The sequence below is a fragment of the Solibacillus palustris genome, from assembly GCF_022549215.1.
GTDB classification, from domain to species: domain Bacteria; phylum Bacillota; class Bacilli; order Bacillales_A; family Planococcaceae; genus Solibacillus; species Solibacillus daqui.
In genome coordinates this window covers 115,344-173,014 of sequence record NZ_JAKZFC010000005.1, presented here as the reverse complement: position 1 = coordinate 173,014, position 57,671 = coordinate 115,344, and the positions used below count along the sequence as shown (strand labels likewise).

Here is a 57,671-nt window from a genome sequence, read left to right as displayed (position 1 = left end):
ATCCTGCTTGTCACTCACGATGCAAAGGTTGCAGCGCGAACAGAGCGAATTCTATTTATGCAGGATGGAAAAATTGTGAATGAAATGAAGCTCCCGAAGTTTGATGGAACTAATATTAATGGAAGAGTTGAAAAGATAATCGTTAAAATGCGAGAAATTGGGGTATAAATTCTTTATAGAAATAAAACTAATGCAACCGATGCAAGAATTCCACCCTTGTGGGCATACTCTCTAGAAAAGGATTCGATTCTATTGAAAGAAATTTTACTCATACTACTACTTCAACTTATATATGTTCCGTTATTTACGCTTCGTACGATATTCCTTGTTAAAAATATTACGATGCTCGCAGCACTTATTGGGATTGTGGAAATGCTGATTTATGTATTTGGTCTTTCGCTCGTATTCAATGGAGATCAAGGACTTCTCGCAATGATCGTTTATGCGGTCGGGTTTGGTCTTGGTATTATTATTGGGACGCGCATCGAGCAAAAGCTTGCGATTGGCTATATTTACGTAACGATTAATACGCAAAGTCGTAATGAGCAATTGATCAAAGTTATTCGTGAAGAAGGTTTTGCAGTCACAACTTATATTGGCGAAGGACGCGACAGTCAACGTTTTAAATACGAAATCTTAACGAAACGTAATCGTGAGAAAGAATTATTTATGCTCGTCGAACACCATGAACCGAATGCCTTTATTATTTCCTATGAGCCAAAGTCGTTCAAGGGCGGATTTTTAGTCAAACGTATGAAGCAACATAAGAAACATCAATAGCAAGTACTCCCTAAACTTAGTGTCAGCCAATGCACTAAGTTTTTTCTTTTGAATCTTGATGCCATTGTTGGTTTTGCCATTGTTTCAGTAGGCGCAAATATTGGATTCATAAGTGCTTACAAAAGAAGAGCTCTACACAATCTTTGTCATGTAAAGCCCTTCCTCTATTTTGATATCGAAATTAATTCTTAAAATTGCTCGTACAACTGATGCATTACAGTATTATTTTGCTGCTGCACCAAAAAGTCCTGCTTCCCCTTTATTAAGGCTACTTTCAATAATTTGCTCCTTCTCTGCAAAAGGTGTTTCAGCAAAACTTTGTTGTAATAGTAATTTTAGTTGTTCTATCACTTTAGGGTGATGATTGAAAAAACCGCCCCCCAAAACGATGCAATGTGGGTCGAGCAATAGAATCATTTGGTGCAATTGTTTTACCATTGCTTGAATTAATGGCTCTAAAATTGTCCCAACTATAGCATTACCTTGATAGTAAAGTTCCATCATTTCTTTCAGTGTAATATTAGGATTCCCCAGTAAATCCCTTCCCACTTTCTCAATTGTTGGCCCAGCTACTGTTTGTTCTAAAGTACGCCCTTCACCATCTAAAATATGAAAACCTATCTCTCCAGCTAATCCAGTTCCTCTAAGAAACTCACCGTTTACGATCGTACAGCAAGAAATACCTGTACTCAATGTTACATAAACCATAGTTTCCTTAGAAAATGACCTTGCACAATACTCGCCCCAAGTAGCCATGTATACATCGTTATCCATTTTAACTTCGGCATTTTGAAACACCTCTGCTAAACAATCACAAATAGGAAAGTTTGCCCAAGGGATGTTATTTTGGTAAACGGCTATCCCTTTTTCGATATCTACAATACCCGGTAAACCGATACTTACTTTGGAAATTTCATCAAATGAAATAGCCTTTTCTGTACAAAGTTGTTCAAAACTTTTCACTAAACTTTGATATAACGCCTCTCGACTGGAAGTATCACTAGGAACCTCTAGTTTAGACAATAATCGTTCCTCTTTATTAAAAATAGCTGTTGCTAATTTTGTTCCACCAACATCTGCTACTAATGTATAGCTCATCAATTCACCGCCTATTTTAAGATAGGTTTACAACTTGTGTTAAGTTACGTGGTTTATCAGGATCAAAACCTTTAAAGATCGCACGTTGGTAAGCTAGTAGTTGGAAATATGGTACTACTTCCACTAGGCGATTTAAGTCATCCAAATTATCCGAAAGCTTAATAATTACATCTGCTTCTAATTGCTCAGATGCAACACCGATTACAACAACAAATCCACCAAGCTTTTGAATATCTTTAATTAATGCTTGATCGAAGTTTTGTGTTTCCTTTTGAGTAAATAAGATAATCACAGTTTCATTATCTACAATAGAAATTGGACCATGTCGGAATTCTAAATTAGAATAACTTTCACATTCCGTTTGCGTCATTTCCTTAAGCTTTAATGTTGCTTCTTTAGCCAGGCCATTATATGCACCTGACCCTAAAAAGATGAAACGTGTTTTGTTTTTGTCCTCTGTTACTTGCTTTAATGGCTCACCGTTTTCTAAAGCTACTTTTACAAGTGCTGGAATCTCTTCTAATTGGTTCATTAAATCTGACCGATTGCTTTTCTTTGCTGCATACAATTGTAGAGCATAAAGCATATTCGAAAAAGATTGCGTCATGACAACACTTTTTTCTGAAATATGATCTAGTGCGATCACTTCATCTGCTGCATTAGCCATTGGTGTATTTCCGTTACATGTTACAGCCATTGATTGTATATTTGTATCACCTTTCAAATGCTCTAACGCCATAATAATTTCTGAAGTTGTTCCTGATCGTGAAATACCGATTAGATTATATTTTTTATTAGCTAAAATATGTGTATCTTTGTGTAAAAACAATTCAGATGCAGGTACTGCCACAGCAATTTCTCCAGTTGCAGATTGATAATAACGTGCAGCCGCAATTGCTAAATAAAATGATGTTCCGCACCCTGTAAACAACGTAATGTCAACTTCTGCATCGTTAAATGTCTGTGCTTGAACAATCTCTTTTGTTTTTTCTAACTTTTCTGCTTGATTCATAATCTCATTATATGTGTACATAATCATGCTCCTATCTCACTTTAACATTTGTAATTTGTAGCTCTTTTAGTAAGCTTTCAACTGATTCCTTTTGTACTTTCGCAATTTCCTTCTCTCCTGCATTCACGGAACCACATGCAACCGCCCATCTGTACGCTTCTTCATCGCTTGCCCCTTGCGAAAGTTTATAGATCAATCCCGCTAAAAAAGCATCTCCGCTACCAACTGTATTCACTACATTTATTTTTGGGGCATTTACTTGATAAATACCCGTAGAATTAATAAATAAAGCACCTTTTTCTCCTAATGAAAAACAAACATGCTCAATCCCTAAATCACGTAGCTTTTCACCAGCTTGAATCAGATCCTCTTGCTTCTCTACTGGCTTCCCAATTAATTGACTTATTTCATCTTCATTCGGCTTTATGGCAAATGGAATTGCTTCAATACCTTGCTTTAATGCCTCTCCACTCGTATCAAGGGTGACACGAACACCTTTTTGTTTTAAAAGATGAATAATCGTTGCATACGCATTTGGTGGTAGCCCTTTCGGTAGGCTGCCCGAGAGTACTAAATATTCCGAACTTTCAGCTTGGACTTCAACCCATCGCAACATTTTTTTCCATTCATGCGGCTGTATTGTCGGACCCTCTTCTAAAAGTTCAGTCATTTCCTTTGTTTGGTAGTCTGTCACTGTTAGACAAATCCGACTTTCGCCTTCTATTTGTATAAAACTAGTTGGCAGTCTTTGTTCTTGAAGAGATGCTTTAATTTTTTCTCCATTTAATCCACCAATAAATCCACCGATTAATACATCTCCATCAAGCGCTTTAATAACACGTGCAACATTTATCCCTTTTCCGCCGCCTTGTTGAAACTTCTGCATTACACGATTTGTTTGACCCATTACGAAAGAATTCATTTCATAAACTTGGTCAATCGCAGCATTTAATGTGACAGTTGTGATCATTTTTGTAACATCACAATCTTTTGTTCTACTAACTTAATAATTGCTTCACGTGCTGGAAGGAAGTACTTTCTTGGATCGTTCTCATTCGGATTTTCTATGAAGAATGCTCTTAGTTGTTCAGCAAATAAATCTTTTAGCTCTGTTGAGAAATTGACCTTGGCAATTCCATAATTCAATGACTTACGTACACTCTCTTCTGATACACCAGAAGCGCCATGCATTACTAATGGGATGTTTGTTACACGATGGATTTGGTCTAATAATTCGAATTGAAGTTTCGGTTCTTGTTTATATTTCCCATGTGCTGTACCAAATGCTGGAGCAAATGATTGGATACCCGTTTCCTTTACAAAACGTTCAGCTAAATGCGGGTCTGTGAAAAAGGCATTCTTTTCATCAACAACTAGGTCATCTTCTACACCGCCAATTGTTCCTAGTTCTGCTTCTACAGGTACATTTATCACACTTGCAGCCTCTACTACTTTTTTAACAAGATTGATATTTTCTTCAAAAGGTAATTTCGAACCGTCAATCATCACAGACGTATAACCTGCTCGTAAACATTCCATAACGACTTTTAATGATTCACCATGATCCAAATGTAAGGCTACTGGTACTTTTGCTTGTTCAGCAGCAGCCTTGGCAAGTGCAATCATATAAGGCATTCCAACATATTGATACGTACTAGAGGTCGTTTGTAAAATAACTGGTGCCCCTTCTTTTTCTGCGCCTGCAATAATCGCTTTAATAATCTCTAAATTATGTGCTCCAAAAGCACCAATTGCATAATTATTTTGGTAAGCATCCGCTAACATTTCTTTCGTCGTTACTAATGGCATAATAAGCTTCCTCCAAGTTTGGGTTGTTGGTATAACTAAAGTTAAAAAAATTTACATGAAATCTCAATGAATTCAATTTAGTTCAGTATAGAATCTACAACGGTCGCCTCTCACGATCGAAATGCAAAATTCCACTGGTTTTCCGAATGTATCAAATGCGGTACGTTCTAATAATAAAGCTGGTTTGCCTGTTTCTGTTTTCAGGAAACGAGCCTCTTCTTCCTTAATAAGGACTGGCTCAAATGCTTCCTTTGCTCTCACAACACTAATGTTAAATCGTTGTGCTAATAAACTATACAAAGAAGAGGAGCTAACCTCTTGTAATAATTCAGTGTCATTAATAATACTTTTCGGTAAAAAAGAAGATTCCAATACAATTGGTTCATTATCTGCAAAGCGCAGTCGTTTTATTTCAATGACCTGCTCATCTTCCTGTAATTCAAGGGCATTTTTTACTTTAGTCGACGGGTATAGTTCCTGAATGACGAGTACTTCATCTCGTGGGTTTAACCCCTTCTCCTGTAACACTCGGCTAAAACTATAAAAGCCACTGAGAGATTGTTCGAATCTTGGTTTAGAAACGAACGTGCCTTTTCCTTGAATTCTGTATAATTTCCCTTCTTGTACTAAGTCCTCAATTGCCTTTTTAACTGTGTTACGGCTAACATGGAATATTTCCATTAGTTGATTTTCAGAGTCAATTTTATCCTCAGGCTTCCACTCACCCGATTGAATTTTAGTAGATAATCTTTGTTTCAACTGATGATACAACGGTATTACACTAGCTTGATCTAATGGTTTCATCTTTTACTCATCCTTTTTTAGGGTATTTTAATCATTATACCCTTTCCCTTTCTTCAGCACGAAATTCTCACTTCTAAAGCATTGATTCGTAATTGATTACTATTGCTTCCTATTGATAGGTCCATTCCTACACTTTTTCAAAAGCGATATTACCTAAGCAGAAGGTTTTTTCAATTTCTCCATCGGCATTCAACCAAACAATATCTGCATCTTTCCCTACAGCAAGCGAGCCTTTTTGGTCAGCTATCCCTAAATGAGTTGCTTGATTTAAAGAAACGAGATGTGTTTGTTCTATCATGGATAGATGTAACCATTTTTCTACGTTTTGCCTAGCTTCATTCATATTTAAAACGCTACCCGCTAAAGAGCCTGTTTTTCGTTGTATACAGTGGTTGTCGAATACTTCTACTTCTTCTCCACCTAATGTATAAATCCCATCCGGCATTCCTTTTGCACGTATACCATCTGTAATGACAAGCATACGCGACAAACCTTTTAATTTGTGGACCATTACTAATAAATCTTTGTGGAAATGAATATTATCCGGAATAATCTCCACATAAACTTCTTCATCTAACAGAACTGCACCTACCACGCCTGGATCACGGTGATGGATTCCCCTCATTCCATTGAACAAATGAGTAGCATGTGTAACACCAGCCTTTATGGCGCGGTTCGTCATGTCATAATCAGCATCAGAGTGACCAATCGAAGCAATGACATTTTTATTTGTTAAAGTCTGAAGAAATTCAAAGTTTATATCTTCCTCGGGTGCAAAAGTGACAAGTTTAATGTCTTGATTGGACTTTTCGTATAAATTATTAAATTGAGTAGCATCCGGCTTTAGTATCGCTTCCTCTGGCTGTGCACCTTTTTTAGAACGGTTAATAAATGGACCTTCGAGATGGATGCCGATCATTTCAGGCACAGATTCGGACTGTTCTTTTTTATATAAAGCTAATGCGTCTATAGCTGCCTCTATTTCTACCATTGGACAAGTCATCGTCGTCGCTAAAAATGCTGTTACACCTTCACTTGCCAAATATTTAGCGATTTTTTCATAACTTTCTATGTCGCCATCCATAAAATCATATCCAACTGCACCATGTACATGGATGTCAATCATTCCTGGGATTATATACCCTTGCTGCTGACAATCAATAATTTCTTCAGACCCTGCTAGCAATGGGAAATTCCCCATTGAATCAATGATTGTAATCTTTTTATCTGTTATTTGTAAAAAACCATTTGTTAAAACTCGATCTTCCATTACGATATTTGCATGAGTAATGTATGTTATCTTATCCATCAAGTCACCCCTTCATCGGTTTAATGTGCTTACACCGAGGCGTAATTGATTTGTTTTTCTGCCTCTTCCTTCTTTTTAAAAATATTAGACGACATCCAAGTTAAAAATAAAGCTGTTACACTTACACCGAAAAACGGCAATAAGCCAGGTATCCAATTGAAAATAAGATAGAGTATCGTAAGGCCCACTATTGAACCAATCATTTGGAGTGGATATGCGATACTAAATAATATCGACACGGCAAAGTAACGGAAGTAAGGTAACTCATAGTGAGCGTAAATTTGAAATATGTTTAGCACCATCACCCCATATATAATACTAATCGTTATAAATAATGTAAGAGAAATTAAACCCATCATACTCTGGAATGTTGAAATGATTTGAAAGTTAATCGTTAAAAAGTAACCAACAGCAATTATCATAATTCCAATTTTATTTGATGGAATAAACTCAACTTTATATGTATCCCAGTATGTTTTTACAAGTTGCTTTAAACGGTCTTCTCCTTGCAATCTTTTACGTAAAGTAGTAAACATCGCAACTGACGCTGGTGTTATTCCAAATAATACAAGTCCAAGTATTGTTAAACCAATCCACATTAGCTGCAATACAGCCAGTAAAGTAATCAATTCAACAATCGAGTATAACTTCCCTTTCCATCCTTCAAATGTCATGTACCTTGCCTCCTCACAATAGAAATTACATGCACGACTTAAAGCGTCGTGCATGTCTCATTCACATTCCGTATTAATATAACTTGCTTCATCGGGAGTGTTCCACTTATGGTGATAAACCGTCCATTGATTTACTGATGGAGAGCTATTACATTATTCTTGTGTACGGTCATAAGCACCTTGAGCGATTTCCATATATTCTTCTAAGCCCATTTTTTCGAGTGTTTTCTTGTAGTCATCCCACTTATCGAAACTTGTTTTTCCTGTAATGAAGCCCGCTATACTTTCGTCGATATACGTATTGATATCTGTTAAAATCGCCGACACTTTATCATTTTCCTCAACAGTATAGTTTAGACCTGGAATTATATCTTCTTGTTTTAGTGCGTATGGTTTTACTTGCGCTGCATTCTTAACAGAATTTTCTTTCGACTCTGCACCTTGGAAGAATTTCTGTGTAACGATACCTGGATAATAACCACCTGGCCATGTTAAATATTCACTGATCGCTTGGTCCATTGTTTTACCCTCTGGGTTGTTCGTAATCGTATCTAAATATTTGACCTTTCCTTCCGCATCTTCTTCATACGTTACGCCTTCAAAGCCCATAAAGAACATTTTATTTCCTTCGTCCCCATATAAGTGGTCAATCCAGCGTACCATTGCTTCAGGATTTTCCGCTTTATCTGTAAGAACGAACATCCCTAAGTTACCAAGACCATTTGACACCGCAGTATATTGACGATCACCATTCGGTCCTTCTAACACTTGTGCCCCTACATAATCGTCTAATTTAAAGACCTCTTTCGGATCTATATCGCTTAGCATACCGAAATTCCCTTTAGTAGCTTCAGCAGCAAAGGTGTGTATTTCTACGGTAAACACATCCTTGTTAATTAACCCTTCAGTATAAAGCTTATTTACATATTGAAGCATTTGCTTGTATTCATCTGTTGTTGGCACGAAACGGAACTCTTCTGTTCCTTCTTTAAAGTCTAAATTCGGATTCATTGTCCCTTGCTTATTTAATCCGAAAGAACCTTTTAGGGAATCCATTAGATATTTAATACCATAGCCTGTTCCCCAACCTTGCTCGTCCTGTATGCCGTTCCCATTCGGGTCTTGTTCTTTAAATGCTTTCAACACTTCATATAATTCGTCCGTCGTTTCAGGAGATTTTAAGCCCAATTTATCAAGCCATGTTTGGTTAATCCAAGGCATTCCTAAATGTAGAGAATCAAATCCTGGGTCAAAAATTGCTGGGAAGCCATATATTTTGCCGTCCGCCATTTTGATACCTTGTTTAACACTCGGATATTTCTCTAAGATTGCTTGGAAATTTGGTGCATATTTATCAATATAATCATCTAGTGCTAAAAACACACCTTGTTGACCGTATTTAATTAAATCTGTTTTGGAAAATGCAGATGCAAAGAAAACTTCTGGATAATCACCGGCAGCTAACAATAAGTTCCTTTTCTCTGCCAATGCATCTGTTTGTACAGTTGTCCAATTCATATGAATGTTAGACATTTTCTCAAATTCTTGCCATAACATTAAATTATCCCAATCTTGTGATGAGAAAAATTTTGCTGCAAAGCCATCCACTTCAATCTTTTCATCCACGATTGGCATGCCTGTTTCATTGACCTTATCAGCATTGGCACTAGGTTCATATTCACTACCACTTTCTTTATCCGAGCATGCTCCTAATAGGCTTGCCGCTAACATCATACTTGCTACTGCACCATATACACGTCTCTTTTTTACTGTCATTATAATCTCTCCTGTTCTTTAACCTTTTAGTGAACCAATCATGACACCTTTTACAAAATACTTTTGTAAGAACGGATAAAGCATAAGCATTGGGAGGTTGGCTACAATTAAAACAGCATATTTCAAACCTTCAATGCTAAGTTTTTGAGAAAGTAAGCTTTCTGAAGTCGCTTTGACCATATCGTCTACTTGCCCTTGAATTAAGATTTGTCTCAGTATAAGTTGGAGTGGAAATTTGCTTTGGTCTTGCAAGTAAATTAATGCTTGGAAATACGAGTTCCAATGTCCTACTGCATAAAATAGAACCATTACAGCCATAACTGGCATTGATAGAGGTAATACGACACTCCATAAAATTCGGAAATGACCAGCCCCATCGATCGTTGCAGATTCTTCTAGTTCATGTGGGATAGATTGGAAGAATGTACGCATAATAATAATGTTCCATACGGCAACCGCATTTGGAATAATCATTACCCAGAACGTATTAATCATTCCTAAATCACGAATAAGTAAATAGGTTGGGATTAACCCTCCACTGAAAAACATCGTGAATACCATAAATGCCATAATAACGCCTTTTCCTTTTAACTCTCTACGTGATAGAGGGTAGGCTGCACAAATGGTCATAACAATGTTCAATAGCGTACCGAAAAATGTGTATTTTAAGGTATTAATAAAACCGTTTATAATGTCTTTATTTTGAAATACTTTTTCATATGCCTCTACAGTAAATTCTTTTGGCCATAGCCACATATCACCTGAAAGAACATACTCTGGATTACTAAGTGATGCACTTAGTACAAATATCAACGGATAAAGCACTACAAGTGCAACAATTGCTAAGAAAATGTAATTAAATACCGTAAACGCTCGATCGCCTCTTGTTTCTTTCACATTTACCACCCCTTTACCATAAACTTGTGTCACTAACTTTTTTAGCTATCTTATTTACCATAATGAGAAGGACAAAGTTTATGATTGAGTTGAATAAACCTACTGCCGCTGAAAAGCTGTACTGTGCTTCTAAAATCCCACTGCGATAAACAAATGTTGAAATAACATCTGATGTCGAAATGTTCAAGTCATTTTGCATTAAAAATACCTTTTCAAAGCCTACTGCCATAACTGAACCCATATTCAAAATAAATAATATGACAATCGTTGGCATAATCGCAGGAATATTGATATGAATAATACGCTTGAATTTAGAAGCACCATCAATCATAGCCGCTTCATGCTGTGCTGGATCAACTGCTGCTAATGCGGCTATGTAAATAATCGAACTCCAGCCCATTGTTTGCCATACGTCTGATAATACATAAATCGATTTAAACCATGCAGGTTCTGTAATAAAGTCAATCGGGTTACCACCAAACAACATGATTACTTGGTTAATCATTCCATCTGGTTTTAAGAACAATAGCAACATACCTACAACTACTACTGTTGATAAAAAGTGCGGTGCATAGATAACCGTCTGTACAAACTTTTTATAACGTAAACTTTTTACCTCGTTTAATAATAAAGCAATAATAATTGGCACAGGGAATGCTACTAGTAATGTAAATACTCCGATGCCAACCGTATTTTTTATTAGTCTCCAAAAATAATAACTATCAAAGAAACGTTCAAAGTGCTTAAAACCTACCCATGGACTATCAGCAATTCCCTTTGTTGCGATGAAATCTTTAAAAGCGATTTGCAAACCGTAAAGTGGATAGTAATGAAACACTACAAAATAAAGAATGACAGGAACTAACAATAAGTAGAGCTCCCAATTTTTCCTAAGCGATTTTTTCCACTCTGCCCAGTGATTTTTCTTTTCTCTTTGCTTTTTATTGGAGATTTTTGTTTCTTTTGCAGAGCTTTCTTCCAAAGTTGGTTTATTCGCAAGCGTCATACTTACACCTCCTATTTATTTATGTGAAAGAATAGTAGACTCTTGAGAAATTTCAACAACTTTCCCTCCACTACGGAGTGAATCTGCTGCAGCACAACCAACCGCAACACTCATGCGACCAGCAAATGGAGTAGTTAATGGCTCTTTATTGTAAAGAATGAGCTCCACAAAATCTTGCGCAATTTTCGGATCTGCCCCACCATGACTACCTTCTTCTGGTTTCATTTCATAGACAACATCGCTTAGCTCTTCCCAAGAGTTTGATTTACGTGTTTTTAAGTAGATTTTATTGTTAACATCATCATTTTCGATACGACCTTTTGTACCGATAAATGTATAGTTTCTCGAATAATCTGGCGTGAAGTGACATTGTAGATACGAAGCTTTAATACCGCCCTCTAGTTCCATAATAAGCATGTTGTTGTCTTCTACATCAATTTCTTCGCGGAACGCACATTCTGTAAACGTATGAGGAACATATTCTGGACATGTATTCTTTTGGTCGCATGTTGGACATGTTAACGTATTTGGTTTATCGCCACCGTAATAATCTAAGCTACCAAACGCAGAAACCTTTGTCGCATACTTACCAGAAATCCAGTGAATAACATCTAAATCATGTGACCCCTTTTGTAGTAAAAGAGATGTCGTATTTTTTGAGTTACCATGCCAGTCATGATAGTAGAAATATCCGCCAAACCCAACGAAGTGACGTACCCAAATAGCTTTTAAATCCCCAATAGCACCTGAATCGATTAAACCTTTCATTGTTTGATACATGCTCATATAGCGCATGTTGAAACCGACCATTAAGTGCTTACCTGAACTCTTCCAAGCATCTAGAATTCTATCGCAGCCCTCTACTGTAATAGCTAAAGGCTTTTCAGCATATACATGCTTCCCTGCTTTTAAACAAGCAATTATATGTTCTTCGTGTAGGTAGTCTGGCGATAGAACAGCAATCGCATCAATATCGTCTCTGTTTAATAATTCCTGATAATCTTTCGTCAAAAATAAAGGAGTATCGAATTTTTCCTGAAATTTATCCAAACGCTCTTGAGATATATCTGCCAAAGCAACAATCTCTGATTCCCCATCGGGCTTATGCCAATATAGGGCTAACCCACCTCTTAGTCCAGCTCCTATTACTCCAATACGTACTTTCTTCATTAGTTTTCCCCCTTTTAGTGCACATCAATATCTTTTTAAGAAAACGGTTACAAATTTGTAACCGCTCATCACACCAGTAACATCACAACCACACATTAACACGTTGTAGGTACAAGTTAGGATAAACAATTTAACGAAAATTGCGATAATTACGTTTTTATTAATATATAATTCTGCCTCTAACCATGTCAATATAAATAATAAGTGCAGTTTTGCAGAAAATATCATACTTTTCGATCATATATTTAGTTATCCCATTGGCAAATCCAATATTTATAGTATTCCGTTTGCAACTTGACCCACTCACTATAAAATCCATAATTAACTAAAAAAATATTTTTTTTAGTTGGTTTTTTCTGCTCAAGTTTTCAAATCACCAATTCCGTAGTAATCGACTTTGCTTGTTCGATTGCTTTATTTAGATTTTGCTTTAATTTTTCGAATAGGCTTTCTTCCATTAACTAATAAAACATGGAATCTCACTAGGGATTTTTACAAAATAGTTTAAATTAGAAGAGTTTTCCGAAAATATAGGGAAAATCCCTATTGATAATCGCCATATAATAGCGAGATAATGTGAACGTGAAATGAAAATAACATGACGGGTGTGAGTGTACATAGTGATGAACCGTATTGGTGACATTCAACCACTAATTCAAGATTATCGATCCAAAATCAGCGCTAATGAATCTGAATTAACAATTAAGCTTTTAGATGACTATGAAGATCTCCTACAGTTGTTCTATCAAAAAAATGAGATGATTAATCGAATTTGGGATTTCCATGAAAATGAAAAGTATCAATTGGCTCAAGAAACATTGGATCCACTTGAACAAATTTTATATAGCTCTTTATTAGGAATCCGTACGTTAGACCATGAAGCCAAATCAGACTCTGCAAAAAATTATTTAGCTTCACTTAAAAAAGAAATTGAAAAACAATTAAACCATTTAAAAGAAGCTTCGATTAGTGTATATCCATTATGTATGCAGGATTTGGGGTCTTACGGGGCTATTAAATCTTACTATGAACTATTTAAAGAAGGAAAGAACATAACAATTGACATTGACTTTAAAGGAACGCTAAAAAGGCAGCCCCATAAAGTAGAGATTCATATATTTCGATTCATCCAACATTTGATTCAAATTATTGACAACCTTAATACTGTTGTTACATTAAGTATCACTATTAATGAAAAGGATGGTCGAATCGTTATCACATTTGAGGGAGAGGCTTTAGTAGAACGACTAAACCACTCTTCTAACTATCAACTATTTAAAGAATTAATCGACAGTATTGAAGATGTTGAGATTCTAGAGAAAAATGAAAGTACATTTAATCTAGTTCTACAAACAATTAGATAACACTAACAAAAAATCGACGCGTACCTAAATAACCGCGTTACTGCCTATCTAATAAAAACAAAAAACTCCTTTGTAGAAGACTTAGAACGATGTCTTCTACAAAAGAGTATTGTCTTACGAGAATAATCAATTACGCCTCGGCTAACCCTTGTCCAGATTTTTTTCGAGCTTAGGCCTGCACGATGCAGGTTAGTTAGCCGTTGTCGCATGGATGCGACGTACTTAGGCTAACATCCTAAATTAACTTCTCTAAAAATCTGTGACATCCGCCGGGGGCTTTAACTTGCTTCAGCAAGTTAATGGTTCAACTTTTTCATCCACATTTCTCGGGACAGAAATTTCGATTGTCGTTCCCTCATTTGCTTTAGAATGAAACTGCGCAGAACCACCTACCCCTTCTGCTCGCTCCTTTATACTATATAAACCGATACCTTTTCGCTGTGCGTTTTTTAAATAATCCTCTACGCAAAATCCGATACCATTATCTTTAATTGTCAAATCTACTGAATCCTCATCCATATTAAGAGATACATAGACTTCGCTTGCTTTCGCGTATTTCGCTGTATTATTTAGCGCTTCTTGACAGATTCGATAGAGAGCTGTTTCAATTTCTGGCTTTAACCTCCCAACTCCCCTTTTTATTTCAAATTGAACTGAGATATTATGAATCTGCTTGTATGTTTCAAGATAGGACCTCATAGCTGGAATAAACCCTAAATCATCTAATGTACTTGGCCTTAATGAACGTGCAATTTCTTTTACTTCCTTCATTGCCTCTTGTGTCATCATCTTTATAGTTTGAACGCTTTCTTCATTCTTTTCTACGGATTGATCTTTATTTACAGTATTTAAAGTAACTAGAATGCTATATAGGGATTGACCGAGACTATCATGTAATTCTCTAGATACACGCTTTCTTTCCTCTTCATGTGCTTCAAACACTTGTCTGGATAAGTTTTTTTCAGCCTCATATAACTTTAGCTCTGCTTCCATTTGTTGCTTTTCCGCATTTTCTTTGTCAGTTAGGATCTGCTGAATCTCAGGGAAATAGATGGCACGATAAATATAAATGTATGCAATAAATTTGAAACAGTGCCCTAATAAATTTTCAATCGCATACACATGCGTATAAAGGGTAAAAAAGAGCTCAGCCACCATCATGATAAATAAGGCAAAAATCATGCGGAGCATATCGATAGTTGGTTGTGACTCTTTTATATATCTTGTTAATAAAGTAATAAATGTAATAAAAATAGTTGTACTTATTACATACTCAAGCGAAACTTTAAGACCTGTAACCCCTTGTTCATTAAGTAGTACCGGAAGTTGTTCTGGTATTGTAAGAATAATCGTTGTACAAATACTCACAATTAGGACGGTTACACCGAGACCCCAACCACGTTTAATAAATAGCATTTGGTTTGGTCTAAAGACAAACAGAGCAACGCCAATACTTTCTATTAATCGTGCTACAATCCAAAACCATGTGGCACGGGTAGCAGAAAACTCATCGTTAATAAAGGGCATTCCCTTATAAGTAAAAGTATGAGCTAAATCAAAACAGCCTACCGCTAGAAAAACTAACCCAATGAAATATTGGGATTTTAGTCGATGGGTAGAGTAAGTTATCCATGCCTGTACAAATAAAGAAAAAGAAACAAATATACTAAATAACTCAAGCAATGTATGTAGTAATAAAAAATGTTCATCTACATCTGCAGATATGTGTGCCATTTGAAATCGGAACAGCAAAAGTAATGCAAAGATTGAAAAAATTATAAATTTAATTTCTTGTTTCTTTAAAGCTACCATCTGCTTGTGCTCCCTTAATCAAAATCTAAATAGCCATTTTTCACTGCAAATTCCACTAAATCTGGACGTGTTTTCAGTTGTAATTTATCCATAATTTTCGATCTATGGGATTCTATCGTCTTTATTGAAAGAAACAAAATCTCCCCTATTTCCCGATTGGTATAACCCTTAGCCAAATAAGATAATACCTCTTGTTCGCGGCCCGTCAATTTTTGCAAATTACTCTCATTGTCAATTGATTTTTTCATATATTCTTCTAATAAAAGTTTTGTAGCATTAGGATATAAATAAGCTTCTCCGCGGTAAACTGTCCGAATCGCTTCTAATAAATCATATTCATGATAACTTTTTAATAAGTAGCTAGAAGCCCCCGCCTGCAAAGCGTGGAATAGATATTCCTTCCCTTCATGCATCGTTAAAACGATGATCTTCACCTTATTATTAGCTTCATTAATTTGTTTTGTTGCTATAAGGCCGCTCTTCTTTGGCATATTTAAATCCATGATGATTACATCAGGTTTTTTTTCTAATGCTTTATGAACGGCTTCTTCTCCGTTCTCCGCTTCATCTATTACCTTCATGTCCGTTTGACTATTAATCATATGTTTAATTCCCGAGCGTACAATGGCATGATCGTCGGCAAGCAATACTGAAATCATACTTGCACCTCCCTAAATTAGAATCTCTAAAAATACTATACCATATATCTCACAAATATTGGTTAAACGTAGGGATTTTTGATTAAGTTTACAGGATAGGGTGAATAGCCCATTCATTTTAGGGAATGAACTAGTAAAGTATAGGGATTTTTATATTTAACGCTTAGGGCTTTCCCTTATAGTGATAATTATAAATAGTTGTAATAATAGTAAATAAGAATACTCCGATAAATTCATAACTTTTTTGAAAAGAGGAAAAAATGATGATTACAGTTCAGAAATCCTTATTTGAGAATCAAACTACCATTATCCATATGATTTCATCCGGTATGCCGTTAAATAAAATACTAAATTTTATTGTGAATAGCATTGAAAATTCGTGCGATCCTTTTAGTCTGTATGGGGCCATCATGTTGTACAATCCCACACTAAATCAATTAGGAGAAACGGTGAGTTCCTCTCTCCCTACAAACTTTATAAATTCTATGGAACCAGTAGAAGTCAGTCCTTATGGAGGTTCATGTGGAGCTGCTGCCTATTTAAAACAACCGGTTATCGTATCAGATATTGAAAATAATCCTATTTTGGAAAAACAACGAAATAATGCAATTGTACATGGATTTCGTGCTTGTTTTTCAACACCTCTTCTCTCTTCAAAAAATGAATTATTAGGAACAATTGCAATTTATAGTAGAGATTTAGGAAATCCAGTTGAAAAAACGTTACATGCCGTCGATTTTTATAGCAAACTAGCCTCTATGGCCATAGAGATTTCAAATAACAGTAATTGTACTCCCCTTTATTCATTTGAAATAGATAATCGTTTAAAAGAAAAAAACGAAAAAGTATTAACCGAATTATATACAGCCTTAGAAAATGAAGAATTTGAGGTATATTTTCAACCCTTCTTTGGTGTAAACGAACAGTTACTAGCTGTCGAAGCACTTATTCGTTGGAATCATCCTCATTTAGGATTATTGTCACCAGCCTCTTTTCTACCTGTTGCTGAGGAAACAGGATTTATTCTTAACATAGAAAAATGGATTTTAACTCAATCTATTTATAAATTGAAAAAGTTACATCAATATGGTTGGCCTGATTTAAGCCTTTCTGTTAATATTTCTGCCCAACAATTTGACAATCCTCGTTTTCCCGAAATGGTGGCAGAGCTTTTAGAAAGGATGTCGCTCCAACCAAAAAATCTTACTCTAGAAGTAACTGAACGGTTTCTTATTCATCAAGAAAATGTCGATACAGTCAATCGCCTAAGGGCAACTGGAATAAAATTATCCATAGATGATTTTGGCACTTCTTATTCTTCCTTAAAATATTTGAAAGAATTAAAAATTGATGAAATAAAGATTGATCGTAGCTTTATATCAAACTTAGAAATGGATGAGACTAGTCAAAAAATAGTTAAAATGATGATAACGCTCGGTCATCAACTGAACTTAAATATTGTCGCTGAAGGTGTTGAAACAGAAAAGCAACTACAATTATTAAAGAAGATGAAATGCGATTCATTCCAAGGGTTTTTATTTAGTAAACCGATTTCGTTTGATCACTTGAAAAATAATTTTCTTTCATCAAAAAAATGAAACATGGAGTATTATCCATTGTCGAACTTGGACACATGTATAAACGCAAAAAAGCCCGCCACCACTGTGATAAAACAGTAGTGACGGGCTTAAAATTATTTACGAGTACGCTCAATATAAATGAGTGCATACTCTAATAATTGACCTGTTGCGTAATTTTCAACATTATCATCTGGTGAAGGAAATACTCCATCTACTACTGCTTTACGTATTCGATCGCGCGCTTTGCGATTTCCTCATATTACATTCATTAAAAATTTGTAATGATGCCCGCTTCACATCTTGAAACTTTAATAGCACAAGTACTTTCGTCAATTAACCCTTGTGCGCCAGTTCGTGATCTGTAGTGACCAAGGGAAATAATCGTAATCATTTGCTATTACCATCCTGTGCAGTTGATTTACCAAAATAATAACCAAATACCATCGTTAAAATGGATAGTGTATACTCTACCGGAATTCTTCCAGACACCGCTAAATAAGCAAATACGATAGCAAATAACAATGTAATCATTTTCCGCACTTCTATAAGTGCTATCAGTTTGATTCTCATTCCACTATTCTCCTCCCAATGGATCTAATCGTTTATGCGCCGAGCTAACAGACCCTTCAACTTTTGTTATTCGTTCCAATAATGCGGACGTTCTTTTTGATAAACTTTAAAGACTACTCGCAATGATTCGACACCGCCGTTAAGCTTATCTAATTTTCCTATGTTACTTGAAGTTTCAGGATGGTCATCATACCCTTATAAATAATTTTTCAATTTAAAAAGCACTCATTTTATTAGAAAAAAGCTGTTTATTGAACGAAAACGCATTTTTTAAAGTGGAAAATAGACAGTAACACTCTGAGAAAACCAACAATCATTTATTATTCAACTCATGAAAAAGCCGTCGTTACAGGCTTAAATCAAATTTTAAAAGCATTTTAAAAAAATTTGCCCAACATATTTTTTAGTATATTCGTGAAATGGTGAATTTGATATACAACTTATTTAAAAATAAGCGCTATCAGATGCAGAAAAAGGCGTTTGTCACTTATTTTAATTTAAGTCGTATATCGATTTAGACAAATAGCAAAAAACTGATTTGAAAAATGCTCAATTTTTTTACTCAGTTGCAAAATTATGCATTAGAAAGAAGTAAGCAACACCTGAACGTTTAGCAGCTCATCTTCATTAGTTTGATTAAAATTGAAACAAACCACATAATTTCGTCCAAAACAAGTACCTATTTCTAATTGGTTCATATGATTTATATAAAAGGGGGCAAAGGTTATCGTATATACTGAAACGATTGATCTTCAAGGACATTTATTTACAGCTGTAACGGTTCATTTACCTAAAACAACATTGCTGACGATTTCGAATGAATGTGGGTACATTATGTGTGGTGCGCTGGATGTCGGACTGTTAAATGAAAAATTAGCCGATCGCAAAATCATTGCTGGTCGTGCGGTTGGTGTAAGAACGATCGATGACTTATTAAAAGCGCCATTGGAATCCGTCACATACGAAGCGAAAGCGTGTGGCATCGAAGAAGGTATGACTGGTGAAGAAGCGTTATTAAAAATGATTTAAATTGGATTCATAGCCAAATACGTAATTTAGGGAAAATGAGTTCCATCCCTAACAAGCTTTTACTAGCAAATTTCCGTGCGCAAAAAATGACTGGCATCTAGATAAAATATTGTTTCTTGCAAAAAAACCGCTCTTTCAATTTCTCGAAAAAGCGGTCTATCTATTTTATTGCCTATTTCTAGGTACAATCACATTTGTATATTTAAATCGCTTTATTATAATAAGAAGCTTTGTTCCCTTTACTTCTCTTAACGGCTAAAAGCTCTTCTAATTTCTGAATATATTCATGATTTGTTGATATTCTTGTAAGGCTTGTTAATAAATATGGTCTCAATCCGGAATTGATTTTTTGGCATCGCGCAAGATTAATTAAATACTTGGCCATTTTAAATGACTTCAAGTGCGTATGTCCATTTTTAAACTCTTTCTTCGTATTGACGACCATAAATTCTTGCTTTCGCCCTTTATAAAAAGGAATAATAATAAACTCATCTTTTTTGAAAATTTGATTCATATTATCCTCATCCTTTTCTCGAATATACTCATAAACGGTCTTTCACTTACGTAAAAATACCAATTACTCCGCTATCCTATACGCCCCTCTCGCCTTATTTGATTTATTGGTCTTACTTCTCCTTACTCTATTTATCGATTACTATATTCCAAATTCAATGAAATAAGCACCTTTTTTAAATATTATTAACAATTCAATCACGTTTTTACATCGTTTTAATATAGAATATTAAAAACTTAAAGGCAAGGGCAGGACAATTGCTACTTTTTCTTAAAAATTTATTCGAAGATGAATTTGAATCATATTCATTTCCCTTAAGGTTTAGGTAGCACCTTACATTTACCGTGGAATGGATATGGCTCTTCACTGTAAGTACTTTAGGGGTTAACTTCCGAAGTCGAGTTAGTCATATTCAGCATATTTAAATTTAAAATTACTAAAAACACCCTTATCAGAATATAGTATCAATAAATTTATAAATCAGTGTAAAAAAGGATGATTAGTAAATGGGCGTTATCGTAATAGATAACAAAAGAATTATTCTAAAAGGGATTAGTAAATATGAGTTAAATTCAGATGAGATGTATTTTAGAAATGATACTGAAGAGGAAAGATTTCTTTTCATATTTCTTATTAATCAGGATGAACTTTGGAGTGAGTATTGTTTCAAATATTTATATATTGAGATGGATGATGGCAATTTGTATAAATATTTTTCTGATAAAAAATTATATGATGTAATGCAGAAAATGGCTAAATATTTTGAAGAAAAGGGTATTGGTAGTGAGGTAGAAAATTGTTTTTATGATTATCATTCTGATAGTTACGATATTAGTGAAGATTTAGAAGAGATACTAGAAGAAGATGAGCATTTAGGACAAGCTGTTGAAAGTTATGTAAGAATTAGAGATACGTTCATATTCGTTAATGAAGATATTACAGTTATAGCGAATAGAATAGATAATGCTTTTGGAATTATATAAGCGGTACAACCCACGCAATCTTTAAATGGGATATATCCAAAATTTGTTTCATAACAATACATTAATTTGTTAATAATAATGAAACATCCATTTTCAAAAGGAGTTTCTCATGACAAAAAAATTAATTCAGGCTATTTCCGAACATTCCCTGCCATTAAGCGATGTAAGTTTAAATAAAATTGTGGAGGCAATTGAAGACGCAAAAATTGTGATGATAGGCGAAGCGTCCCACGGAACATCAGAATTTTATAAAATTCGTGCCGAGCTCTCAAAAAAGTTAATTGAACAAAAAGAATTTCAACTGATTGCAGTAGAAGGGGATTGGCCATCCGCTCAAGCAGTGAACCGATATGTAAAGGGCTACAGTGTGGAAGGCGAAACCATAAAAGATGTTTTAATGAAAGCTTTCCATCGTTGGCCAACATGGATGTGGGCAAATGAAGAAGTCGCAACCTTTACTGAATGGCTAAAAGAGATCAATAGAAATCGCGAACAAAAAGTAGGCTTTTATGGTATAGATTTATATAGCCTATTCGAATCAATTGATGAAGTATTAAAATTTTTATCGAATAATCCGCAATATCAGGTTGATTTAGAGCATGCAAAAAAGGCTTTTACTTGCTTTGAACCGTACAATCGTATGCCAGAGCATTACGCCCTTTCCACAGCTCAATTTTCTGATGAATGTATTAGCGAAGTAGCTTCCTTATTACACTCATTACGGAATCATGAAGAATATTATTCCAGTAGGCAGGAAGAAGATTTAAATGTGGTGATGAATGCACTCGTTGCCAAAAATGCAGAAGCGTACTACCGAAAGATGATGTCAGATGAAAAATCGTGGAATACGCGCGATTATCATATGGTGGAAGCGATTCATGAATTACGCAAATATTACGGAGAAGAAACAAAGATCATCGTTTGGGAGCATAACACACATATTGGTGATGCTTCTGAAACATCAATGAAAAATGAGCAACTGATAAATGTCGGTCAAGTTATTCGAGAGCAATGTGGGAAGGAAAACACCTATGCAATTGGTTTTGGCACATATGAAGGCACTGTAATTGCTGCAGATAGTTGGGGGGATCCTTTTGAAATTATAAAAGTCCCACCTGCAATACTAAGCAAATGGGAAGGCCAACTCCATGCAGCAAGTCCAAAAGATAAAGTATTATTATTTAATGATGAAAATAGAGAGTTATTTAATGATTGGATTGGTCACCGTGCGATTGGCGTTGTGTATAATCCCGCGTTTGAAGCCTACGGAAATTACGTTCCTTCCAGAGTTGGTAGCAGGTACGATGCATTTATTTACATCGATCAAACGAACGCTTTAAATCCTTTCCAACAATGACAATAAAGTAAACAACACCTCAGAAGTACCGCCTACTTTTGGGGCGTTTCGCTGCGATCATCCAAGTGTCCAACCTTCACCTTTTTATAGTATTTATCTATATTTAATAAAAGTACCAGCTCCAGACACAGACACAAAGAAAAGGGATATTGCCAAAGAGTTCAACTCCTATTCAATATCCCTAGTCTTTAAAATTTTGATATGACTGCATTTACAGCCAATTTTTATGGAGATAGCGGGTGTTCTGCCTATCAAAGAGGCAAACCTTGTAATACTAACGTTTACAAGGCTTTTCTGACCATCGGAAATTGTTCTTACAAAGGATTTAATAAGGTTTGCTATAAAACGCTTACTATCAAACTGCTACTCGATTTTTACTAGCTACTTTTTATACGTAAAAAGCTGTATATCTAGCGCGTGCTTTGTATTTTCAAGATGTTCCTTTTCGGAATAAACAAGCTGCATTTTGCTCTTTAATTTAGCCAGCGTTGATTCTAAATTTAACTGCTGCTCAGCACTATGCAATTACTTTTGCATGAATGTAATGACCTGAATAGTTTTCCCAAGTCCCATATCATCTGCAAGTAACCCACTAAAACCTTTTTCATACAAACTACATCACCAATTATACCCCTCTTGTAAATCGCTTTATGCACCCTTATGAGAAGAAATTTTTCATTTCAAAAGGAATTGAAGTTAACGAGGATATGTTCGCTTTATCAGAACTACTTCAGTGGATATGGAGAAGTAGAATTCGTGTTGGGTTGCCGATAAATTTATATATACCAAGTAAGAGAATGCGTAATTTATTAAAACAATTTTTAAAGTAAGAAAAACGCTTTCTGGTTTTAAAGTGGAAATCTAACCCTTTATTTTCAAATTTTCTCTGACTTTTAATATATACCAGTTCAAAGCAGTATTTTCTTTTAAACGCTTCGTAATTATTGCTTCATCAATTCCCATTTCTCTTATTATCAAGAAGTTTAACAGCCCTTTTAACATCATAATAGTATTAAATAAATCATGAGTATCCTCAATTATATTTTTCTTACTGCCCTTCTCATAATGAGTGAGAAAATTTCTTGTATCAACTAATTGTGCTATGAATTTTTCACATTCGTCATTTTCTCCAATTAAAAACAATTTCGAAGCTTCACCTAGACTTTCTAAGAGTTCTTTTAATCTAGTTCTTAAGTTAATCTTTTTTCCATTACTTTCACTTTTAATTCTATGATAAATTTCTAAAGCTTGAACATAGCTTAAAAAACTCGAATTAACATACATCGGTTTATAAAATTCCTCTGAATACAACTCAAGGACAACTTTATAGTTCTTTCTAAAGCTAAACCAATTGTTTAAAATAACATCAATATTATCTTCAATGTCATCAAATTTTATTAACGATTTCTCAGGTTTGAAATTTTCTTCAATATTCATTTTTCTCAGAGTACGAAAGTGCATGTATCGATGCCTAATTTTACTTTCATTCTCGTTCCATGTTGTATCAAAATCTCCGTAATATATTATTGAAGTATCATACACAGGTTTGTTAATCAATGTTGTTAAAAGAATCCTGACAGAATTAATTATTTGTCTATACCATTCTATATTTTGATTTTTATTAGGAGTAATTCTTAGGCAAGTTTCATTTTTCCAGTTAATAGTTTGTGGACTTGTAGTTATCTTCGGGTTATCAACTTCCTCGATTAAAAAATCTAACCCTTGAATATTTACTTTGAAATTCTCAGCATCTTCCCACTCTATACTTTTTAAGTAATTCCCTCCATTTGATCTTTCAAAACTTTTCTTATAATGATTTCTATTAATCCATTCTGCTAGATATGTCGGAAAAATAACCATAGAATTTAAAGTAATATCATTCTTTTTCTCGAAATGCCCTCCTACAATAAATTCATTCACATAAAAAGTTTGAGTAGTAAATCCTGGTGCACTAAAAGGCGATTCTATTAATTGTACATTGAATAAGCTAAACTTTTCCCCTTTGTCAGAAAAACCAAATATGGTGTCATGTTTTATTCCAAATGGCAAAAAAAAGTCATCTTCATCAATACAACCGATTAATTCCAATGTAATTCTTTCATGTGTATAAAATAAAATCCCTGATACTTCCTCTTTAGAATTAGGAAACCTCCAATAACCTTTAATTTGAAACTCATCATTTATTCTGTGTTTCATAGCTTCTGCACCTGACATTTAAATACCACCTTAAAATTTAAATTTATATCTCTAGTGATTCAGTTATATTTATTTTACTAGATTATTAACCATAATTTGTAAAATGTTTTCCAATAACTATTAAAAAACTTGTAGTTTTCACGGCTTGGCCATCTGTAAGATTATCTTTTTTAATTTATCTATTATTTTGGTCACCCAAATAAAGTCATACAAAAAAAGCATAGATTAAACAAAAAACCTTTAAACTAGGAAACACTTTTTATACATGAAGCCCGAGTTGAGGACAACAGCTTGGTGCAAAAATGACTGCCTACATTTCAGAAACTAAATTAATAGAATCTGAAACATAGACAGCCATTACAATATGTATTTCATGAATCCGTCATTTGAGGTATCCGTATATGTATGCCCTTGTTAAATGTGATTCTTTCAAATCAATACATATAGTTTCTACTTCTGCCCCCGAAACGTCTAGTAATCCGTCTACATGCCTTCTGCGTATATCGTAAATGCTTATTCTACAGTTATGAGAAACTCAACAACAATTACAATGTATTATGTATTCTGCATGACCTTAATCATTCAGACCTTCCACTCCTAACACCATTCAGATACCCAAACCAACAAGGAAGCTTGTAGTGGTATCCTAGACTTATTTAATGCGTCGGCTAAGTTATAACTTTCCAGTTTTGTTTTGATTCGAGTTAGTGGGCAACCTCGAAAGAGTTTTACCTAATTCGTTTGAGTCGGTTCTGAAATTTTAGTAATATTTAATGCTTTACCTTTAACTATAAAAGAAAAAGAACCTCTCCTTGAGCGTAAATCCAATTCAATTAATTGAAGTATTTACCTCAAATTTTTTTCTTCAAGTTCTTAGAATAAAATTGATAGAATGTTTTTTCTGTTAAGTGGTATATTTTTTATAAAAATTCTATATCACTTTTGCCATGAATTTGGTGCCTTGTTTGATATCTCTTCACTCAATTTTCTCAAATTATTAATTAAAACTTGAGAGTCCAAATAAGTTCACTCTTCTTTAGCAACCTTCAAAAATTTAACAAAATCTATTCAACACATAAAACTATTAAGTTTTTATTCACAATTCTTAAATTTTTCACCCTACTTACAACTACATTTTCTAGTTGCTATTGCTTTCCATTTTCCAGATGAGGATTTAAATAATAACCTTTTTCTCAAATGTATAGAATTTCTACAAAATGTACAAAATTTATCGCCCTTTACATTTAATAATGAAGGACCAGGTCTACTCTTTGATTTACAATCACTTCTAACCCACCTTACAACAATATCTTTACCAGTCTCCTTCTGAAATCTATCATAAACATTTTTATTAGCTTCTGAGCCATGGTGAGGAGTAGTTATAATCATTTCCTCTTCCCAATTAATAGATTGATTAAATGAGTAGTCTGAATCTGCTGAAAACAAAACACTAGGCATATTATCATCTGATGGAGAGATAAATACTAAACTTTCTTTATTTGCTGCAGTTAAGGTTAGATAATCCAGAGCAGTCGGTTTATAACTAGGAATTGTTAAAATTTCCTTACTATTTACTGGCTCAAGTATACCTTTAATTCCACCTGTTCTTTCCAAAATACTATATTCAAACCACCTAATTTTCACACCTTTATTATAAGCTGCTATTGCTATCTTTCTTATTCTATTTGCATGTGTAATAGCATCTATTATTAGTTGAACTTTATTCTCATTAATAAACCAAGGAGTAAACAAACTAATATATGCTGTTCGACTATGTTCCTTATGCTGAATATCACTCATATTGGAAAATGTTTGTGGTTGGTGAAATAGAGATGCCTAAATTTCCTAATAGTCAATTAAGTATTTTTTCTCATTTTTATAATCTTAAAGAAGATGATATATTTGAAGAATATGAATCCATACAAAAAAACGCAATTGAATTTCTTTACTATAAATGCGGAAAACAAATTCATAGTTTGTTTGTAGATTTCATAATGCAAGAAGGGGAATCTCTGAAGAAACTAGATAAGAAATTAAATAATTTTGTCTCACGTTTAACTAGATTTCTTCTGAAATTTATTCCGAACGAGGATTCATTGGGATTAAGGGCTCGCAATATAATTATTTCAGATTATAAGAAATTTGGGACTTTGATAGCTAAAGAAATGAAAGGTGAGCCATGGACATTAGATGAACATACGTTAAAATTGTTGGTAGAATATTCCTTGACATACATTACAGAATTAAAAAGAGTGCAAACGATAGAGCTTGAGGTGATTAACAAATACAATTTTAGCGGAAAATAAAAAGGTGATGATGTAGATTGAAATAATTCTACACCACCACCAATGCAATTTTGTTCCTTTAGAATGAGAGTCAAATTTTTTGATGCTTAACGGCTATTTTAGATTTATTAAATCTTTCCACCTACTCCCTTAAACTTATCTACAAAGGCAGAGATTTTCTGAAAAACACTTTGCTGATAATAAACCTCCCTACCGCGAAGCGGTTTAAATTAATTAAGTTATTACAATCACTAAGTAATAGTGACACTATATGAGATATTAATTTGTTAATTGTGGATTAACTAGAATAGGATAACCAGCCGAATTTTTAAATGTGGCTCCGGAATGCTATTTCCTGATAAGCGACACACAGCCTCCACATGTATGGAGTGCTTAATATTGACGTAATTACAGGGGGCGAATTACACCCCCGCAGACAACGGGTTACCAAAATTATTGTAGATAACAATTCCACCATCCAACTCAATGTCGATACGTTCAATCAAACGCTGCAGCAATTCTTGGAGGGCTTCCTCGTCATCGATTTGCAACTCTGTAAAGCGCCTGACTTCTTCCTTGATTTTCTGCACGATACGTTCATTGGCTTCACCCTAACTCAGAATCGCCTCCAAGATGGCCGCTCTTGCCTTCATAGCATGTTGTTCATCCCTTAAAGCGGTATTGCTCATCTGAAACGTATCATCATCGATCAGCTTACGAGTCATAGCGCGAACCAATTTCTAACTGCTCTTATTGAAGCTGCTGTGTTTTGCTGTGTTTTCCTGCAGGAAGCATATTTGCACATCATTCAAGAGTTAGATATTCAAGATAACGATAAAATCGACGGCATGTATCCGCGCTTATATAAACATCCTTTGCAAATACGCCGCCTTAAGCTGCCTTAGCTGCTCGAGCTTGATAGCTTGGGCGGTTATTTGCTCGTCGATGATACTGAAGAAATCACTAATCGCAGCTTGCTCATTGCTGCAAGGTACTGTTACGTATATTTCTTTCAACAGGGGAAACTTTAAGTTCCATGTATCTGAAGTCAATCCTTGTGAGAATGATTGAAATATTTCAATCATTCTAGTCAGTTTGAACATATACGATATAAACAACGAATCAACTCCCTCGTTGGGAATAATAACCGTATACGCGGGGCTTAAAATACCGGCGTAATTCGAGATACCACTTGCACCTTGCCACATTCGCATGGAGTTATACGCAATATCTCCTACCTCTACTTTTTTATAATTGGACTTATCTTCGCTCGAATTATCTTTACGTTCTAATTCGCTTGCCTTTATTACGCCAGAATTTATTGTAACAGAAATCAATTCGCCTTCGGAACTTCGTTCATTACGCTCTTTAAATAATTCTCCCAGCTTCTGCTCCTGCCACTCCCCGCTAAACCCCGCGAACCGCACTCGTGGCTCTCTCTGCCCAGCCTGTGGAAACATCTGTTGCAAATAACCTTTTTTCAATTCACGCAGCCCGTCCAGCTTACGCTTATGCAGAGTGAAAGTGTCGTCGAAGGTGCGGAAAAAATTGCCGATCGCGATTTGTTCTTTTGAACAAGGCATAAGGAAATTATATTGATTTAATTCTTCTCGATTTATTTTTGGCATACCTGTCCGTTGCGAAACGGAAACAGAGTAATCATAAAAGTCTTTGTTTTGCAAGATTCTATATAAGAAACTCTGTTCCAAGCCATTTTTCGAGTTAAGAACATACGCATCGGCACTGGCTAATCCTTCAAAATCTATCAATACATACTTTGCCAGATTCGGCCTGATTTTCCCATAAATAATATCACCGCTACGAAAGTGAAATTTACTACTTATTAAGTTTTCTTCTCTTACCAACCTTACATTGCTTAAAATCCCTGTAAAAGACTCGATATTTCCCGGCCCAATATGAGGTAGTTCGTCATAATACCCCGTCTTTGGATCAACCATGTTTGTAGAAATGTCCACTGTATCTAACCACGTCCGCTTCTCCCAGGCGTTAGTGAAGTTATTAAATCGGATTTCGGGTACTAAATTCTGATTGTTTTCTGTCATCATCGTCACCACCTCATACAAAAATCCGCTTTGTAGCTTCGATTAGCTCTTTCGTTTCGTTAGTCACAGCAAGCTCATCAAGCAAGGCTAAGAAGTCCGTTTCTTTTTGTTTTATTTGCAAATTTAAGTCCGACATTTCACGTCCAAGTGCTACAATGTCGATTTGCTCTTCTTCCTCGAAGGTATCTACATAGCGAGTAATGTTGAGATTGTAGTCATTCGCCACTATCTCATCAAAATTTGCTAAATGTGCGTAGTTCACAATGTTTTCACGCTTTTTATAAGTATCAACAATTTTCATAATATCTTGCTGACGTAAGGTGTTTTGATTCTTCTGTTTTTCATATTCGTTAGAAGCATTAATGAAAAGAACATCACGATTTGCACGATTTTTCTTCAAGATAAGCACAACCGTGGGTATGCCTGTTCCATAGAAAATGTTAGCGGGTAAGCCAATTACAGCTTCGATTGCGCCCATTTCAAGAAGTACCTTGCGAATGATACCCTCGGCAGCACCACGGAACAGAACACCATGCGGCAGTACAATTCCCATCGTACCACTGTCTTTCAGGTGGTAATAGCCATGTAGCAAGAACGCAAAGTCGGCTTTAGATTTTGGTGCGAGTTTTCCATAGCGTTCAAAACGTGGGTCATTTAAAAACTTATCGGAAGCGCTCCAATTCGCAGAGTATGGAGGATTCATAACAACAGCGTTAAAAAGGAAAGGCTCGTCTGTCGGCCAGTCTGCATCTAAAGTATCGCCATTATTGAGCCGCATTTGCTCACGGTCAACGTTGTGTAGAATCAGGTTCATTCGAGCAAGGTTGTAAGTGGTGGTGTTTAGCTCCTGTCCGTGAAAATACACCTTTTCGGGATTGCTTAGAAACTGGCGAATATTCAACATCAGCGAACCCGAACCCATAGCGGGGTCGTAAATATGGAATGGTGCTAGTTCCTCTTGCCCGATACTAACAATCTCTGAAATGATTTTTGAAACAGCTTGCGGGGTATAGAACTCTCCGGCTTTCTTGCCTGCTCCTGCGGCAAATTGGGCGATAAGGTATTCATAAGCATCGCCAATAACGTCACCTTCATACCCAAACAGGTCTATCTCATCTAAAGTTTTTATAACTTCCATAATGGTTGTGCTTTTTTGCTGTGCGTGTGATCCGAGCTTCGTAGAGTTTAAGTCAACATCATCGAACAAGCTGTTAAAACTTTCACCTTGACGAGAAAGTTCTATAAAGGCAGTCTGCAAGTCATCTATTTGAAATTCATATTTTGATGCATTATTTCGGAGCATGAAAAACAGATATTGCGGCTCTATGAAATATCCGAGTTTGCGGCGCATGGTGTTCTTTAGCTCTTCGGCATCATCGTTATACCAATCCGTAAGCTCGGAAAATTGTATATCACGGGATGGGTATTCTTCGGGCTTTCCGTTTGCTTCTTCGTACACGGCGCGTAGCTCCAAATCGGAAAGATACTTATAGAAAACAAGACCGAGCAAATAATTTTTGTATTCGCTCGCATCCATTTTCCCTCTAAGAATATCGGCACTTGCCCATAGTTGTTGCTCTAAACGGCTCATATATTTACTTCCTTCCTGTAGACAGATTATTTAAAAGCTGATTATTGGCACAAGCACTAATTTATACTTGGATTATTGGTAGACCAGTTAAATTTCTGTACCGCGATTTTTAACTCTTCTTTCTTGTTTACATTATCTAATATGCTGGTGACTAATGTGTACAATGCTCCAAAGTATTCAAGTGCATCTTCCTCACTTCCATCGCCATGTATTATTTCGCTGAGTTGGCTGAAGAGCTTATATCCATTTGCCGAGAAAGACTCTGGGATAATCGAGTGCTCCTTATCCACCTCTTGCAGTATCTCATAAAAAGAGCGTCTCTTCCCATTCACCTTATTAAGGAGAATGTTATTGGCATTTGCAATACTATAGGTTATGGATTCGTATACCTTTCTTAGATATATAACTGCGCCGGATCCAAGCTCGTCCCTGTATGCTCGTCTTGCTTTTTCTAGCCATTCACTAAATTCGCCATATTTCTCAGATTGTAATCTTACACAGTCGGTTAATTTTTCTCTAAAATGCAATATGCGAACTTTGGGTGATTGATAACGAATGTCATCTTCGGCTTCGACTAAAAACCAAGTATGGACAACTGAACCACAATTGCATTGCAAAATGCAATCAATGCTAATTACTTGTTTATTTACAACAATTCCTCGAAGCCCTTGCTCTTTATCAGAGTTAAAAGTGCGTAAGTCTTCACATTCTGTACAGTAGTAATTCAAAGATACTTGTCCAGCATCTAAAATGACATGTTGCCCAATTAGCAGGGGGGTATCATCCTCATTCTCATCGCTATATTCATAGTCTTCCCTTTCTTCTGGAAACCAGAACGTGTCAACTTGTTGATAATCCTCCGCTGGCGGTTTTCTCAATAATTTACTCAAATCCATATCATCCCCACCTTAACACTCATCTCTTAGCGGTAGTAATTCTTCATCTAAAACAGTTTTCCAATACTGCTCTATAACGAGAAGACGCTTTCTATATTTTTCGTTAAATTTAGCTTCAAAATCTTCTTTGCTTAACCCTGATGCTTCGCTTATTACATTGATAAAAGGCACAACCCCGCTACTTGGGCGATATTCGTTAAAGCTAGTCTGCAGGTTAGCAACAGGTACTTTCAATATTTCAGCAGTATTCTGTAGTATATTATCAATCTCATCAGCGAAATAAGCCGTCCAATCCTTTGTTGATCGATTGTTGTCAATGACATTTAAGATGGCATTATATATTGCCTGAACGGATGCGGGTTTTGTATTAATCTCTTGCATGATTTTTTCACGCAAATCATCTTTATCTGTTTTGTCTGTAGACTTCTGATATTTGCTCAGAAGCTGATTTATGTAGAAGCTATCAATGCGTTCCTCATGCACAGCCCTTTGTTCGCTCGTAAATTCAATGTCTTGGAGCAAGTTATCCATCTCGTTCCCAGTATGATCCTCTAACTCGGCTCGAATTTCAGCTTTCAGATTTTCACAATGTCCTTTTTCTTCGGGGATAACTTTCACAATATGTTCAAGTTCAGCAAAATCTTCTTGATAATTCTCATAGCTTTTCATGGCTCTTTGGATTTTTTCAAGTCTTTGATAAGCTCTTACTTGTGCAATCTTGTTTCTGATATTATTTGGGTCGTCTTCCAAATTGCCTTTTGCTTGTTGAAGTTCCTCATGTGCCAATATAAATGCGGCTTTCACTTCAGCATATTCTTGTGGAACTAAGGCTTCCCAATTTTGCTGTTGGTTCGTAAATAGTCGAATGGCATCCTCCACATTTTTTCGCATAGTAGCAGGTTTTCGGAACGATACCACGATGCCATGCTCTTTGCCAGGTGCAATACGATTTGTGCGTGAAAATGCCTGTAGCAGCTTTTGATATTTCAGTTCGCGGTCAACATACAAAGTCTGTATCGTAGGCGCGTCAAATCCTGTCAGCAGACGGTCAACGACAATAACCATATCAAGCCATTTTCCGTCCTTTTGATATTGAGCGTCTTTTCGTGCTAAACGGCTATTAATATTTTTGTTAAACTGATCGATATCTGTGTAATTCGTACTAAAAACAGTGTTGTATTCCTGCATAATGGCATTGACTTCTGCTTGCGCTTCGTTCATCACACCTTGATTTTCGCTAGTGGAATAAGTGATTGTCACTCTCGGAAATTCAGGATCACGAAGCGTGTGGCGTTCATCTAACTCTCGCCCATTTAACAAAATTCCACTACTTCTCATTTCTTGTAACTTGTGATAAATACACTTAGCTTGAGCGATAGAGTGTGTTGTTAAAACAGCACTCATAGTCGGATATCCGTTTATCACCTTGAAACGCTCTATCACGGATTGGCGCTTGAATATTTTTTTAAGCATCGCTTCAATATAATCATCACGCTCAAATAACTCTCTGTCTTGCAGTTCCTCTTTTTCAATTTCTGTCATGTCGGCAAGTTTTTTGATAGGATCAAGCTTCGGGTATTTTTCTTTTACCGTTCTATACAAAAATTCTGCTTTACTATCCTCATCTAATAGGCAATGGTACTCCACTTGGAAGTTCAAAACGGAGTTATCGTCCATAGCATTTTTCGTTGTGTAGGCATGTAGTAAGTTTCCATACTGTTGTTGTGTTGTTCTTGCGAATGTTCCGTTTTCTTGTTTTTGGTTTTCCTCAAAAATTGGCGTGCCAGTTAAGCCGAACCATGTTGAATTAGGCAGGAGCTTTTTAATTTCTTTCATCTGCTCATCGCTGACTGCACGATGGCACTCATCCACTACAAAAACAATATGTTCGCTTTTCAGCTTCTCGAATTTATTGTTTTCCGTTTCTTTAGCACCTCTGACAGCCGCACTCAATTTTTGAATGGTTGTGACGATAATGGTGTTGTTATTTTTATTGCTTAATAGGCTATTGCTAAGTTGACGTTGATTATCAACGCCGACAATAAGCGCATTATCTTTAACATTGCCCGATGCCAACCCTGTGTGGAACTCAGATGCAAATTTACTAAACTCATCTTTGGTTTGGCTGTCTAAATCTGTTCTATCAACAACCATAACGGTGCGGTCTACGCCGGTGGATATCTGTGCTAAAAGTTTGGTTGCCACAAAACTTGTTATTGTTTTCCCAGAGCCGGTGGCGTGCCAAACAAAACCTCCCTCATGCTTCGCCGCTTGACCGATAATCTTTTGAATAGCGTGGACTTGGTACGGTCTTAGAACCATTAAAAACTTTTGGCTTTTCTGATCGTCCACCAAAATAGTGAATTTGCTAATCAATTCGTGGGCAGAAGGGATACGCAAAACCTGCCTTGTGAAATCGTAAAGATTTTCGACAGGCTCATTATCCGACGTTCTCCAGTTGAACAGGAATTTCTTTGCCGCTTCAAAGGCTTTAGAAGTGTTGGCTCCAGGACGTGCAAAGTATTTTGTAGATACTTTGTTACTAACTACGAAAATTTGAGTGGTCGCAAAAATACCATCAAAAAATCCAGCTTCTGCATACCGTTGTATCTGCTCGAACGCTTGCATATAACCATCTTTGGCAGATTCAGCTTTTAATTCAACATGAATAATCGGCAAGCCATTTATCAATAGGGTTACATCGCCACGCATATCAGTATTTGTATCTGGCTTAATTTGGTTTACAACTTCATAGCTTGAAATGCCGCCAGCAATATCCTTATTACTGAATAGAACAACCGACACCCTGCCACGTTTCACATCTTCTCGCTCAACATGAATGGCGGCAACACCATTTTCGCCTCGTAGCCATTGAGAAGCGTTAAAAGGAGTAGCTGTCAGTCTCATAAATTCAACTTTTAACTGTTCGAACTCTTTGTCTGTAAGCGGCACACCGTCCAGTCGCGCCAAGTTAATACGATTGATATGTCTGCGCAAATTATCCCACAGAGCAGCTTCGGTCTTTATATCATCACGATATGTCCATTGGTTTTCCCGTTGAGTTAAGATTTCAATGAAACTCTTTTCTGTTTGGGCTTCGTGGTTCATTTGCTTAATCCTCCGTAATTAAGATTTTTCCTGAATTCTTCACCGGCAACAAGATTATCGAATAAGGAATAATAGTGTTATGCTCTATCGCTACCCCCTCATGTTTTGTAAATTTAGGAACATTATCCACAATTAGGGGGGGTTGACTTGTGATATCTCAAAACTTTTAATATGCGGTAAACCAAGTTCCCTGACTTTTCATCTTGAAAACCGTTTTATTCACCATCCTTTGAAAACGGTTGACAAGGAAACCCCCACTTTTATTTTTCTTATATCCCCATGTGGCTCGATATCAATGTTTCGAGAGTGCGAAAACGCATGTATGTCCTAGGCTACTTAAGGCTAGATGAAAGCCACCAAGCCTAGCAAACAAATCTATTAATCTCATATTGTAATTCCCCCGTATCTAAGAAACTCGTTTCTGACCAAATATATTGGGAGTAATTAAATTAAGACATAAGATCTCTATAATACGACTAGTGTACTACAATGAGAGCTCGATGTGGATATTTTGTTATGTAAAATGCAAATATATAGGATTTGAAGCCGAGAAAAAAGAGGTAGTGCACCTTGCACTGCACCTTCAATAGTTAGATAATGTCTATCTTTAAGGGATCACTTCAATAGCAGGTGGTTTTATGTTTCGTGCGTTTCACGCACTCAACCGGCTAAAGCCTAAATAAAAACTCCCACCGACAATTATTCGGTGAGAGTTTTTGGCGACAATCTTGGAGACAATTCAAATGAATTTTGTGCTCCTAAAGTCATTTGAGTTTTACCAATATGGCGTAATATCAACGTTTTGGGATGAGTAAGGTGTCGCTAGGTTATTCCCACTCAATCGTTGCTGGTGCTTACTCGTAATGTCATACATTGCGCTCACCAACCATTGATATACAAGGGCTTTACAACGTTTTTATTTTGAATAATGCACATGTCGTTTCGTTTTAAATGTTAATTTTCAGTCGTGCACCGGGAACACTTTTTAATAGTATAGACAATACCAATTTATCGGAAATGCCCCGCCTACCCTTTCTAACAACAAAGCAAGATGAACAAACTAAACTGTTCACCTTGCTTAATAGCCAATTCTATTTGGACTATTTATTAATGATAATTAACTAAAATAATATTTCTTCTCCAAATTTACTAATCAATACTTTTATATTTTTAGCCTCTTCTTCATTTATTAATTTGGCATCTAACTTCGCAATAACTTGACCATTTAAAACATCAATCAAACCTCTTGGTGAATAATTTTTAACAGTACCATTGTAATTATCTGGATAGCCGTTCAATTCAAATGAAATTTTTCTTAACAAAACCCATTCATTTTCAGATAATTTGGTTTCTCCTTCTTCATAATCTGAAAGAGTATAAACCTTATTTTTTATATTCTTTTTTAAAACCACAATAATTCCTCCTTTATTTCTTATATTAATAGAAATCCATATATCACAAATTCTCATTATTATGACTTTTGTATAGATACAATATGATGAAATTATTAACCAATAAAAGAATGATTTTATTTCAGATACTCTCAAGAATAGCATGTGGCAAGTCTTCTCAAGCTGTACAAGAAATTTGGTAGCAGCTATAGTAAGAATTAAAGGTAAATATTTGAACTAAACTATATACCGTTTGTCTCATAAAAATAATTATATCTTTCATTTAAAGAATCCATAATTGATTTTTGTGGATTCTTTAAATTAAAATTAAATTTATTTTCTTCACTTTCTTTTAATCCTTCTGGGAGTGTAAGTTTAACTAAATAATCCTTTCTGATATCATCGAAAATAGAGAAATTCACATCTTGTAAAAATGCTTTCTCAGTAACAAAGAAATATTCTAATATATATTTCTGTTTTTCTTCATCCATTTTGTTCCATACTTCAGGTTGAATAAACCAATGATCTGTACCATGCATCATAAAACTTTCAATAAAATTTAAAATTAAAATAGGATGTTGAATTATATAATCGAAATGATTATCTAATATTTCTTTATCAACATTATCCCCTGCAAATATAAGAACTGTTGATGATTCAAATGGAATTACATTTAATATCGATTTAATTTCTCGATGATTATTTTCTTCGTCTATAATATTTGCGTATCCTAATCCACTTAATGCTATAGGAATTTTCATGTCCGTATGTATTACATTCATAAAGACATTCTCGTCATTCTCTTCATTTTTTATTGATTCCAAAAACTTATCGTGTATTTTAGATAAAAATTCTAACTTCTCTGTAATTTTCACTTTTGACATATTGGCAAAATTCAATGGAATGTCATTATACTCAATCTTCACCTTTTCTACTTTTTTCCCAATTTTACTTTCCATTCCTAACTTATATTGTCTATTTCTTTCATTTTTATATTTTACAATAGCTTTTTTTATCTTTTCTAACTCGAGATTGTTTATCACAATTTCTCTACATATACTTCTATAGGCTTGTAATTTAGCCTGTTCAATGGAGTCAATATCTTTTTTTTGCTCAAACTCAGCAAATATCTTTTCATGTTCTTTACAAAAACCTGGAAAGACAGAAGCTTCTCCTATACCTATTCTTTCCATCCTCATACTTAATTCATCTCCAGTTTCACATAAGTGTGGATATAGTAAATGAGAATCATCAGAAATAATTTTTAATGAACCTGATCTCGGTATAGTATGAGATCTTTTTATACTTTTATTTTTACAATTTGAGAATATACAAATTTTTTTACTCTTAAAAGATTTATAAAAATCGTTTCTTGTAATAAATTTTAATTCATTCAAAGTATCCAAATCTATAAGGCTACCCTCTAAGACTTTTTCATCTAACTCTTTAAAAATATCCAAATTAAACACCTACCTACCTTAATTAAAATATTTATATTTCTGACTGAGATATATCTATCCATGTCTCATGATCAAATAATAATGGATACATTACTATTTATTCTTCAATCAATAACCTTCCAAGTCACAATTTTTTCAGGAATATTTTCAAAACTGTTATTATGTAATACTACTTAAAGCATTTTCACATTCAATAACATTTCCAAAAGAGGCACTACCTCCAGATAATAACTTACCTTTCCAATTAGCAAACTCAATCACTTTGGATTTATTTTTAAGTTCTCCTTCTTTCTCAGTAAGATGAACAATTTCTAATTTGTTATTATCAAAGACTCTATACAATGAGAAAATCTCTTCTTCAAAGATTTCTTTCCATTTAGAGTCATTTTTATAATCATTGATCTAGAGACATTACCTACATGTCTAAAAAATAACATTTATTCTCCTCCATATGCTCTGACAAAAAAATATTTTCCATTATTCCACAATAATTATAATATATCTTCCAATTAAATTAGGTATAAAAACCTTTCCTACTATTTATTCTCATTAATAATCTTATAAACAGTAGCTCTACCAATCCCATATTCTTTAGCAATATCATTTGCACTTTCACCAGCTTCAAATAGCGCTCTTACCTTTTTCTTAGTCTTCTCGTCAATAGCTGGTCGCCCACCAATTCTACCACGTTTTCTCGCACTTTCTAGACCAGCTTTTGTTCTTTGTTGAATAATGTCACGCTCAAACTCTGCAAATACAGCTAACATACCAAACATGGCTTTACGATACCGTACCAAACCCCGTAAAGGATGCTACGAAACTCTGCGTTCACCTTGTTGCGCGAGCGCTATTAGTAATTCCTCGGCTGTGTATTCGAGTAGGTTTGCGAGGATGTCCGCTAGTTCTTGCGTGTAATTGACGTTAATGTCATTATCGTTGATGATTAGCGTTGCATCGCGTTCTTCTTCGCAGACAATAAGCTGGACCCCTTCCATAACGTCCGTTGTTACCATTGTTACCGAGTAAGTACCTTCGTCTAAAACTACGTGTTCAATTTTCTGATTCATCCGTAAAACCTCCCGATTAATTTTTAATTTCGGTACGCTTACGAGTACCACTTCTGTTATTATTATATGGTACGCTATTGCGTAACGTCAAGTATAATTTAGGAGGAATTTTATATGGCTAAACAAGTAGTGATTAAAATCGATTATTTAATAGAGAAATACGAAGTCAAATCGTTAAGGAAACTAGCTGAAATGTGCGATATAAGACACGCAGCACTAAGCGAACTGAATAACGGGAAGAGAAGAAACATTAACTTTGGACATATCGAAAGGATTGCTGAGACATTAGGAATTGATGATATAACGGAGATCATTGATTTTGTAGAAATAGACTAAACTGAATAATAAAAACACTAATTTAAATACTTTTATTCTGGAGGGTTTATATTGAAAGCTATAAAAACCGGAAATATTATATTTTTATCTATTTTTTTCCTAATTTTACTAATAATTACACCATTTTTAGTCAATAAATTAATGATAACTCCATCAACATATTTTGTTATGGATAAGGTGGAGTTAAATAATCATTGGGTAGGATTTTTTTCAAGCTATTTAGGAGGGATTTTTGGAGGCATAATAAGTGGGGCGTTAACCCTTGGTGGTGTGTATCTAACCATAAAAGCTCAAGAAAAAAAAGATTATATTAATACATACTCTTCAAAAATATTAAACGTCCATAAAATAAAAAAAGAACTAAACACTCTTCCTATATTGGAAAATTTCATTGAAAAAGAGAGTTTTTTAGCGTTACAAAATTTAACAAATAATATAAATAACAAATCTCCCTACATTCTTGAATATGCGGCACAAGTTGATACAAAATTTTACTTAACTGTAAGGGAACTTGTCCTTAGTATCGAAAAAATGAATACATTTTTTTTAATTATGAACGAATATGTCAAGCAACCTAAGTCAAATCCATATTTAGTAGAAGAATACGTATACAAAAACTTTACTAATTACGAAAGCATTACTAAGTCTATAAAAATTAATATTATGTTATATAAAGAAGAAGAAAATCGAATAGAAAGCAACATTCCAAAATAAGATGTTACTCCAAAAAAGAAAAAGCGCAAGCCGATTAGTTGGCTGCGCTTTTAAATTTAGCTATTTCATAAGGTAAATAATAACTCTATTCTATAGGTTTGTACATTTGATTACTGTAGTAAGGCGGAAACTTAATGGGTAATATATTAACAAAATGCCTGATTGTATCTGTTAATAATTTAGCCCCGTCAGAAACAGCAATATTAATTTGATTTTGATATACGCTTGTAAATTTGTCAGAAGAATAGTGCACTATTGCATTACGAAGTACAATAATTTCATTATAGAATTTTTTGAAAACTGAAGAATTAATTAGTTGATTATTTACATTATATAGTTGTTCTAAAATTTTGATTTTTTTGTGAATACTCCCTATTTCCTCCGGTGGCCGGCCACCATTAATTAAAAAATTCAAAATATTCGCTCCATTAGGTATAGTTGTTACATTTACTTCTAGCTTCGACTTTAATTGAGCGTTAATGAATGCTTCAAAAGATGAAGCAAAACTGACGATAGCAAAACGATAACATCTTTGTACATCACCAAAATTAGTTTCTTCTTTCGCTTTTTCATAAAAGTATAAGCCATCATTATACATTTCGTGTGCCATACTTACCGGTCTAATTTCAATCATTACACTATCCCTCCTATCTACTCATGTCGACAAACGAAAAGAGATTTCATAAATTCGTTAATTATAATAATTCACTACTAATCAATTATCGCTTTAATTTTTCCGTATAATCATTCATTACCAATTCCATTTTTATATGATAAATTACTAATTCAATTAAGTTCTTCAAATCTTGCAAATTCATATCCTCCCACTCTCTTTCATAGTGTGTTTCATCATTGCCGATCCAAAAAGCTTTTTCAGCAGCAGTAACTATTTTAGGATTATCTATACATTTTTTAATTAATTTCACTACACTTTTAGATGACCGTACTTCTTCAATATTAAATGACTGATTATCTGTATTAATAAAAATGATAAAATCTTTTATTAAAAACTCTAATGATTTTCTATAGCCTGCTCCACATATACTTAAAAATCCAATAGTTTCTGCTTCCAATGCCTCATTATATATTTTAATAAAGCTCGTTGAAATTTGTTCAACCTGTACATCTTTATAAGCGTCGAAATTATAAGGATAACTGGATACATAACCTAAAATATCTTTTTTATATCCCGTATATATTTCATAGGAAATTAAATACAAATTTTCACATTTTACATTAGAACACTCCAATACTAAAGTTAAATATGGCTGCTCATCAATATCATATGTTTTTGAACACGCGATTAATTTTGGTTCTACAATTCGGTTGCATTTAGGACAATTTTGATAATGGTCCACTCCTTCATAAATACTATACAAGTCTTGGAAATTATTTATATAATTTATAGCCATTTAAACACGCCTTTTTGTTAATATATTACATAATTTATTTGACAACCGCAACCCTCAAACTAGCAGAATGGCGCTCGCTTTAGGAACATCGGCTGAAAAGTATTTACCTTATATCACGTAACAAAAATTAATTCGTTAAGCGATATAAAGTAAATACACAATTACTAGCTTCATGTGACGTTTGAGGTTTCTCGTTGCCCTGTTCGTATCAGAATTTCTTCCGCTATAATCTCATGCAATTACTGTCCTGCATGTGCGCATGTAGCGCTCGACCATAGTTACCCTTACCGTAGTAAGCCAGTAAACCATACCGCACCGTAAGCCGTGCTCGCTATTCGTCGCTACGTTAACAGGGAAACGTGTATCTGCGATATATTCCGTAGTTTGCGTTGTGACGGACGGCACTGACCAGGTTAGATTAACGACGAATTAGTGGGCTACCTCGTCGCTACTACTAAAAAAAAGGGTGCGTTGAATAGGAGTTGCACCATCGAATTTTTTTCGATATAATGAACCCTAATAACGCTACTTGCTGCCAGGCAATTTTTAGCGTAGATATGAAGTTTTAAGAAGTCGTAGCGCTCCAACGCTGCGGCTTTTTCTGTTTACAGATAATCACGTAAAGATTCCGCAACAAACTCTTTCTCTAAATCGAGATAGACTGTCGTAGTCTCTAGCGATTTATGGCCTAGTGCTTTCGATATTAAAGCGACGTTAGCGCCTTGATTTAAAAGATTCGTAGCAAACGCTCGTCTTAAAGCGTGTGCATTGACGTTCTTTAATCCGAACTCACGCGCATACTTTGTCAATGACTTTGAAATAGCGTTGCTACTAGATTGACTGTTATTGATGCCTTGTCCGTTAGCGGATAAAAATACGTAGCTGTTACGCGTCTTATACTTACTGCGAACATGCTTGTTTTTCTCGATTAATACTTTGAGCATGTCCGCTAGTTGATCGTCGATAGGCAACTTTAACGTATCGCGATTTTTAAGGACTGCGCCATCTAAGTCGATTGTGTTCGTTCTAAAGTCGATATGACGTTCCCGTAATTCGCCGACCGTAGTTATCCGTAACCCTGTCTTGTACATTAAAAGGACGGCTACTGTATCACGGAATCCAACGAATGTACTGCGATCAATAAGCGATAATAATACCTCGACGTCACTCTCTTTTGCTGCGCCTTTTACCGTCTTATCAACTTTAATTTGAATCTTCGACCAAAAGCGGACTTCAATTCAACGGTTATCAAAGAAACGATTGAGGACGGCTTTTAACGATTTCAAGCGGACTAGCTTTGTCGCTTTTGATACGTCAATCTCGTTCAAATAGTCGTAAATCATATCAGCGTCAATATCCTCGACATACTTAACGCCAGTAACCTTGATAAATTCGTTCCATGCGAACTCATAACTTTCGATTGTCCGCGGACGATTGCCGCTTATTTGCATTTGGCGGAATACTGTTTTTAACGCATGTGCTACCGTTAGCGAATCGCGCCTATCCTCTACGCGCTTAATTTCAACGTCGAACGTCTCGTCAACGGCAAACGCTCCGTGCTTTCTTGTTCTTTTTATCAACGCAAAAAGACCCTCCAATCCGTTAAGATTAGAAGGTCGATTGTTGTCCGACTATACAGTATCAGACGCTTATGTACGCCATTTGAACGTTGATATAACGCCACAAATAACGATGGTAAATTATGGAGACGGCGGGAGTCGAACCCGCGTCCAGAAGCTCCAATACGCCGGCTTCTACGCGTGTAGTTTGTCTACTTACAGTTCGCGAGTTCTTATGCCGACAAACAGGCGTCCGAATCGCTAACCTGGAAATCTCTTACCGCTGACTCAGGTGGCACCAGCGATCGTATCCCACTAAAGTTGGGCCCGACGTACTGCACATGGGCGATGCAGAGGCCGAGCGCTCACGAGCTTACGCTGCGAAAGCTAAGTTTTGTTGTTTGCCAGTTATTATATAACTTCCGTTGATGACGAAGACGAGACCTCCGACGCGCGACCAGAGCTTGAACCACCCCTGTCGAATCCGTAACGTCCCCGAAGTATAAAACTCCGAGTGTTTCGGAAAGAGTATTAAATACTCTTAAAACGTATGCCGTATGAGTAGGCATACACTGGCTAGTAAAATAAATTATATGACAAAAATAGTGTGTGCGCAAGTAAATACACCGAAAATATGCGTTGCCAAAGTTTGGCTGTGCTACCTTTACAATGAATTTCGGTAATGGCACTGGAATATCCCCTCTCTTATCATTATGAAAAACACATTTAATGCTAAATTGAGCAATTTGAAGTCTACTTTTATGTGGATTTCCTAAGTAATTTACTTCGTTCGTGTTTTAATTATCCGCTGCAGGCGGTGCTTCTGCGGTGGTCGAAATAAAATTTCCACCATCCTCGGCGCAAAGGAGGTGTCCCAGAATCACTTCTCGGACACCTCCCTTTACAACTACTATTATTGCTGGCGTTCCTTGAAAGCACGTTCCATATCACGCTTGGCTTCTTTTTTCTTCATGTCGTTACGTTTATCGTAATCTTTCTTACCTTTTGCAAGACCGATTAATAGCTTAGCGTAGCCGTCTTTAATATAAATTTTTAACGGAACGATTGTGTAACCATCGCGTTTGACTGCGCCGATTAGCTCACTGATTTGCTTCTTATGTAACAGCAATTTGCGCTCGCGTAATGGGTCGTGGTTGAAGCGGTTCCCTTGGTCAAACGCTGAAATGTGCATATTGCGAATCCAGGCTTCCCCATCGCGAATGCTGACGTACGATTCCTTTAACTGCACATGTGCACCGCGCACCGATTTAATTTCCGTACCCGTTAGTACCATGCCCGCCTCAATTGTTTCTTCAATAAAGTAATCATGGCTCGCCTTTTTGTTTTGTGCCAAAACCTTGCCTGTGCCTTTTGCCATTTTGTATACACCTCTACTTATAGAAGGCGTGCTATAGCAATATCGCCATAGCAAACAGCCTTATTTCTTCTTACCTTTTTTCTTTTTTCCTTTTGCGATGCCCTCGTAAAATTTTGGCTTGTCGCTTGCTTTGCCATCTTTGCGGCGACCGCGTGGATCACGTTCAGATGTGTCTGTGCGTTTTTTCTCTTTTTCCGGACGTTTCTTACTTTCCCCACGCGATTTACGGTCACGCTTCTCACCAGTACGCTCCTGTTCCTTACGGCGTCCACCTTCACGACGGCCTGCATGAATCACTTTCGACGTTTGACGGCGAACTGGGCGTGCATTTGAAATCATATCAACAATTTCAAAATCAACTGAAGATTCTTCAATAACTACATTCGCCACTCGAATTTTTACTTCATCGCCAATACGGAATTGACGACCTGTACGCTCACCGATCATCATCAGATGGCGTTCTTCAAAACGATAATAATCATCCGTCATGTTCGAAATATGCACTAAGCCCTCAACTGTATTGTCCAGCTCAACGAAAATTCCAAAGTTCGTAATGGACGATACAATCCCTTCAAATTCTTCACCAATTTTATCGCTCATGAATTGCGCTTTTTTCAGTGCATCGGTATCACGCTCTGCATCAACCGCGCGACGCTCACGACTCGACGTATGCTCGGCGATATCGTCCATTACCTGACCCCATTGGAAGATCGTTTCTGAAGACGTATCTTCATTAATTAAGTATGTGCGAATGAGACGGTGCACGATTAAGTCTGGATAACGACGAATTGGCGACGTAAAATGCGTGTAAAACTCGGTCGATAAACCAAAGTGACCTAATGACTCTGCATAATATTTTGCCTGCTGCATTGAACGCAATAACATCGTTGAAATGACTGGTTCTTCTGGCAAGCCTTCAATCGAATTAATCACTTCTTGTAATGCTTTCGGGTGTACCGAGTTACCTGTACCCTTCACCATAATACCGAAATTCGTCACAAACTCGAAGAAGCGCTGTAATTTTTCAGGCTTCGGATCTTCGTGAATACGGTATAAGAACGGTACTTCCATCCAGTGGAAATGCTCGGCTACTGTTTCGTTCGCTGCTAACATGAACTCTTCGATTAAGCGTTCTGCCACTGTGCGTTCACGCAGTACGATATCAGTTGGCCAACCTACTTCATCTACAAGCACTTTTGACTCTTTAAAATCAAAGTCTATCGCTCCACGATTCATACGTTTATTACGTAGAATTTGGGCTAAATCCTTCATATCGTTAAACATCGGCACTAGGTTTTCATAGCGCTCGATTAGCTCTGGATTTTCATCGGCATGCTCTAAAATATGATACACGTCTGTATACGTCATACGTTCTGTCGTGTTAATAACACTTTGGAAAATTTCATGCTTTACGATTTGGCCTGCTTGGTCAATTACCATTTCACAAGAAAGCGTTAAACGGTCAACTTGTGGGTTTAACGAACAAATTCCATTCGATAAGCGGTGTGGAATCATTGGAATAACACGATCTGTTAAATACACGGAAGTCGCACGTTCGTAAGCTTCCAAATCTAACACCGAGCCTTGCGTCACATAATAGCTTACATCCGCGATATGCACGCCTAATTTATACGTACCGTCGTCATTTTTTATAACAGTTACCGCGTCATCTAAATCTTTGGCATCTGCACCGTCTATTGTTACAATGACTTCATTACGTAAATCTCGACGACCGATTAAATCCGCTTCCGAAATTTCATCCGGTACTTGCGTAGCAGCATCAACTACCTCTGGTGGGAACTCAGGAGGAATGTCATATTTGTAAAGTATCGATAAAATGTCCACGCCTGGGTCATTTTTATGCCCTAAAATTTTCGTAATCATTCCCGTTGCTGATTTCGTTTCATCTGGCCAATGCGTAATTTCTACAACGACTTTATGACCATCCACTGCACCTAGAGAATCCTCTTTTGCGATGAAAATGTCCATATTTAACTTTTTATCGTCTGTAACAACGAAGCCAAAACCGCGATTTGCTTGATATGTGCCTACAAATGTCGTTTTGCTTCGCTCTACAATTTTAGTAACTGTACCTTCACGGCGATCGCCTGACTGCTCTTTTAAAATGCGCACTAAAACGATGTCGCCATTTAATGCGCCGTTAATTTCGTGTGCTGGAATGAAAATATCATCCATGCCTTGTTCTTCTGGAGCAACGAAGCCAAAACCTTTCGCGTTTCCAATAAAGCGACCCCGCAGTAAATTCATACGCTCTGGTAAGCCGTAACGGTTCGAACGTGAGCGCACAATATAGCCCTGCGCTTCCATTTTTACAAGTGTTTTCACTAATTCGCGGAAATCATCCGCCTCTACTAATTCAAACGCATCTTCAATTTCAGATACGGTCATTGGTTTGTACGCATCTTCTTTCATAAACTCTAAAATGCGTTTTTGTAAATCATTTTGCTGTGCCATATATTTTCCCTCCTTTGAACAGAAAAATAGTATCCCAACATTAGACTATCCAATCTAACGAATTTAAAAACGTGAGAATTTCTTCGTGTAGCTTGTCTTTTTCTTTATCGAGTGTAATAACATGCCCTGACTCGTTATACCAGCTAATATGCTTATCGTTTGATTCTACGGAATTATAAATAATATTCGCCGAATCCGCATTAATTACCTTGTCATTCGTTGCTTGAATCACTAAAATCGGTGCATATAGCATATCGATGGACTGTCTTACATCGGAAATAAGCTTTTGGAGTGCAGGCAATGAGGCCATTCCCTGCTTTTCTATTGCTTCGATTTCTAGATTAATTTCCTGTTCACTTTTACCTTGTTGTTTTTTATATTGTTTTGCATAATCGAGTACGCCTTCAAACATGATGTCTGTCGTGCGCATTGTCATCGGCGAGCACATTGTGACAACGCCTTTAACCGGTTGTTCTAGGGCTAGCTTTAATGAAAAAACACCGCCAAGTGAAAGACCAGCAAGAGCGATTTCCTCATAGCCCGCTTCCTTTAATTCATTGTATCCGCGCAGTACATCTTGCCACCATTCATCTGGATGAGAGGCAATAAGTTCTTCTGGCGGTACACCATGTCCTTTGTAATGCGGTGCAAGTGACGTGTAACCATGCTTTTCTAAGTAGCGACCAAGCATGCGCACATCGGCACTGCTGCCTGTAAAGCCATGTAATAATAGCACCGCTCGCTTACCTGCACGGAAGAAAAACGGTGAAGACAAAGCTGTTTTCATGCTGTTTGACTCCTGTCTTTTTATAATCTACCCTTAATCAATTACACCTTAGTAAAATTGCATCTGGATTCGGCTTTGCGCTCGCTTAAAGAACTCCTTTCCGAATCCATGACATCCGCCAGAGGCTTTAACTACTTTCGGTTGGGGTTTGAACACTCACTGAAAGTAGTTATAGTATATGAAAAATACGATTCGAACACACCTTCGAATCGCGTAAAACTTTCCATTTCTTCTATTATACTGTGTTTTGAAGTGGACTAAAAGAAAAAGCCTAACCGAAAGCAATGTGCTCGGTTAGGCGACTTAGATTCATTCGATTAGAATTTTGTAATAGCTAATGCTAATACGAAGAATAATACAGAAAGAACAATCGTTACGCGGTGTAATACTAAATCCATCCCGCGAGCTTTCTGCTTACCGAAAAGTTGCTCAGCTCCACCAGAGATGGCACCTGATAAACCTGCGCTCTTACCTGATTGTAGTAATACCACAACAACTAAAGACAGGGCTACGATAATAAGTAATACCATTAATAATGTATGCATTTGCTCCACCTCCTAGTTATGGACGTCACAATACAAATCAGTATAGCAAAATCCACTCATCTTTACAATATTTCTTTCCAAAGAACACCAGATTGACTCCTGTGGATAATTATTTACAGATGCCGCTTTCCCCAGAATGATTATTGCTTATTTTTTGTTAGTAACAAACGGAATTTCACTGTGATATGGATTGCCTATATTAGAATTTTGGCCTGATATCCATAGAGCAAAAATTCCTTTTGACCACTTAATTAAAAACGAATAAAATACTTTAGCTCCATTGATAATGGCTTTATTTTTATGTCTCTGGAATTAGATCTTGGATTATAATTTTTATCAAATTAGGCAACTTGTTAAAACTCTTTCTCTATTGTAAATTGGTCATAAGGAGGTGAACTACATGCAAAAATCTAAACATTATTTTTTTATCGATGCCGTCAATAAACGCCTGAATCCCGACGATTTAGAAGTTACCACATTTCAGCAAAAGCTTTATCGTTTAAATGCTGGGCTAGCGGGTGAGGAAAAATTGAAGCGCGTGATATCAGACTACAATCTTAGAAGTAAGGGACGCATTTATTATAATTTTGAATGCGTAAACGCTAGCGGCTATACGCACCAAATAGATGGTCTGCTCGTTACGGCACATTTTATTGTTATTTTCGAAGTAAAGCAAATTTCGGGCACATTGTTTTATAAACCTGCGTTACATGAATTTTATCGAGTTTCTGAATCCAACCTCCAAGAAAACTTCCCAAACCCCTTCGACCAAGCCTACCGTCATCAATTATTTATCGAGTATTTGTTAAAAACGTGGCAAATATCGATTCCCGTCTATTACATGGTTGTAATTGCAAATATACGTGCAAAACTGGACTCTTCCTTAATGGATTATCCAATTATGCATATTAGTGGCGTTCCCTACTATCTAGAAAAATTATATGAACAGCATCCCAAGCCTCAAGCAAATTTATCCATTTTGCAAAATCATTTTGCACTGCTCTATAAGCAGCTCCCACCTCGTCGCACAATTGAAAAGCATCGCCTTCGTAAAGGTGTCCTCTGTAAGCAATGCCAATATTTAAATGTAATGTATTATAAACAGGGTTATTTTGAATGCAGCATATGTCAAACTAAAAATAAAGATGCCATTATTGAATCTTTAGTTCATTATCGTATTTTAATAAGCCCTCGAATTACGAATAAAGAGTTTCGAGAGTTTTTCAACATCCCCTGCATACACACAGCATCAAAAATGTTAAGGAAATTAGGTTTAGAAAAACATGGCACTAATAAAGGCGCATTTTATATCATTCCTGATAGTTGGTGAATTAATGGAAGTTTTACGTGATTTTCTAATATAATTGCGATTTATTCTAATATGTATGTCATTTCTTCTAATATATCCTTAAAAAGTTCTAATATATCTAGCGTTTGTTCTAATAAATACACATTTTCTTCTAATAAAAACGCCATTTCTCCTAATATCCTAGCTCTAATAATTAAAAACGCCCGAGGAAATTAAATCCCCGAGCGCCGAAAAATTATTTGTTTAAGTTATAGAAAGATTTGATGCCTTCAAAGCGTGCAGTTACACCAAGTTGATCTTCAATGCGTAATAATTGGTTGTATTTCGCAACGCGGTCTGTACGTGAAGGAGCACCTGTTTTAATTTGGCCAGCGTTTGTTGCGATTGCGATATCAGCGATTGTGTTATCTTCAGATTCGCCTGAACGGTGAGAGATAACTGCTGTATAGCCAGCGCGTTGAGCCATTTCGATTGCTTCGAATGTTTCTGTTAATGTACCGATTTGGTTTACTTTAACTAAAATAGCGTTACCAACACCTTGCTCAATCCCTTGAGAAAGTTTTGCTGTGTTTGTAACGAATAAATCGTCACCTACTAATTGAACGCGGTTACCGATTTTTTCAGTTAATAATTTGTGACCAGCCCAGTCGTTTTCATCTAAGCCGTCTTCGATTGAGATGATTGGGTATTTAGAAGTTAACTCCTCGTACCAAGCAACCATTTCTTCAGATGTTTTTTCTACACCTTCACCAGCTAATACATATTTGCCAGTTTCTTTGTTGTAAAGCTCAGAAGATGCTACGTCTAAAGCGATACGGATTTCTTCGCCCATTTTGTAGCCCGCTTTTTCAACTGCTTCAATGATAACTGTAATTGCTTCTTCGTTTGAACCTAAGTTTGGTGCGAAACCACCTTCATCACCTACTGCAGTGTTGTAGCCTTTGTCTTTTAATACCGCTTTTAAGTTATGGAAGATTTCAGTACCCATACGTAATGCTTCTTTAAATGATTTTGCACCTACTGGCATTACCATGAATTCTTGAATGTCTACATTGTTATCTGCGTGTGCACCACCGTTGATGATGTTCATCATTGGTACTGGTAATTGTTTTGAGTTGAAGCCACCAAGGTATTGGTATAAAGGAATATCTAAATAATCAGCTGCTGCATGTGCTACTGCCATAGATACACCAAGGATTGCGTTTGCACCTAATTTACCTTTGTTGTCTGTGCCGTCAAGCTCGATTAACGCTTGGTCGATTACTACTTGATCTAATACAGAATATTGACCTTCTAATTCTTCAGCGATAATTGTGTTTACGTTTTCTACCGCTTTCTCAACACCTTTACCTAAGTAACGGCTTTTGTCTCCATCACGTAATTCTACGGCTTCATATTCACCAGTTGATGCACCAGATGGCACGATGGCACGACCGAAAGCACCTGATTCTGTGAATACTTCTACTTCTACTGTTGGGTTACCGCGAGAGTCTAAAACTTCACGAGCATATACTTGAGTAATGAATGGCATAAATAAAAATCTCCTCTGTAAATAAATTTAGATGGTAATGTAAAACTTAAACTACCTATATAATCAACCGTACGAAAACTATTGTTCGTTTGGCATAATTAATGATTTACCTGTCATTTCAGCAGGCTGCGCAATATTCATTAGCGCAAGCATTGTTGGCGCTAAATCTGCTAAGATACCGTCTTCATGTAACTGAACACCTGGTTTTGTTACGATGACTGGCACTGGGTTTGTTGTGTGGGCTGTCATTGGTTGATCATCTACTGTCACAACCTCATCTGAGTTCCCGTGATCGGCCGTAATAATCGCTTGACCACCTTTTGCTAGTATCGCATCTACCACGCGACCTAAACATACATCTACCGCTTCTATTGCTTTAATAGTTGGCGCTAGCATACCTGAATGTCCTACCATATCTGGATTCGCGAAGTTTAGGATAATGCCGTCAAACTTATCCGCTGCAATCGCAGCAAGTAAGGCATCTGTTACCTCATAGGCACTCATTTCTGGCTTTAAGTCATAAGTTGCAACTTTTGGTGAGGCAATTAAAATACGCTCCTCGCCTGCAAAAGTTTCCTCACGACCGCCACTCATAAAGAATGTTACGTGCGGATACTTTTCCGTTTCGGCAATACGCAGCTGCGTTTTCCCTGCTTTTGAAATGACTTCACCAACTGTGTTCAGTAAGTTATCATTTTCAAACGCAACATCTGCGACCACATCGTCACTATAATGCGTGAATGACACGAATTTTAAATTTTTTGGATGCTTTTCTGATAATGGCATCGCGTCAAACGCTTCATTCGTAAGCACCTTTGATAATTGTATCGCACGGTCCGGACGGAAGTTGAAAAAGACTACTGCATCATTCGTATTAATTGTTGCAACTGGTGCACCTTCTTCTGTAAGTACAAACGGAATAACGAACTCATCATTTACTTCACGCTCATATGAAGATTCTATACCCGAATGAGCTGTTGATGCAGTGTGACCGATACCGTCCACTAACGCGTTGTATGTTAAGCTAACGCGCTCCCAACGTTTGTCGCGGTCCATCGCATAATAACGACCGTGAATCGATGCAAATTTTCCTACACCGATTTCGGTCATTTGCTTTTCTGTTTCTAAAATGTATTTACGCGCTGTTGTTGGACCAACATCACGACCATCTAAGAATCCATGAACGTATACATCTTTTAAACCATTTGCTTTTGCTATTTTTAATAGCGCAAACAGATGCTCATAATGGCTGTGTACCCCACCATCTGATAGTAAGCCCATTAAGTGTAATTTTGAACCATGCTTTTTCGCATGTTCTACTGCTGCTAAAAACTTTTCGTTACGGAAGAAATCGCCTTCGCGAATCGATTTATGGATACGTGTTAAGCTTTGATACACAATGCGGCCTGCACCAATATTTAAGTGCCCTACTTCAGAGTTCCCCATTTGGCCATCTGGTAGACCAACAGCTTCACCACTCGCAGTTAGTGTTGCGTGTGGGTAAGTGCTCCAATAACGATCAAAGTTTGGTTTGTTGGCTTGTGCAACAGCGTTCCCTTTCACTTCTTCACGAAAGGCAAAACCATCTAAAATAATGAGTGCTACGGGTTGTTTAGGCATTTGCTGCCGCCTCCAATAATTTCATAAATGACGCAGGTTGTAAGCTTGCACCACCAACTAATGCACCATCAATATGTTCTTTTGCTAATAATTCTTCGATATTTTCTGGCTTTACACTACCGCCGTACTGAATGCGTACTTTTTCTGCTGTGTCTTTGCCATATAAGTTTACTACGACTGCACGAATCGAACCGCACACTGCATTGGCATCATCTGCTGTTGCTGTTTTGCCTGTTCCGATTGCCCAAATTGGTTCATAAGCAATAACCATATGCTCTACTTCAGCCGCTGAGAAACCTTCTAACGCTTTTGTCATTTGACCCGCAACCTTGCTTTCTGTAGAACCAGCTTCACGCTCTTCTAATGTTTCACCACAGCAAATAATTGGCACGATTCCGTGATTTAAGGCTGCACGGACTTTTTTGTTAACTGCTTCATCTGTTTCGTTAAATAGTTCTCGGCGCTCTGAATGCCCTAAAATGACATAGTCTACATTGATGTTTGACAGCATTGCTGGACTGATTTCGCCTGTAAATGCGCCTTCATCTTCAAAGTGCATGTTTTGCGCACCGATTGCTAAAGACGAGTCTTCTGCCGCTACCACTAATGTAGGTAAATATAGTGCTGGTGCACAAATAACGGCATCTACCTTTTCTGGAGAAGGTATTGCTTGTTGAATCTCTTCAACAAAATCAACCGCCTCATCAAATGTTTTATACATTTTCCAGTTTCCTGCTACGATTGGTTTACGCATTCAAGAATCCCTCCTATTTATCATTTAACGCGACGATACCAGGTAATGCTTTACCTTCCATTAACTCTAATGACGCACCGCCACCTGTTGAGATATGATCCATTTTGTCGGCTACTTCGAATTTTTCTACTGCTGCTGCTGAGTCACCGCCACCAATAATTGTGTAGCCTTCTGTTACAGCCATTGCATCGGCAACTGTTTTTGTGCCGTTCGCGAATTTTTCCATTTCGAATACACCCATTGGTCCGTTCCAAATGATTAATTTTGAAGCTTTAATTACTTCTGCATAATTTTCAGCTGTTTTTGGTCCGATATCAAGACCCATCCAATCAGATGGAATTGCATCAATTGCTACTACTTGTGTTTGTGCATCTTTTGAGAATTCGTTTGCTACTACTGCATCTACTGGCATGTGTAACTGAACACCTTTTGCTTTTGCTTGCTCGATGAAGCTTTTTGCTAATTCAATTTTATCTTCTTCTAATAATGATTTACCGATATCATGGCCCATTGCTTTTACGAATGTAAATACTAAGCCACCACCGATAATTAAGTGATCTACTTTATCTAATAAGTTTTCAATTACGCCAATTTTATCTTTAACTTTTGCGCCACCGATAATCGCTGTAAATGGACGCTCTGGATTTGATAATGCTTTACCAAGTACGTCTAGTTCTTTTTCCATTAGTAAACCTGATACTGCAGGAACGAACTTCGCGATTCCCTCTGTTGAAGCATGTGCACGGTGAGCTGCGCCGAACGCATCATTAATATAAAGGTCTGCTAATTTAGCAAATTCTTGTGCTAATGCTGCATCATTTTTTTCTTCCCCTTTATGGAAGCGTACGTTTTCAAGTAGCACGATATCGCCGTCTTGCATGTTATTTACTGATGCTTCAACTGCTTCACCGATTGACTCATCTAACTTTGTAACAGGCTTGTTCATAATTTCTGCTAAGCGTGTACCAACAGCCGTTAAACGCATCTCTTCGTTCACTTCGCCTTTTGGACGGCCAAGATGTGACGCTAAGATCACTTTTGCACCTGCGTTTACTAATTGCTCGATTGTTGGGATTGCTGCACGAATACGTGTTTCGTCAGTAATTTGACCCGCTTCCATCGGCACATTAAAATCCACACGTACAAATACGCGTTTCCCTTTTACATCTACATCGTTCATTGACTTCTTTAAAAACATAAAGAAAATCCTCCTTCAATTATGATTCCAGTAATCGTTATCTGTTACTAATATGTGTTAGTTTTAGAAAAGCACATTTCACGCCAAAATAGCGAGAAATGATGTCTTTTTTTATGTGGATTTCCTTGAAAAATTTGTACTTTCCTATCCACCAATTTAAATAGTATCAAAATTCAGCAGTACTGTCTTGCACTGCCCTTATTAATAAGGTTTTTCCGAAAAAAAAGAGCGGTTCGGGTAATTGTAATTCCCTGCCGCTCTTTACCCTTATATATTATAAGTCGTTCTGAAATTAAAGGCTATACTTTTTATGACGAATAACTTGTATTATGTCACACTTTTTCTTCGGTTTATAAAAAGTATGTCACATTAAACAAATCTAAGCATTCGTTTTAATTAGACGAAAATTATGCTTTCTCAATTCCACGACCTGCAATGTATAATGCTAAATCCATTAAACGAGTTGAATAGCCAATTTCATTGTCATACCAAGAAACCACTTTTACCATACGACTTTCCATAACCATTGTAGATAAGCCATCAATCGTTGAAGAAGCTGGATTACCGTTATAGTCGATCGATACAAGCGGTAATTCGTTATACGCTAAAATGCCTTTTAACTCGCCATCTGCTGCTGCTTTTAACGCACCGTTCACTTCTTCTAATGTTACATCTGTGTTTAATTCTGCAACTAAGTCCACACATGATACATTTGGTGTTGGTACACGCATAGAGAAGCCGTCTAATTTCCCTTTTAATTGAGGTAATACTTGCGAGACTGCTACCGCCGCGCCTGTAGTTGTTGGAATCATCGATACCGCACCTGCACGCGCACGACGTGGGTCAGAGTGTGGGAAATCAAGGATGCGTTGGTCATTTGTATATGAGTGAATAGTTGTCATCATTCCGCGTTTAATACCGAACTTTTCATCTAACACTTTTGCAAGAGGTGCTAAACAGTTTGTTGTACAAGATGCGTTAGAAATGACATCCTGAGATGGATTGTAATCTGTATGGTTAACACCCATTACGTAGGTTGGCATATCGCCTTTTGCTGGTGCTGAAAGAATCGCTTTTTTCGCACCTGCTTGGATGTGGCGAGACACTTCTTCCAGAGAACGCCATTTACCTGTACATTCTAATACTACATCTACGCCAAGCTCACCCCATGGTAAATTGGCAGGATCTTTTTCTGAAAACACTTGAATTTGTTTACCATTGACAATAAATGCGTTTTCTTCTGCTTGCACATCTGCATCGTATACACCGTGTACTGAGTCATACTTTAAAAGATGCGCTAATTGACCAGCGTCTGTTAAGTCATTTACTGCAACTACTTCAAATTCCTCATGCTTCATCGCTTCACGGAACACTAATCGTCCGATTCGTCCAAATCCGTTAATTGCTAATTTTAATACCATGTGTAATTCCTCCAATAAGTTTTTTATTTAAACAGTATGTCACTCTTTCATGCATTGAACACTCGTTAAATGAAGATATACATACTCTTAATAACAGTTTCATTTTGAAAGTATTGCATTTGCGGTTTGTTCATCTGTAATCAAAATCGATTGCGCGGCTGCGTTTTTAAAATACGCTTGAATCGCCGTCGCTTTATTATGCCCTGCTGCAATCGCAACAACATGACGTGCTTTATTGACTTGCTCAAGCTGAATACCAATCGTACGTATATGATGCACGATGTCTCCTTGCTCGTTGAAATAATAGCCAAACGCTTCGCTAACTGCTCCCTTTTCATCAAGTGCTTGCTGTTCTAGCTGTGAGCTATTTCGACGTTGGGCCATTTCATGTGCCGCACCAATTCCGTGAACAACAATATTTACCTGTTCATAAAGTGTAATCATTTCTTTAATGATCGGCTCATGTTTCATCGCTTCATAAGCTTGTGCACTTAAATGCTCTGGTAAGAATAAGGTGCGATAGGTTGCGCCGGTTTTTTTTGCGAATTTTGCAACGATTGTATTGGCTTGGAATGTCATTTCATCGCCCATACCACCCCGTGCTGCAAGAAATTCGACTTCACTAAGCACTGTATTTGGCACTAAATATTCTTTTAAAGATGCCACACTACTTCCACCAGTAACAGCGATTTTATCCTTACCTTGCGCAATTTCGAGCATGATTTGTGCCGCTTCCTTGCCTAGCTGTTGTTTTACCGTACTATCTTTCTCGACATCTCCAGAAACTATGACAACACGTCTAATACCAAACTGTTGAGCTAGCTGCTGTTCTTTCGCAACAATTCCAGACAGTTCACGATACAATTCAGAAAGCTGTTCTAATACTTCATAACCATTTGACGAACAGGACATGCCTTTTTTCTGAACAGATATGAGGTGCTGTTCACTCAGTACCGTTATTTCATTACGTACATCTCGCTCGGTCATAAGAAGTTGCTCTGCTAATGCACGTCTACCTATTGGACCAAATGTTGCAAGAGTCTGTAAAATTCGAAAGCGCTTTTGAAACAAAGCATCGATTTCAGGCATCAATTTACGCTCAGCTTCAAAAAATGTTACATTGTCCAAAAAATCACCTACTCACACTTATAGGACAAATTTTGCCCCACTAACTATTTTTAAGTCCCACTTAAGACAAAAAAATAATTTATGCTGTTATTATAAAATGAATCATACTTATTTGCAACTAAGATCTCGTCATTTCGAGCAAAAAGATGTTTTTTACGCTAAATGACTATTCACTTAGCGCATCTAACAACGTTACATAATCTAATTGTCCGTACTGAATTATATCCCCATCTTTTTCAACTACGGGAATCATCAGCATATATTTTTCATGAATTTCATCATTGCCTTCTATATCATAATGTTCGATCGTAAAAGGAATATCCTCCTGTACGATCTTTAATGTATGCAAGCCTTCGATGCAGAGCTCGCAGTTTGGTCGCGAATAAAATTTTACAATCATTATAAACTCTCCTTTTTATATTATTGTATCGAATATCCTTTTAAAAAGTATGTGAATTTTATTCGAATAAAAAGCATCTTACCGAAATATTTCAGTAAGACGCTACGCATTTTAATCAATTACGCCCAGGCTAACTTTCGTCCAGATTTTTTTTGAGACTCCTCGATAAACTCCTCTAAACAAACTGTGACATCCGCCGGGGGCATTAGGTCAACACAAAGTTGATCACGAAGGCGTTGTCACAGGACGTGACGTTTTTAGTCTTCGTTCCCCTATTCAGCCGGGGTCTGAACCCCGCTGAATCAAGTTAAAACTTCCTACCCGCGCCGCCGCCAGATGAGCCACCGCCACCAAAGCCGCCGAAGCCACCTGATGAACCGCCACGACCGAAACCACCGCCAAATCCTCCTGGGTAGCCGCTATTACGATAAACACGACGTGCAGTACGTCTGCGCCCACCTGGACCACCGCCACCACCGTATTTCGTAATAATGAAATAAACAATGAGAATGAAAATAATAAAACCAATTGAAATTCCTTCACCATCATTCGATGAAATAGGCTTTACCAAATCTACACCACTTGCATCTCCACCCATTTCTTCATAAAACTGCGAAAATATATTGGCGAAAGCATCCGTATAATCTCCATTTGCTAAATACGGCATCATATACGTATCAATCATACTCCCAAGTAAACCGTCTGGATAAGTCCCTTCTAGACCATCCCCGACAGTTATCCATATATCATTTTGTCCTTTGCCTTGCTCTGTTGTGGCAAAAATGAGCATCCCATTATCAAGCTTTTCGTCACCAATGCCCCATGCTCGCATTGTTTCTGTTCC

At 36.5% G+C, this 57,671-nt stretch carries 55 protein-coding genes and 1 other RNA gene (2 of these 56 cut by a window edge); 11 read left to right on the top strand and 45 right to left on the bottom strand.

Annotated features, from left to right (window positions below; translation table 11 throughout):
* Nucleotides 1-168, top strand: the final stretch of a protein-coding gene (locus tag LZ480_RS13725) for an ABC transporter ATP-binding protein (RefSeq protein WP_241370100.1). It extends 591 nt beyond the left edge of the window; the window shows 168 of its 759 coding nt (coding positions 592-759); the start codon falls outside the window, past its left edge; its stop codon occupies nt 166-168.
* A gap of 84 nt (nt 169-252) precedes the next feature.
* Nucleotides 253-780, top strand: coding sequence for a DUF2179 domain-containing protein (locus tag LZ480_RS13720; RefSeq protein ID WP_241370099.1), 528 nt, complete (start codon nt 253-255; stop codon nt 778-780).
* Between the two features lie 222 nt (nt 781-1,002).
* On the opposite strand, the gene LZ480_RS13715 is transcribed toward LZ480_RS13720, so the two are convergent.
* The 11 genes from LZ480_RS13715 to LZ480_RS13665 all read right to left on the bottom strand — a co-directional run bounded on the left by LZ480_RS13715 (nt 1,003) and on the right by LZ480_RS13665 (nt 12,335).
* Entirely contained in the window at nt 1,003-1,878 is an 876-nt protein-coding gene (locus LZ480_RS13715; protein WP_241370098.1) for an ROK family protein, read from the bottom strand.
* A 16-nt stretch (nt 1,879-1,894) separates the two neighbouring features.
* Entirely contained in the window at nt 1,895-2,911 is a 1,017-nt protein-coding gene (locus LZ480_RS13710) for an SIS domain-containing protein (RefSeq protein ID WP_241370097.1), read from the bottom strand.
* Nucleotides 2,912-2,921: 10 nt separating this feature from the next.
* On the bottom strand, nt 2,922-3,860 hold the full coding sequence (gene pfkB / locus LZ480_RS13705) for a 1-phosphofructokinase (protein ID WP_241370096.1): 939 nt from the start codon (nt 3,858-3,860) through the stop codon (nt 2,922-2,924).
* Nucleotides 3,857-4,699, bottom strand: coding sequence for a class II fructose-bisphosphate aldolase (locus LZ480_RS13700; RefSeq protein WP_241370094.1), 843 nt, complete (start codon nt 4,697-4,699; stop codon nt 3,857-3,859). Before LZ480_RS13700 ends, pfkB begins: the two co-directional genes overlap by 4 nt.
* 72 nt (nt 4,700-4,771) lie before the next feature.
* Nucleotides 4,772-5,503: a GntR family transcriptional regulator gene (locus LZ480_RS13695; protein WP_241370092.1), complete on the bottom strand. Its 732-nt coding sequence runs from the start codon at nt 5,501-5,503 to the stop codon at nt 4,772-4,774.
* Between the two features lie 127 nt (nt 5,504-5,630).
* Nucleotides 5,631-6,812 (bottom strand): N-acetylglucosamine-6-phosphate deacetylase, encoded by a 1,182-nt coding sequence (gene nagA, locus LZ480_RS13690; RefSeq protein WP_241370090.1) that lies wholly within the window; start codon nt 6,810-6,812, stop codon nt 5,631-5,633.
* A 29-nt stretch (nt 6,813-6,841) separates the two neighbouring features.
* A complete protein-coding gene (locus LZ480_RS13685; protein ID WP_241370088.1) occupies nt 6,842-7,486 on the bottom strand; it encodes a YesL family protein in 645 nt (214 codons plus the stop codon).
* A 153-nt stretch (nt 7,487-7,639) separates the two neighbouring features.
* Nucleotides 7,640-9,262: an extracellular solute-binding protein gene (locus tag LZ480_RS13680; protein ID WP_241370086.1), complete on the bottom strand. Its 1,623-nt coding sequence runs from the start codon at nt 9,260-9,262 to the stop codon at nt 7,640-7,642.
* 18 nt (nt 9,263-9,280) lie between these two features.
* Nucleotides 9,281-10,159 (bottom strand): carbohydrate ABC transporter permease, encoded by an 879-nt coding sequence (locus tag LZ480_RS13675; protein ID WP_241370084.1) that lies wholly within the window; start codon nt 10,157-10,159, stop codon nt 9,281-9,283.
* 13 nt (nt 10,160-10,172) lie between these two features.
* Nucleotides 10,173-11,165 (bottom strand): ABC transporter permease, encoded by a 993-nt coding sequence (locus LZ480_RS13670; protein ID WP_241370082.1) that lies wholly within the window; start codon nt 11,163-11,165, stop codon nt 10,173-10,175.
* 15 nt (nt 11,166-11,180) lie between these two features.
* Entirely contained in the window at nt 11,181-12,335 is a 1,155-nt protein-coding gene (locus LZ480_RS13665) for a Gfo/Idh/MocA family protein (protein ID WP_241370079.1), read from the bottom strand.
* A 620-nt stretch (nt 12,336-12,955) separates the two neighbouring features.
* On the opposite strand from LZ480_RS13665, the gene LZ480_RS13660 reads away from it, so the two are divergent.
* Nucleotides 12,956-13,699, top strand: a complete 744-nt coding sequence (locus LZ480_RS13660; RefSeq protein WP_241370077.1) for a hypothetical protein — start codon at nt 12,956-12,958, stop codon at nt 13,697-13,699.
* 288 nt (nt 13,700-13,987) lie between these two features.
* On the opposite strand, the gene LZ480_RS13655 is transcribed toward LZ480_RS13660, so the two are convergent.
* Nucleotides 13,988-15,511: a sensor histidine kinase gene (locus LZ480_RS13655; protein ID WP_241370075.1), complete on the bottom strand. Its 1,524-nt coding sequence runs from the start codon at nt 15,509-15,511 to the stop codon at nt 13,988-13,990.
* 14 nt (nt 15,512-15,525) lie between these two features.
* The gene (locus LZ480_RS13650) at nt 15,526-16,170 is read right to left on the bottom strand and encodes a response regulator transcription factor (protein ID WP_241370073.1); all 645 of its coding nucleotides are present in this window, start codon (nt 16,168-16,170) and stop codon (nt 15,526-15,528) included.
* Between the two features lie 260 nt (nt 16,171-16,430).
* On the opposite strand from LZ480_RS13650, the gene LZ480_RS13645 reads away from it, so the two are divergent.
* Nucleotides 16,431-17,768 (top strand): sensor domain-containing phosphodiesterase, encoded by a 1,338-nt coding sequence (locus LZ480_RS13645; protein ID WP_241370071.1) that lies wholly within the window; start codon nt 16,431-16,433, stop codon nt 17,766-17,768.
* Nucleotides 17,769-18,137: 369 nt separating this feature from the next.
* Here LZ480_RS13645 and LZ480_RS13640 read toward each other — a convergent pair whose 3' ends face one another.
* A complete protein-coding gene (locus LZ480_RS13640) occupies nt 18,138-18,320 on the bottom strand; it encodes a hypothetical protein (protein ID WP_241370069.1) in 183 nt (60 codons plus the stop codon).
* A 726-nt stretch (nt 18,321-19,046) separates the two neighbouring features.
* Between LZ480_RS13640 and LZ480_RS13635 the strand changes: the two genes are divergently transcribed.
* Nucleotides 19,047-19,349: a YunC family protein gene (locus LZ480_RS13635; RefSeq protein ID WP_241370220.1), complete on the top strand. Its 303-nt coding sequence runs from the start codon at nt 19,047-19,049 to the stop codon at nt 19,347-19,349.
* Nucleotides 19,350-19,551: 202 nt separating this feature from the next.
* Here the strand turns inward: LZ480_RS13635 and LZ480_RS13630 are convergent, their stop codons facing one another.
* Nucleotides 19,552-19,863: a hypothetical protein gene (locus LZ480_RS13630; protein WP_241370067.1), complete on the bottom strand. Its 312-nt coding sequence runs from the start codon at nt 19,861-19,863 to the stop codon at nt 19,552-19,554.
* Nucleotides 19,864-20,369: 506 nt separating this feature from the next.
* On the opposite strand from LZ480_RS13630, the gene LZ480_RS13625 reads away from it, so the two are divergent.
* Entirely contained in the window at nt 20,370-20,846 is a 477-nt protein-coding gene (locus LZ480_RS13625; RefSeq protein WP_241370065.1) for a DNA polymerase III subunit alpha, read from the top strand.
* A gap of 109 nt (nt 20,847-20,955) precedes the next feature.
* Nucleotides 20,956-22,203, top strand: a complete 1,248-nt coding sequence (locus LZ480_RS13620; RefSeq protein WP_241370063.1) for an erythromycin esterase family protein — start codon at nt 20,956-20,958, stop codon at nt 22,201-22,203.
* A gap of 525 nt (nt 22,204-22,728) precedes the next feature.
* Here the strand turns inward: LZ480_RS13620 and LZ480_RS20105 are convergent.
* From LZ480_RS20105 to LZ480_RS13605, 3 genes are all read right to left on the bottom strand, one after another.
* A complete protein-coding gene (locus tag LZ480_RS20105) occupies nt 22,729-22,815 on the bottom strand; it encodes an SNF2-related protein (RefSeq protein ID WP_408641625.1) in 87 nt (28 codons plus the stop codon).
* A 249-nt stretch (nt 22,816-23,064) separates the two neighbouring features.
* Entirely contained in the window at nt 23,065-24,417 is a 1,353-nt protein-coding gene (locus tag LZ480_RS13610; RefSeq protein ID WP_241370061.1) for an ApeA N-terminal domain 1-containing protein, read from the bottom strand.
* A 1,101-nt stretch (nt 24,418-25,518) separates the two neighbouring features.
* The gene (locus LZ480_RS13605) at nt 25,519-26,199 is read right to left on the bottom strand and encodes a hypothetical protein (RefSeq protein ID WP_241370059.1); all 681 of its coding nucleotides are present in this window, start codon (nt 26,197-26,199) and stop codon (nt 25,519-25,521) included.
* A 14-nt stretch (nt 26,200-26,213) separates the two neighbouring features.
* On the opposite strand from LZ480_RS13605, the gene LZ480_RS13600 reads away from it, so the two are divergent.
* Nucleotides 26,214-26,705 (top strand): hypothetical protein, encoded by a 492-nt coding sequence (locus tag LZ480_RS13600; RefSeq protein ID WP_241370057.1) that lies wholly within the window; start codon nt 26,214-26,216, stop codon nt 26,703-26,705.
* A 401-nt stretch (nt 26,706-27,106) separates the two neighbouring features.
* Here the strand turns inward: LZ480_RS13600 and LZ480_RS13595 are convergent, their stop codons facing one another.
* The 10 genes from LZ480_RS13595 to LZ480_RS13550 all read right to left on the bottom strand — a co-directional run bounded on the left by LZ480_RS13595 (nt 27,107) and on the right by LZ480_RS13550 (nt 38,260).
* A complete protein-coding gene (locus LZ480_RS13595) occupies nt 27,107-27,274 on the bottom strand; it encodes a hypothetical protein (RefSeq protein ID WP_162487603.1) in 168 nt (55 codons plus the stop codon).
* Between the two features lie 270 nt (nt 27,275-27,544).
* On the bottom strand, nt 27,545-28,750 hold the full coding sequence (locus LZ480_RS13590; protein WP_241370056.1) for a restriction endonuclease subunit S: 1,206 nt from the start codon (nt 28,748-28,750) through the stop codon (nt 27,545-27,547).
* Nucleotides 28,751-28,760: 10 nt separating this feature from the next.
* Nucleotides 28,761-30,338, bottom strand: coding sequence for a type I restriction-modification system subunit M (locus LZ480_RS13585; RefSeq protein ID WP_241370054.1), 1,578 nt, complete (start codon nt 30,336-30,338; stop codon nt 28,761-28,763).
* Between the two features lie 56 nt (nt 30,339-30,394).
* Nucleotides 30,395-31,234, bottom strand: coding sequence for a hypothetical protein (locus LZ480_RS13580; RefSeq protein ID WP_241370052.1), 840 nt, complete (start codon nt 31,232-31,234; stop codon nt 30,395-30,397).
* A gap of 12 nt (nt 31,235-31,246) precedes the next feature.
* Nucleotides 31,247-34,342, bottom strand: a complete 3,096-nt coding sequence (locus LZ480_RS13575; protein WP_241370051.1) for a type I restriction endonuclease subunit R — start codon at nt 34,340-34,342, stop codon at nt 31,247-31,249.
* A 1,121-nt stretch (nt 34,343-35,463) separates the two neighbouring features.
* Nucleotides 35,464-35,754 (bottom strand): hypothetical protein, encoded by a 291-nt coding sequence (locus LZ480_RS13570; protein ID WP_241370049.1) that lies wholly within the window; start codon nt 35,752-35,754, stop codon nt 35,464-35,466.
* 221 nt (nt 35,755-35,975) lie between these two features.
* A complete protein-coding gene (locus LZ480_RS13565) occupies nt 35,976-37,193 on the bottom strand; it encodes a hypothetical protein (RefSeq protein WP_241370047.1) in 1,218 nt (405 codons plus the stop codon).
* Nucleotides 37,194-37,352: 159 nt separating this feature from the next.
* Complete coding sequence (locus LZ480_RS13560; protein ID WP_241370046.1) at nt 37,353-37,535, bottom strand: hypothetical protein; 183 nt, start codon at nt 37,533-37,535, stop codon at nt 37,353-37,355.
* A gap of 194 nt (nt 37,536-37,729) precedes the next feature.
* Nucleotides 37,730-37,990 (bottom strand): helix-turn-helix domain-containing protein, encoded by a 261-nt coding sequence (locus LZ480_RS13555; RefSeq protein WP_241370044.1) that lies wholly within the window; start codon nt 37,988-37,990, stop codon nt 37,730-37,732.
* Nucleotides 37,991-38,005: 15 nt separating this feature from the next.
* Nucleotides 38,006-38,260: a hypothetical protein gene (locus LZ480_RS13550; RefSeq protein WP_241370042.1), complete on the bottom strand. Its 255-nt coding sequence runs from the start codon at nt 38,258-38,260 to the stop codon at nt 38,006-38,008.
* A 114-nt stretch (nt 38,261-38,374) separates the two neighbouring features.
* On the opposite strand from LZ480_RS13550, the gene LZ480_RS13545 reads away from it, so the two are divergent.
* Both LZ480_RS13545 and LZ480_RS13540 read left to right on the top strand, forming a co-directional pair.
* A complete protein-coding gene (locus LZ480_RS13545) occupies nt 38,375-38,596 on the top strand; it encodes a helix-turn-helix domain-containing protein (protein ID WP_241370040.1) in 222 nt (73 codons plus the stop codon).
* A 51-nt stretch (nt 38,597-38,647) separates the two neighbouring features.
* Nucleotides 38,648-39,310, top strand: a complete 663-nt coding sequence (locus LZ480_RS13540; RefSeq protein ID WP_241370039.1) for a hypothetical protein — start codon at nt 38,648-38,650, stop codon at nt 39,308-39,310.
* 85 nt (nt 39,311-39,395) lie between these two features.
* Here the strand turns inward: LZ480_RS13540 and LZ480_RS13535 are convergent, their stop codons facing one another.
* The 9 genes from LZ480_RS13535 to secG form a co-directional block, all read right to left on the bottom strand.
* Nucleotides 39,396-39,944, bottom strand: coding sequence for a hypothetical protein (locus LZ480_RS13535; RefSeq protein ID WP_241370037.1), 549 nt, complete (start codon nt 39,942-39,944; stop codon nt 39,396-39,398).
* An 85-nt stretch (nt 39,945-40,029) separates the two neighbouring features.
* Nucleotides 40,030-40,722, bottom strand: a complete 693-nt coding sequence (locus tag LZ480_RS13530) for a hypothetical protein (RefSeq protein ID WP_241370036.1) — start codon at nt 40,720-40,722, stop codon at nt 40,030-40,032.
* A 605-nt stretch (nt 40,723-41,327) separates the two neighbouring features.
* A complete protein-coding gene (locus LZ480_RS13525) occupies nt 41,328-41,930 on the bottom strand; it encodes a tyrosine-type recombinase/integrase (RefSeq protein ID WP_332844044.1) in 603 nt (200 codons plus the stop codon).
* A 30-nt stretch (nt 41,931-41,960) separates the two neighbouring features.
* Nucleotides 41,961-42,302 (bottom strand): hypothetical protein, encoded by a 342-nt coding sequence (locus tag LZ480_RS13520; RefSeq protein WP_241370034.1) that lies wholly within the window; start codon nt 42,300-42,302, stop codon nt 41,961-41,963.
* A gap of 120 nt (nt 42,303-42,422) precedes the next feature.
* Nucleotides 42,423-42,778, bottom strand: a transfer-messenger RNA (tmRNA) gene (gene ssrA / locus LZ480_RS13515).
* Nucleotides 42,779-43,194: 416 nt separating this feature from the next.
* Nucleotides 43,195-43,659 (bottom strand): SsrA-binding protein SmpB, encoded by a 465-nt coding sequence (gene smpB / locus LZ480_RS13510; protein WP_241370032.1) that lies wholly within the window; start codon nt 43,657-43,659, stop codon nt 43,195-43,197.
* A gap of 60 nt (nt 43,660-43,719) precedes the next feature.
* Nucleotides 43,720-46,134: a ribonuclease R gene (gene rnr, locus LZ480_RS13505; RefSeq protein WP_241370030.1), complete on the bottom strand. Its 2,415-nt coding sequence runs from the start codon at nt 46,132-46,134 to the stop codon at nt 43,720-43,722.
* Between the two features lie 40 nt (nt 46,135-46,174).
* The gene (locus LZ480_RS13500) at nt 46,175-46,921 is read right to left on the bottom strand and encodes an alpha/beta hydrolase (protein WP_241370029.1); all 747 of its coding nucleotides are present in this window, start codon (nt 46,919-46,921) and stop codon (nt 46,175-46,177) included.
* A gap of 317 nt (nt 46,922-47,238) precedes the next feature.
* Nucleotides 47,239-47,466, bottom strand: a complete 228-nt coding sequence (gene secG, locus LZ480_RS13495) for a preprotein translocase subunit SecG (RefSeq protein ID WP_241370027.1) — start codon at nt 47,464-47,466, stop codon at nt 47,239-47,241.
* A gap of 400 nt (nt 47,467-47,866) precedes the next feature.
* Here secG and LZ480_RS13490 point away from each other — a divergent pair, with 400 nt between their 5' ends.
* Nucleotides 47,867-48,796 (top strand): nuclease-related domain-containing protein, encoded by a 930-nt coding sequence (locus tag LZ480_RS13490; RefSeq protein ID WP_241370025.1) that lies wholly within the window; start codon nt 47,867-47,869, stop codon nt 48,794-48,796.
* 214 nt (nt 48,797-49,010) lie between these two features.
* On the opposite strand, the gene eno is transcribed toward LZ480_RS13490, so the two are convergent.
* The 8 genes from eno to LZ480_RS13450 all read right to left on the bottom strand — a co-directional run.
* Complete coding sequence (gene eno / locus LZ480_RS13485) at nt 49,011-50,306, bottom strand: phosphopyruvate hydratase (protein WP_241370023.1); 1,296 nt, start codon at nt 50,304-50,306, stop codon at nt 49,011-49,013.
* Between the two features lie 78 nt (nt 50,307-50,384).
* Nucleotides 50,385-51,926, bottom strand: coding sequence for a 2,3-bisphosphoglycerate-independent phosphoglycerate mutase (gene gpmI / locus LZ480_RS13480; protein ID WP_241370021.1), 1,542 nt, complete (start codon nt 51,924-51,926; stop codon nt 50,385-50,387).
* Nucleotides 51,919-52,680 (bottom strand): triose-phosphate isomerase, encoded by a 762-nt coding sequence (gene tpiA, locus LZ480_RS13475; RefSeq protein WP_241370019.1) that lies wholly within the window; start codon nt 52,678-52,680, stop codon nt 51,919-51,921. Before tpiA ends, gpmI begins: the two co-directional genes overlap by 8 nt.
* A 13-nt stretch (nt 52,681-52,693) precedes the next feature.
* Nucleotides 52,694-53,878, bottom strand: a complete 1,185-nt coding sequence (locus tag LZ480_RS13470; protein ID WP_241370018.1) for a phosphoglycerate kinase — start codon at nt 53,876-53,878, stop codon at nt 52,694-52,696.
* Nucleotides 53,879-54,285: 407 nt separating this feature from the next.
* Nucleotides 54,286-55,299 (bottom strand): type I glyceraldehyde-3-phosphate dehydrogenase, encoded by a 1,014-nt coding sequence (gap, locus tag LZ480_RS13465; RefSeq protein ID WP_241370016.1) that lies wholly within the window; start codon nt 55,297-55,299, stop codon nt 54,286-54,288.
* Nucleotides 55,300-55,398: 99 nt separating this feature from the next.
* On the bottom strand, nt 55,399-56,427 hold the full coding sequence (locus tag LZ480_RS13460) for a sugar-binding transcriptional regulator (RefSeq protein WP_241370014.1): 1,029 nt from the start codon (nt 56,425-56,427) through the stop codon (nt 55,399-55,401).
* A gap of 166 nt (nt 56,428-56,593) precedes the next feature.
* Nucleotides 56,594-56,827, bottom strand: coding sequence for a glutaredoxin family protein (locus LZ480_RS13455; RefSeq protein WP_241370012.1), 234 nt, complete (start codon nt 56,825-56,827; stop codon nt 56,594-56,596).
* 307 nt (nt 56,828-57,134) lie between these two features.
* Nucleotides 57,135-57,671, bottom strand: the 3' portion of a protein-coding gene (locus tag LZ480_RS13450; RefSeq protein ID WP_241370011.1) for a TPM domain-containing protein. The gene runs 234 nt beyond the window's last position; only the last 537 of its 771 coding nucleotides appear in the window; its start codon lies beyond the right edge, outside the window; it ends in the stop codon at nt 57,135-57,137.

What these genes read in the sequence shown, in the direction of transcription:
- LZ480_RS13490 (WP_241370025.1), top strand. Translation starts at nt 47,867, where the DNA reads ATGCAAAAATCTAAACATTATTTTTTTATCGATGCCGTCAATAAACGC.
- gpmI (WP_241370021.1), bottom strand. Translation starts at nt 51,926, where the DNA reads ATGCCTAAACAACCCGTAGCACTCATTATTTTAGATGGTTTTGCCTTT.
- LZ480_RS13650 (WP_241370073.1), bottom strand. Translation starts at nt 16,170, where the DNA reads ATGATTTCAGTATTGCTTGCCGACGATCATGCCATTGTACGCTCGGGA.
- LZ480_RS13630 (WP_241370067.1), bottom strand. Translation starts at nt 19,863, where the DNA reads ATGAATCAAATTTTCAAAAAAGATGAGTTTATTATTATTCCTTTTTAT.
- nagA (WP_241370090.1), bottom strand. Translation starts at nt 6,812, where the DNA reads ATGGATAAGATAACATACATTACTCATGCAAATATCGTAATGGAAGAT.
- LZ480_RS13530 (WP_241370036.1), bottom strand. Translation starts at nt 40,722, where the DNA reads ATGGCTATAAATTATATAAATAATTTCCAAGACTTGTATAGTATTTAT.
- LZ480_RS13500 (WP_241370029.1), bottom strand. Translation starts at nt 46,921, where the DNA reads ATGAAAACAGCTTTGTCTTCACCGTTTTTCTTCCGTGCAGGTAAGCGA.
- LZ480_RS13645 (WP_241370071.1), top strand. Translation starts at nt 16,431, where the DNA reads ATGATGATTACAGTTCAGAAATCCTTATTTGAGAATCAAACTACCATT.
- rnr (WP_241370030.1), bottom strand. Translation starts at nt 46,134, where the DNA reads ATGGCACAGCAAAATGATTTACAAAAACGCATTTTAGAGTTTATGAAA.
- LZ480_RS13610 (WP_241370061.1), bottom strand. Translation starts at nt 24,417, where the DNA reads ATGTCAGGTGCAGAAGCTATGAAACACAGAATAAATGATGAGTTTCAA.
- LZ480_RS13585 (WP_241370054.1), bottom strand. Translation starts at nt 30,338, where the DNA reads ATGAGCCGTTTAGAGCAACAACTATGGGCAAGTGCCGATATTCTTAGA.
- LZ480_RS13535 (WP_241370037.1), bottom strand. Translation starts at nt 39,944, where the DNA reads ATGATTGAAATTAGACCGGTAAGTATGGCACACGAAATGTATAATGAT.
- LZ480_RS13605 (WP_241370059.1), bottom strand. Translation starts at nt 26,199, where the DNA reads ATGAGTGATATTCAGCATAAGGAACATAGTCGAACAGCATATATTAGT.
- secG (WP_241370027.1), bottom strand. Translation starts at nt 47,466, where the DNA reads ATGCATACATTATTAATGGTATTACTTATTATCGTAGCCCTGTCTTTA.
- LZ480_RS13670 (WP_241370082.1), bottom strand. Translation starts at nt 11,165, where the DNA reads ATGACGCTTGCGAATAAACCAACTTTGGAAGAAAGCTCTGCAAAAGAA.
- smpB (WP_241370032.1), bottom strand. Translation starts at nt 43,659, where the DNA reads ATGGCAAAAGGCACAGGCAAGGTTTTGGCACAAAACAAAAAGGCGAGC.
- LZ480_RS13550 (WP_241370042.1), bottom strand. Translation starts at nt 38,260, where the DNA reads ATGAATCAGAAAATTGAACACGTAGTTTTAGACGAAGGTACTTACTCG.
- LZ480_RS13685 (WP_241370088.1), bottom strand. Translation starts at nt 7,486, where the DNA reads ATGACATTTGAAGGATGGAAAGGGAAGTTATACTCGATTGTTGAATTG.
- LZ480_RS13580 (WP_241370052.1), bottom strand. Translation starts at nt 31,234, where the DNA reads ATGGATTTGAGTAAATTATTGAGAAAACCGCCAGCGGAGGATTATCAA.
- LZ480_RS13620 (WP_241370063.1), top strand. Translation starts at nt 20,956, where the DNA reads ATGACAAAAAAATTAATTCAGGCTATTTCCGAACATTCCCTGCCATTA.
- LZ480_RS13695 (WP_241370092.1), bottom strand. Translation starts at nt 5,503, where the DNA reads ATGAAACCATTAGATCAAGCTAGTGTAATACCGTTGTATCATCAGTTG.
- LZ480_RS13590 (WP_241370056.1), bottom strand. Translation starts at nt 28,750, where the DNA reads ATGATGACAGAAAACAATCAGAATTTAGTACCCGAAATCCGATTTAAT.
- pfkB (WP_241370096.1), bottom strand. Translation starts at nt 3,860, where the DNA reads ATGATCACAACTGTCACATTAAATGCTGCGATTGACCAAGTTTATGAA.
- LZ480_RS13625 (WP_241370065.1), top strand. Translation starts at nt 20,370, where the DNA reads ATGGGCGTTATCGTAATAGATAACAAAAGAATTATTCTAAAAGGGATT.
- LZ480_RS13545 (WP_241370040.1), top strand. Translation starts at nt 38,375, where the DNA reads ATGGCTAAACAAGTAGTGATTAAAATCGATTATTTAATAGAGAAATAC.
- LZ480_RS13455 (WP_241370012.1), bottom strand. Translation starts at nt 56,827, where the DNA reads ATGATTGTAAAATTTTATTCGCGACCAAACTGCGAGCTCTGCATCGAA.
- LZ480_RS13655 (WP_241370075.1), bottom strand. Translation starts at nt 15,511, where the DNA reads ATGGTAGCTTTAAAGAAACAAGAAATTAAATTTATAATTTTTTCAATC.
- LZ480_RS13680 (WP_241370086.1), bottom strand. Translation starts at nt 9,262, where the DNA reads ATGACAGTAAAAAAGAGACGTGTATATGGTGCAGTAGCAAGTATGATG.
- LZ480_RS13575 (WP_241370051.1), bottom strand. Translation starts at nt 34,342, where the DNA reads ATGAACCACGAAGCCCAAACAGAAAAGAGTTTCATTGAAATCTTAACT.
- LZ480_RS13710 (WP_241370097.1), bottom strand. Translation starts at nt 2,911, where the DNA reads ATGTACACATATAATGAGATTATGAATCAAGCAGAAAAGTTAGAAAAA.
- LZ480_RS13470 (WP_241370018.1), bottom strand. Translation starts at nt 53,878, where the DNA reads ATGTTTTTAAAGAAGTCAATGAACGATGTAGATGTAAAAGGGAAACGC.
- LZ480_RS13700 (WP_241370094.1), bottom strand. Translation starts at nt 4,699, where the DNA reads ATGCCATTAGTAACGACGAAAGAAATGTTAGCGGATGCTTACCAAAAT.
- LZ480_RS13640 (WP_241370069.1), bottom strand. Translation starts at nt 18,320, where the DNA reads ATGAGAATCAAACTGATAGCACTTATAGAAGTGCGGAAAATGATTACA.
- LZ480_RS13665 (WP_241370079.1), bottom strand. Translation starts at nt 12,335, where the DNA reads ATGAAGAAAGTACGTATTGGAGTAATAGGAGCTGGACTAAGAGGTGGG.
- LZ480_RS13715 (WP_241370098.1), bottom strand. Translation starts at nt 1,878, where the DNA reads ATGAGCTATACATTAGTAGCAGATGTTGGTGGAACAAAATTAGCAACA.
- tpiA (WP_241370019.1), bottom strand. Translation starts at nt 52,680, where the DNA reads ATGCGTAAACCAATCGTAGCAGGAAACTGGAAAATGTATAAAACATTT.
- gap (WP_241370016.1), bottom strand. Translation starts at nt 55,299, where the DNA reads ATGGTATTAAAATTAGCAATTAACGGATTTGGACGAATCGGACGATTA.
- eno (WP_241370023.1), bottom strand. Translation starts at nt 50,306, where the DNA reads ATGCCATTCATTACTCAAGTATATGCTCGTGAAGTTTTAGACTCTCGC.